At 42.9% G+C, this 57,671-nt stretch carries 53 protein-coding genes and 2 pseudogenes (2 of these 55 only partly in view); 40 read left to right on the forward strand and 15 right to left on the reverse strand.

Going from position 1 to position 57,671, the window contains the following annotated elements:
• Positions 1-239 (forward strand): annotated as a pseudogene (locus tag MKX60_RS12680) (M15 family metallopeptidase) (its annotated part extends 106 nt beyond the left edge of the window); the annotation flags it as partial.
• Between the two features lie 211 nt (positions 240-450).
• A pseudogene (locus tag MKX60_RS12685) lies at positions 451-546 on the forward strand (sporulation transcription factor Spo0A); the annotation flags it as partial.
• Positions 547-791: 245 nt separating this feature from the next.
• Here the strand turns inward: MKX60_RS12685 and MKX60_RS12690 are convergent.
• From MKX60_RS12690 to MKX60_RS12700, 3 genes are all read right to left on the reverse strand, one after another.
• Complete coding sequence (locus MKX60_RS12690; protein WP_076284494.1) at positions 792-2,534, reverse strand: ABC-F family ATP-binding cassette domain-containing protein; 1,743 nt, start codon at positions 2,532-2,534, stop codon at positions 792-794.
• Positions 2,535-2,786: 252 nt separating this feature from the next.
• A complete protein-coding gene (locus MKX60_RS12695; protein WP_076284495.1) occupies positions 2,787-4,034 on the reverse strand; it encodes a CynX/NimT family MFS transporter in 1,248 nt (415 codons plus the stop codon).
• A 296-nt stretch (positions 4,035-4,330) separates the two neighbouring features.
• Positions 4,331-4,894: a helix-turn-helix domain-containing protein gene (locus tag MKX60_RS12700; protein WP_076284496.1), complete on the reverse strand. Its 564-nt coding sequence runs from the start codon at positions 4,892-4,894 to the stop codon at positions 4,331-4,333.
• 163 nt (positions 4,895-5,057) lie between these two features.
• On the opposite strand from MKX60_RS12700, the gene MKX60_RS12705 reads away from it, so the two are divergent.
• Both MKX60_RS12705 and MKX60_RS12710 read left to right on the forward strand, forming a co-directional pair.
• Positions 5,058-5,411, forward strand: a complete 354-nt coding sequence (locus tag MKX60_RS12705) for a cyclic-phosphate processing receiver domain-containing protein (protein WP_341060306.1) — start codon at positions 5,058-5,060, stop codon at positions 5,409-5,411.
• A 94-nt stretch (positions 5,412-5,505) separates the two neighbouring features.
• Complete coding sequence (locus MKX60_RS12710; protein WP_042190426.1) at positions 5,506-5,796, forward strand: MazG nucleotide pyrophosphohydrolase domain-containing protein; 291 nt, start codon at positions 5,506-5,508, stop codon at positions 5,794-5,796.
• A 60-nt stretch (positions 5,797-5,856) separates the two neighbouring features.
• Here the strand turns inward: MKX60_RS12710 and MKX60_RS12715 are convergent, their stop codons facing one another.
• The gene (locus MKX60_RS12715) at positions 5,857-6,606 is read right to left on the reverse strand and encodes an SDR family NAD(P)-dependent oxidoreductase (protein WP_341060013.1); all 750 of its coding nucleotides are present in this window, start codon (positions 6,604-6,606) and stop codon (positions 5,857-5,859) included.
• A 163-nt stretch (positions 6,607-6,769) separates the two neighbouring features.
• On the opposite strand from MKX60_RS12715, the gene MKX60_RS12720 reads away from it, so the two are divergent.
• The 4 genes from MKX60_RS12720 (at position 6,770) to MKX60_RS12735 (ending at position 15,823) form a co-directional block, all read left to right on the forward strand.
• On the forward strand, positions 6,770-7,681 hold the full coding sequence (locus MKX60_RS12720; RefSeq protein ID WP_076284497.1) for a LysR family transcriptional regulator: 912 nt from the start codon (positions 6,770-6,772) through the stop codon (positions 7,679-7,681).
• A gap of 116 nt (positions 7,682-7,797) precedes the next feature.
• Positions 7,798-14,247: a phosphodiester glycosidase family protein gene (locus MKX60_RS12725; protein ID WP_341060014.1), complete on the forward strand. Its 6,450-nt coding sequence runs from the start codon at positions 7,798-7,800 to the stop codon at positions 14,245-14,247.
• 488 nt (positions 14,248-14,735) lie between these two features.
• On the forward strand, positions 14,736-15,395 hold the full coding sequence (locus MKX60_RS12730) for a helix-turn-helix domain-containing protein (protein WP_042190416.1): 660 nt from the start codon (positions 14,736-14,738) through the stop codon (positions 15,393-15,395).
• Positions 15,396-15,514: 119 nt separating this feature from the next.
• Positions 15,515-15,823, forward strand: coding sequence for a hypothetical protein (locus MKX60_RS12735; protein ID WP_042190413.1), 309 nt, complete (start codon positions 15,515-15,517; stop codon positions 15,821-15,823).
• Between the two features lie 183 nt (positions 15,824-16,006).
• Here MKX60_RS12735 and sda read toward each other — a convergent pair whose 3' ends face one another.
• From sda to MKX60_RS12755, 5 genes are all read right to left on the reverse strand, one after another.
• Positions 16,007-16,180 (reverse strand): sporulation histidine kinase inhibitor Sda, encoded by a 174-nt coding sequence (gene sda / locus MKX60_RS12740; protein WP_341060015.1) that lies wholly within the window; start codon positions 16,178-16,180, stop codon positions 16,007-16,009.
• Positions 16,181-16,397: 217 nt separating this feature from the next.
• Positions 16,398-16,730: a LytTR family DNA-binding domain-containing protein gene (locus MKX60_RS12745; RefSeq protein ID WP_042190411.1), complete on the reverse strand. Its 333-nt coding sequence runs from the start codon at positions 16,728-16,730 to the stop codon at positions 16,398-16,400.
• A gap of 21 nt (positions 16,731-16,751) precedes the next feature.
• Entirely contained in the window at positions 16,752-16,871 is a 120-nt protein-coding gene (locus MKX60_RS12750; RefSeq protein WP_143759448.1) for a cyclic lactone autoinducer peptide, read from the reverse strand.
• Positions 16,868-17,395: an accessory gene regulator ArgB-like protein gene (locus MKX60_RS31690; protein ID WP_341145989.1), complete on the reverse strand. Its 528-nt coding sequence runs from the start codon at positions 17,393-17,395 to the stop codon at positions 16,868-16,870. Before MKX60_RS31690 ends, MKX60_RS12750 begins: the two co-directional genes overlap by 4 nt.
• Positions 17,376-18,041: a hypothetical protein gene (locus MKX60_RS12755; protein ID WP_076299529.1), complete on the reverse strand. Its 666-nt coding sequence runs from the start codon at positions 18,039-18,041 to the stop codon at positions 17,376-17,378. Before MKX60_RS12755 ends, MKX60_RS31690 begins: the two co-directional genes overlap by 20 nt.
• Before the next feature lie 137 nt (positions 18,042-18,178).
• Between MKX60_RS12755 and MKX60_RS12760 the strand changes: the two genes are divergently transcribed.
• Complete coding sequence (locus MKX60_RS12760) at positions 18,179-18,697, forward strand: DinB family protein (protein WP_341060016.1); 519 nt, start codon at positions 18,179-18,181, stop codon at positions 18,695-18,697.
• A 137-nt stretch (positions 18,698-18,834) separates the two neighbouring features.
• On the opposite strand, the gene MKX60_RS12765 is transcribed toward MKX60_RS12760, so the two are convergent.
• Positions 18,835-19,404, reverse strand: coding sequence for a thymidine kinase (locus tag MKX60_RS12765; protein ID WP_341060017.1), 570 nt, complete (start codon positions 19,402-19,404; stop codon positions 18,835-18,837).
• Between the two features lie 158 nt (positions 19,405-19,562).
• Between MKX60_RS12765 and MKX60_RS12770 the strand changes: the two genes are divergently transcribed.
• From MKX60_RS12770 to MKX60_RS12780, 3 genes are read left to right on the forward strand one after another with little or no spacing between them, the layout of a single operon-like run.
• Entirely contained in the window at positions 19,563-19,772 is a 210-nt protein-coding gene (locus tag MKX60_RS12770; RefSeq protein ID WP_076299531.1) for a hypothetical protein, read from the forward strand.
• Between the two features lie 17 nt (positions 19,773-19,789).
• Positions 19,790-21,523 (forward strand): ABC transporter ATP-binding protein, encoded by a 1,734-nt coding sequence (locus MKX60_RS12775; RefSeq protein WP_076299532.1) that lies wholly within the window; start codon positions 19,790-19,792, stop codon positions 21,521-21,523.
• A complete protein-coding gene (locus tag MKX60_RS12780; RefSeq protein WP_042190395.1) occupies positions 21,504-23,363 on the forward strand; it encodes an ABC transporter ATP-binding protein in 1,860 nt (619 codons plus the stop codon). The genes MKX60_RS12775 and MKX60_RS12780 overlap by 20 nt, the downstream gene beginning before the upstream one ends.
• Before the next feature lie 173 nt (positions 23,364-23,536).
• On the opposite strand, the gene MKX60_RS12785 is transcribed toward MKX60_RS12780, so the two are convergent.
• Complete coding sequence (locus MKX60_RS12785) at positions 23,537-23,842, reverse strand: DUF2627 domain-containing protein (protein WP_060622617.1); 306 nt, start codon at positions 23,840-23,842, stop codon at positions 23,537-23,539.
• A 167-nt stretch (positions 23,843-24,009) separates the two neighbouring features.
• Between MKX60_RS12785 and lpdA the strand changes: the two genes are divergently transcribed.
• From lpdA to lipB, 5 genes are all read left to right on the forward strand, one after another.
• On the forward strand, positions 24,010-25,431 hold the full coding sequence (gene lpdA / locus MKX60_RS12790) for a dihydrolipoyl dehydrogenase (RefSeq protein ID WP_076284503.1): 1,422 nt from the start codon (positions 24,010-24,012) through the stop codon (positions 25,429-25,431).
• A 130-nt stretch (positions 25,432-25,561) separates the two neighbouring features.
• On the forward strand, positions 25,562-26,593 hold the full coding sequence (locus MKX60_RS12795) for a thiamine pyrophosphate-dependent dehydrogenase E1 component subunit alpha (protein WP_341060018.1): 1,032 nt from the start codon (positions 25,562-25,564) through the stop codon (positions 26,591-26,593).
• Positions 26,594-26,596: 3 nt separating this feature from the next.
• Positions 26,597-27,583: an alpha-ketoacid dehydrogenase subunit beta gene (locus MKX60_RS12800; protein ID WP_042190385.1), complete on the forward strand. Its 987-nt coding sequence runs from the start codon at positions 26,597-26,599 to the stop codon at positions 27,581-27,583.
• Positions 27,584-27,673: 90 nt separating this feature from the next.
• Positions 27,674-29,035: a dihydrolipoamide acetyltransferase family protein gene (locus MKX60_RS12805; protein ID WP_341060020.1), complete on the forward strand. Its 1,362-nt coding sequence runs from the start codon at positions 27,674-27,676 to the stop codon at positions 29,033-29,035.
• Positions 29,036-29,092: 57 nt separating this feature from the next.
• On the forward strand, positions 29,093-29,803 hold the full coding sequence (gene lipB / locus MKX60_RS12810; protein WP_341060021.1) for a lipoyl(octanoyl) transferase LipB: 711 nt from the start codon (positions 29,093-29,095) through the stop codon (positions 29,801-29,803).
• A gap of 82 nt (positions 29,804-29,885) precedes the next feature.
• Here the strand turns inward: lipB and prli42 are convergent, their stop codons facing one another.
• The gene (gene prli42 / locus MKX60_RS12815; protein ID WP_094872112.1) at positions 29,886-29,987 is read right to left on the reverse strand and encodes a stressosome-associated protein Prli42; all 102 of its coding nucleotides are present in this window, start codon (positions 29,985-29,987) and stop codon (positions 29,886-29,888) included.
• A gap of 94 nt (positions 29,988-30,081) precedes the next feature.
• On the opposite strand from prli42, the gene MKX60_RS12820 reads away from it, so the two are divergent.
• On the forward strand, positions 30,082-31,209 hold the full coding sequence (locus MKX60_RS12820) for a tripeptidase T (protein ID WP_341060022.1): 1,128 nt from the start codon (positions 30,082-30,084) through the stop codon (positions 31,207-31,209).
• A 219-nt stretch (positions 31,210-31,428) separates the two neighbouring features.
• Here MKX60_RS12820 and MKX60_RS12825 read toward each other — a convergent pair whose 3' ends face one another.
• Positions 31,429-31,602 (reverse strand): hypothetical protein, encoded by a 174-nt coding sequence (locus MKX60_RS12825; RefSeq protein WP_179085764.1) that lies wholly within the window; start codon positions 31,600-31,602, stop codon positions 31,429-31,431.
• Between the two features lie 77 nt (positions 31,603-31,679).
• On the opposite strand from MKX60_RS12825, the gene MKX60_RS12830 reads away from it, so the two are divergent.
• The 9 genes from MKX60_RS12830 to MKX60_RS12870 all read left to right on the forward strand — a co-directional run bounded on the left by MKX60_RS12830 (position 31,680) and on the right by MKX60_RS12870 (position 39,936).
• Positions 31,680-32,252 carry an NUDIX hydrolase gene (locus MKX60_RS12830; RefSeq protein ID WP_076299537.1) on the forward strand — a complete coding sequence of 191 codons (573 nt, stop codon included), beginning with the start codon at positions 31,680-31,682 and terminating at the stop codon, positions 32,250-32,252.
• Positions 32,243-33,442 carry an endonuclease Q family protein gene (locus MKX60_RS12835; protein WP_076284508.1) on the forward strand — a complete coding sequence of 400 codons (1,200 nt, stop codon included), beginning with the start codon at positions 32,243-32,245 and terminating at the stop codon, positions 33,440-33,442. The genes MKX60_RS12830 and MKX60_RS12835 overlap by 10 nt, the downstream gene beginning before the upstream one ends.
• Positions 33,443-33,523: 81 nt before the next feature.
• Positions 33,524-34,174, forward strand: a complete 651-nt coding sequence (gene spoIIM / locus MKX60_RS12840; RefSeq protein WP_341060024.1) for a stage II sporulation protein M — start codon at positions 33,524-33,526, stop codon at positions 34,172-34,174.
• Positions 34,175-34,263: 89 nt separating this feature from the next.
• Complete coding sequence (fur, locus tag MKX60_RS12845; protein WP_042129744.1) at positions 34,264-34,728, forward strand: ferric iron uptake transcriptional regulator; 465 nt, start codon at positions 34,264-34,266, stop codon at positions 34,726-34,728.
• A 162-nt stretch (positions 34,729-34,890) separates the two neighbouring features.
• On the forward strand, positions 34,891-35,124 hold the full coding sequence (locus MKX60_RS12850) for a DUF4227 family protein (RefSeq protein ID WP_188114651.1): 234 nt from the start codon (positions 34,891-34,893) through the stop codon (positions 35,122-35,124).
• Positions 35,125-35,282: 158 nt separating this feature from the next.
• On the forward strand, positions 35,283-36,176 hold the full coding sequence (gene xerD / locus MKX60_RS12855; RefSeq protein ID WP_340971710.1) for a site-specific tyrosine recombinase XerD: 894 nt from the start codon (positions 35,283-35,285) through the stop codon (positions 36,174-36,176).
• 227 nt (positions 36,177-36,403) lie between these two features.
• The gene (gene deoB / locus MKX60_RS12860) at positions 36,404-37,582 is read left to right on the forward strand and encodes a phosphopentomutase (protein ID WP_341060026.1); all 1,179 of its coding nucleotides are present in this window, start codon (positions 36,404-36,406) and stop codon (positions 37,580-37,582) included.
• Between the two features lie 45 nt (positions 37,583-37,627).
• Positions 37,628-38,452 (forward strand): purine-nucleoside phosphorylase, encoded by an 825-nt coding sequence (locus MKX60_RS12865; RefSeq protein WP_076284512.1) that lies wholly within the window; start codon positions 37,628-37,630, stop codon positions 38,450-38,452.
• A gap of 152 nt (positions 38,453-38,604) precedes the next feature.
• Positions 38,605-39,936: a pyrimidine-nucleoside phosphorylase gene (locus tag MKX60_RS12870; RefSeq protein ID WP_340971701.1), complete on the forward strand. Its 1,332-nt coding sequence runs from the start codon at positions 38,605-38,607 to the stop codon at positions 39,934-39,936.
• Between the two features lie 104 nt (positions 39,937-40,040).
• On the opposite strand, the gene MKX60_RS12875 is transcribed toward MKX60_RS12870, so the two are convergent.
• On the reverse strand, positions 40,041-41,054 hold the full coding sequence (locus MKX60_RS12875; RefSeq protein WP_341060027.1) for a serine hydrolase domain-containing protein: 1,014 nt from the start codon (positions 41,052-41,054) through the stop codon (positions 40,041-40,043).
• Between the two features lie 375 nt (positions 41,055-41,429).
• On the opposite strand from MKX60_RS12875, the gene MKX60_RS12880 reads away from it, so the two are divergent.
• From MKX60_RS12880 to MKX60_RS12940, 13 genes are all read left to right on the forward strand, one after another.
• Complete coding sequence (locus MKX60_RS12880) at positions 41,430-42,566, forward strand: D-alanyl-D-alanine carboxypeptidase family protein (RefSeq protein WP_341060307.1); 1,137 nt, start codon at positions 41,430-41,432, stop codon at positions 42,564-42,566.
• Between the two features lie 175 nt (positions 42,567-42,741).
• Positions 42,742-43,095, forward strand: a complete 354-nt coding sequence (gene spoIIAA / locus MKX60_RS12885; RefSeq protein ID WP_042129729.1) for an anti-sigma F factor antagonist — start codon at positions 42,742-42,744, stop codon at positions 43,093-43,095.
• On the forward strand, positions 43,092-43,547 hold the full coding sequence (spoIIAB, locus tag MKX60_RS12890; protein ID WP_042129726.1) for an anti-sigma F factor: 456 nt from the start codon (positions 43,092-43,094) through the stop codon (positions 43,545-43,547). The genes spoIIAA and spoIIAB overlap by 4 nt, the downstream gene beginning before the upstream one ends.
• A gap of 11 nt (positions 43,548-43,558) precedes the next feature.
• Positions 43,559-44,314 (forward strand): RNA polymerase sporulation sigma factor SigF, encoded by a 756-nt coding sequence (gene sigF / locus MKX60_RS12895; RefSeq protein WP_042129724.1) that lies wholly within the window; start codon positions 43,559-43,561, stop codon positions 44,312-44,314.
• A gap of 97 nt (positions 44,315-44,411) precedes the next feature.
• A complete protein-coding gene (locus MKX60_RS12900; RefSeq protein ID WP_341060029.1) occupies positions 44,412-47,345 on the forward strand; it encodes a sensor histidine kinase in 2,934 nt (977 codons plus the stop codon).
• Between the two features lie 40 nt (positions 47,346-47,385).
• Complete coding sequence (locus MKX60_RS12905; RefSeq protein WP_076284516.1) at positions 47,386-48,048, forward strand: response regulator transcription factor; 663 nt, start codon at positions 47,386-47,388, stop codon at positions 48,046-48,048.
• 204 nt (positions 48,049-48,252) lie between these two features.
• Entirely contained in the window at positions 48,253-49,851 is a 1,599-nt protein-coding gene (locus MKX60_RS12910; RefSeq protein WP_341060031.1) for a HAMP domain-containing methyl-accepting chemotaxis protein, read from the forward strand.
• Positions 49,852-49,892: 41 nt separating this feature from the next.
• Entirely contained in the window at positions 49,893-50,978 is a 1,086-nt protein-coding gene (cheB, locus tag MKX60_RS12915) for a chemotaxis-specific protein-glutamate methyltransferase CheB (protein WP_341060033.1), read from the forward strand.
• 193 nt (positions 50,979-51,171) lie between these two features.
• Positions 51,172-52,176 (forward strand): helix-turn-helix transcriptional regulator, encoded by a 1,005-nt coding sequence (locus MKX60_RS12920; RefSeq protein ID WP_341060035.1) that lies wholly within the window; start codon positions 51,172-51,174, stop codon positions 52,174-52,176.
• A gap of 191 nt (positions 52,177-52,367) precedes the next feature.
• On the forward strand, positions 52,368-53,774 hold the full coding sequence (locus tag MKX60_RS12925; RefSeq protein ID WP_341060037.1) for an MFS transporter: 1,407 nt from the start codon (positions 52,368-52,370) through the stop codon (positions 53,772-53,774).
• Positions 53,775-53,910: 136 nt separating this feature from the next.
• The gene (locus MKX60_RS12930; protein ID WP_341060039.1) at positions 53,911-54,678 is read left to right on the forward strand and encodes an ABC transporter ATP-binding protein; all 768 of its coding nucleotides are present in this window, start codon (positions 53,911-53,913) and stop codon (positions 54,676-54,678) included.
• On the forward strand, positions 54,668-56,671 hold the full coding sequence (locus MKX60_RS12935; RefSeq protein WP_341060041.1) for an ABC transporter permease: 2,004 nt from the start codon (positions 54,668-54,670) through the stop codon (positions 56,669-56,671). Before MKX60_RS12930 ends, MKX60_RS12935 begins: the two co-directional genes overlap by 11 nt.
• 19 nt (positions 56,672-56,690) lie before the next feature.
• The gene (locus tag MKX60_RS12940) at positions 56,691-56,912 is read left to right on the forward strand and encodes a hypothetical protein (protein ID WP_341060043.1); all 222 of its coding nucleotides are present in this window, start codon (positions 56,691-56,693) and stop codon (positions 56,910-56,912) included.
• Positions 56,913-57,003: 91 nt separating this feature from the next.
• Here MKX60_RS12940 and MKX60_RS12945 read toward each other — a convergent pair whose 3' ends face one another.
• Positions 57,004-57,671 carry the 3' portion of an ABC transporter substrate-binding protein gene (locus MKX60_RS12945; protein ID WP_339266250.1) on the reverse strand. 340 nt of this gene lie beyond the right edge of the window, so 668 of the gene's 1,008 nt are visible here — the last part of the coding sequence; its start codon lies off the right edge, out of view — the gene reads right to left on this strand; it ends in the stop codon at positions 57,004-57,006.

Consider the following 57,671-nt stretch of genomic DNA (forward strand, 5'->3'; position numbering starts at 1 on the left):
ATGGTAAACAGCCAACTCAAACAGTTTTTGCCTATGCTCTTATTAGTCCGAAACCAGATAAATCAGTTCAAAAAGAGGATGATAATGTGGAAGCAGTTAAGGACGTTCTAACTAAAGATAATAGTGTACATAACGGATTTATTAAAGATAATGAGAACTATGTTCTAATTAGTGTATTGAAAGCACTAGGTCATAAGGTAAGCTGGGACAATGTTAATAAAAAGCTGTATATCAGCTAATTTATAGGTGTGATGCGAAAATGCATTGCACCTATTTTTTTATTTATATCTGGCCACGTAGTATAGTCACAATGTAATGTCATTGTTAACTCTAGATGCTTACGACATAATAAAATATGTAAACAATTTTGCGTACTAATGTCTAACCGTATGCCAATAAAGTCTATGAACAATTAACATAACCAAGATGTGAAATCCCTTACCCCATAAGGGCTACACCATTAATATCTCCAAATCTAAGGCTACTAACTCGGAATTTACTGCCTTGGTAGCTGACAAGCTGCGGATTGAGCATAAGGTTAGTTGAAAGGGTTAGGGGCAGTGCGTGGTAAGGAATTGTAGGTTGCTGGTAGGTGTTTACAGTCAGTATTTAAAAACCGATAAACTTTTTCCATCTCACCCGATAAACCTATATGGTTTATTGGGTTTTGTTATTATATTAGGCAGTATGTTGCGGCAAGAACTATCAACAAATCAATGCAGTAAAAAGACACTGAGATCTTATTCATCAGTGTCTTTTTTGTAGACATTTTCCCACCAGAGGGTTGTAGTTTAAAGCAGCTTAATCAGCTCTTCTAGCTCGTCAACCATACCTTTTGCAAGTTCAAAATTATTGTCTTTTAAAGCTAATTCTATTTTCATTTCAACTGCTTTTTTATTTTGTTCATTTTCTAAATAATCTTTATCAAAATGACTGGCATAAATCATCTTTCTGAATTTTCGCATACTCATTTTTCTAATCGTCTTATCGTCAATGATTAATACATAATCCATACCATTTACTACAGAATAGAAATCATGAGAAATCATGAGAATCGCACCTTTATAATCTTCAATGGCTTTCTCCAGTGCGATTTGTGTATAGGTGTCTAAATGACTTGTCGGTTCATCAAGAAGCAATAAGTTTGCTTTGCTAGCAGAAACTTTTGCCAATTGCAGTATATTTTTTTCGCCACCAGATAAAGATTCTATCTTTTGATTAAGAATTTCTCCTTCAAAGCCATAGTTTGAAAGATGTGCTCTAATCTCGTCATAAGTTGCAAACCCAGCATCGATGAAGTCTTCTAGTATGGTATTAGAATCCTTAAGCACTTCGTCTTGAAGCTGAGAAAGATAAGCCACTTTAATATCAGCATTTATTTCAATTGAATCATGATTATTTTTAAAGATATCTCGGAGTAAAGTCGTTTTCCCGGTACCGTTTGGACCGATAAGGGCTACTTTATCTGTAGGTTTCATCTCAAAGTTAACATTTTCTAAAATCAACTCATCAAAGGAAACACTATAATTATTCACATTTAAAACAGTGATGTCTTCTTCAATTTCATTGTCCACACCAAAACTGATTTTCGGTTGCTTAATATCAACGAATGGCGCTTTAATTTTTCGTGCTTCCAATCTTTCTTGAAACTTAACCCTAGCTTTTAACGCTCTCCCTCTAGATGCTTCTGAATTATAGGTTGCGATCGCTCTAAGATTATCAATAATGTTATCGTATCTCTCAATTTCTTCTTGTTCAGCGACTGCGATTTCTTGTAACTCAATTTTCGTCTGAAGTAATGAGAAGTTATACTCAATATATCGCCCATCGAACTCTTGGATCTCCATGTTTTCAAGGTGTATAATTTTGTTAAAACAATGATTCAATAGATAACGGTTATGCGTAACAACTAGCAATATTCCTTTGTGAGCATTAATAAGATTTTTAAGTGCATTTAGGTTTTCAAAATCTAAAAATACATCGGGCTCATCCATAATCATTAAGTCTGGACTAGTCAGCATTTCCTTCATCACTTGAATAAGCTTGAATTCCCCACCACTTAGATCGGATACCCTAGCATCTTTTAGCTTCAAGAGGTTGGCTAAATTTAGTTTCTTATTAATATTGCTTTCAAAATCATTTCCATCCATTAAATCAAAGGCATCTAGAGCTAATTGATACTTTTCGAGTAATGAATCAATATCTGATGATGTTTCCATTTCAGTGAGAATAGCTGTTATTTCATTTTGTATCTTAATAAATTCTTCTCCTATATATTCAAAAACGGTTGTTTCTTTAGTTCTGTCTACTTGTGAGAACTGACTTACATATCCAATTTTGCAGGTTGGGTCAATTTCTAACTTGCCTTCGAACAAATATTTTTCAGGATCCATCAGTATATCGATCAGTGTACTTTTACCACTGCCACTTGTTCCTATAAAAGCGCAATGTTGTGCTTCTTCAAGCGTAAATGAAATGTTTTTATATAGTTCTTTTTGCGGGAATGCGAAGGATAAATTATCAACTTTTATCATAGTGTTACCTTTCTTTATAACTAAAATAGTGACTATTAATAGATGTACGGAGGATCATAAGATTTTGAGTTTACCGTTGATAGAGTAACATTGTTTACAACTAACATCAATCATTTCGAAATAAAAGAGCTTGATATACAAAAAAACACTCCTTTATTGGGTTCGGAAAATCCAATAAAGGAGTGTTTTTTTGATTGAATCTAAAATTCCCAAATCATTGCTCGCCCAATTCTTTTACTTTAAATTATGAATTTATGATTTAGTAGGGCCCACGAATTGATTTCTAGAAGCACCTAGACCAAATATAAAGAGTAAGACAGATGCGCCAACTAATATGAAGAGTGGAAGGGTCCAACTGTTTGTTACATCATGCAAATATCCGATTAACGCCGGGCCAATTGCAGCAAGCAGGTATCCAATGGATTGTGCCATACCGGATAGTTCTGCAGCCTGATGTGCATTAACTGTACGTAAGCTGAAAAACATCATGGACAAACTAAAAGCGAAACCTCCTCCGATTCCGAGTATAATGATCCACAAAAGAATCATACTTGGACTCCCGTAAATTAATCCTAGTGTTCCAATCAAAAGCAGAGTCGATGTAATGGCAACTAAAGAACGTTGGCTAGACATGCGCCCAGCAATGATAGGAACGATAAAAGTAAATGGAAGTAGTGCCAGCTGCATAATTGAGAGAAACCAACCCGATTGACTAGAACTGATGCCTTGATGTTTTAGGATTTCAGGTAACCATGCAATTAGAACATAAAATATTGTAGATTGTATCCCCATAAACAAGGTGACTTGCCAAGCAAGCGGGGATCGCCATATATTCACATGATTGTTGACCACCTGCTTATTGCCATCAACAGAAGTTTGTTTCGTCCGATATTTCATTTGTGGTAACCAAAAAATTATGGATACAATGCTTAGAATACCCCAGATTCCCAACGCACCTTGCCATTTCAAACCTAATCCAACTGCAAGAGGAATACTAATACCAGAAGCAATCGCGCCACATAGATTCATGGAAATGGCATAAACACCTGTCATCGTACCAACTTGTTTAGGAAACTCCCGTTTAATAAGACTCGGCAATAATACATTACACACTGCGATTGCAAATCCAATGATAGCCGTTCCGATATACAAATTAACCGCTCCAGTTAGGGAACGTAAAGCAATGCCAATGGTTAAAAAAATGAGGGAAATCAGAATGATGAGTTCCGCTCCAAACTTTCGACCTAATTTAGGCACAAAAGGTGATAACAAGGCAAAAGCAAGCAGAGGGACTGTGGAGATCAAGCCTGCTAAAGTATTGGAAATATGAGTGTTGTCCCGGATGAGACTTACTAAAGGTCCAACCGAGGTTAGGGGAGCACGTAGATTTGCCGCAATAACAATAATCCCCAGTATAATTATCCATCTTGCAGATTGCATGTGGTTTTTATGACTTGATGTTTCATCTTTACTATTAATAAATTGGTTTTGCGAACTCATGATGTCTCCTCCTACATAATTATCTTAAAAATAAATCAATACTGGTACTATCTTTTTATCTTTTCTTCTGATCTTTAAAATCTCAACCATTCGCGCGAATAAAATAAGTATATTATAATTAATATATTATAACAACTGGTATATTATAATATATTAATGTGAATTCAACTTCTTTATATTCATTAATCTTTAATTGGTTATTTTTAAAATGAGCAAAAAAATTACACAAAGAATCCTCGTTGAATGAAGATTCTTTGTGTAATTTGATAATAAAACAAACCGGAATTTTCCGAATATTAAATTCCATATTTTAAGGTGATATGTAGAACAACTTCGCTGTTCGTATGATTTGAATATGAATGTGAACCATCTGCACGAAAACTAATCGAATCATATTGATTCAATGTGTAGATTTCTTCATTAACATGAATGGTAATGGTGCCTGTCATTACCGTCGCAATTTCGGTTGTATTCATATGATGAACTTCCGGATGGTAAGAGCTGTTAGGTTGTAAATATGCACGGTACATTTCGATATCATGGCTTGCATTTTTAAATATTGGTTCAACGACCCAATTCTTTTGATCACTAGCAAATCGTAGTCCTTCACCGGCTCGGTAAAGATTTACAGGATTTTCTGATGAGAACAAAGCCATAAACGGTAAAGATATGCCTTTTGAGATTTTCCATAACATTCCAACCGTTGGATTTGTTTCTCCGCGTTCAATATTTCCAAGGGTAAGTTTGCTCACACCCGTCAGTTCTGATAATTCTTCAAGGCTCAGTTGTTTTTCTTTTCGAAGTTTTTTGAGTGTTGAGCCAACCTGTAATATAATTTGTTTTGGATCATCAACTTCCACTTGATTTCCACCTCATTCGTAGCAAATATATTGTTAAGTATATTAGTTTTCAGGATTCATTACAAAGTCAGTTTGTCATCCTAACTGAAATTTGTATTAGTTCAAATTAAGTTTCAAAGCATAGTCCATCAAATGAACTTTTTGCGAAGAAAAGAGGTTCGATCTGATAAATGTTTATCTTGATGATTTGCGAGACTGCCCAGAAGGATTCACTTTGGCTAAAACATTTGAAGACGCTGTAAAACTTTTTGAAAATAATGAAGTGAATATTCTTTCGCTTGACCATGATCTAGGTGAAGACACTGAGGGAAATGAGCTGAAGAATGGGTATGATTTTGTGAAATACTTTTGTGAGCATGGTTTAAGAGCAAATAAAATTTATCAACATACGGATAATCCTGTAGGCAGAATGAATATGTACGAGACCTTGTTGGCTGCTCAACGAAGAGGTTTTATAAATAAGGATATAGAAATTTATTATTATCCCATAACAGTTAATAAGTATAGTGGAGATTGATAAAAGAGGATTCAGAGGTTAGATTTGTTATACTTCATGTAAAGATGTCCTAATTACTACATAACTTTATACCCTAAAAGCGAGGCGTAACGAAATGAATACATCTGAGTTTCAACAGTATGTGAAGAAGTTCAGTGAAACCAAAGGTTTTGACACGAGCTCCATTGAGCAGAGAATGCTGTACTTAATGACTGAAGTAGGGGAATTGTCCAAAGAGGTGCTATCCGTATCCTTCGACCCCGGTGCAGAGAAGAAAGAAAACTTGGGATTTGAGATGTACGACGTGGTGTGGAATATTTTTGATCTGGCCAATAAACTGGATATTGATCTAGAGCAGGCATTTAAACGTAAGCTGGAAATCAATGAACAGAGATCATGGGAGTAATACAAAAAAAATCCAAGACTACCCGCTCGGGAAGCCTTGGATTTTTTGATTTATAATTTTTTATTTAAATGAAGCATAACCTTCATCAGCCATTACAACACTACCGTTAATTGCACTAGCTTCTGGTAAGGAGAGCAAGTATACAGTGTCTGCAACTTGTTCAGGCAATGTTAATTTGTTACCCATTACTTTGCTCTTCATCTGGTCGACCATTCCTTGATCTTTATATCCTTGGATAATTGGCGTATCTACAGCGCCTGGAGCAACGGCAAGCACGCGGATTCCATGAACGGACATTTCAAGTGCTGCGGATTTAGTCATCATAATGACCGCACCTTTAGAAGCGTGATATGCGAATGTACCTGGGGAAGCTAGGAATCCAAATACAGAAGCTGTATTGATGATGACCCCTTTGATGCTGAGCTCACGCATTTTTTTACCTGCTGCGATAATACCGTGGGCAACACCATGCTGATTGACATTAATAACACTATGATAATCTTTAAGGTCTTGGTCTAGTACAGGAGTGACGCGGCCGATCCCGGCATTGTTGAACATAACGTCAATTCTTCCATATGTGGCAACGGTTTTCTCAACCAGTGCTTCTACCTCTTCGTATTTTGAAACATCCGTTTTGACGAAAATAGCTTCGCCACCATCCTTGATAATCTGTGCGACCGTTTCTTCACCTAATTGTTGATTGAAATCGGCAACGACCACTTGATCACCTTTTCTTGCAAATTTAATTGCGGTTTGTTTCCCGATTCCACTGGCTCCACCTGTAATTACGGCTACTCTTTTGTCTGTCATTTGGGACTCCTCCTCGAGAAATATAGTTATACTAGAAATATAGGTTTATAAGGTGAAAAGGTTATTTACTAACTTATTTACATTGTAGCACTTGTCTAAATTAATTAAAATTTAAGTAAATTTAATAGGTGTTAAGTAAATATTAACTTAGGGAGTGATTCAAATGAATTTAGAGCAATGCGAGAATATCGTAGAAGTCGCAAAGATTGGTTCACTAACCAAAGCTGCTCAGAATCGTCATATCACCCTGTCTGCCATAAGCCAGTCCATAACACTGCTGGAAGCGGAGCTTGGAGTTACTTTGTTCATTCGTTCGCGAGGCCAACGAGCAGTTCCCACAGCAGAGGGACAAGCCATTATCGGCAAAGCAAATGAAGTCTTGATGAAAGTAAATGAATTAAAAGCTGAAGCACAGATCTACAGCGATGCGCTTAGTGGTCATTTGAAGATTGCTACGATTCCGGGACCCATGCATCTAATCGTGAAGGTTATATCCGGTTTTAAAGCGGATTTTCCAAATGTGAAAATAGAGATTTTTGAAAAGGGGCCTAAAGAAATTCTGGATAATGTGCTTCAGGATGAAATGGATATCGGACTGATGGTCTCGCCAGAGGGCTTATCAGAGAAACATAAAGGGGTCGTATTCGAGGAATTAATGGAAGGTAAGATTGTTGTAGGCGTACATCCTCAATCACCACTAGCTTTAAATACAATAATTACGCCCGAACAGTTAGTAGGCCAGACGTTGGTTTTATACGATGATCATTACATACAGGACTTTGTGGAGCGTTATTTACTGAAAGTTGGGCCGATGAATATTCTTTTTACAAGCAATAACACCCGTGCCATTGATAATGCAGTGGCGTCAGGACTCGCGATCACGATTGGGATGGATTATTCCTTTCTAAAAACATTTGAGGGTTCTCAGAAGATCATGAAGACGATCGAGCTACGATCACCAGATCATAATACTCCGGGGTCCATTGTTTCAGCTTCTAAACAAGGATCGAAAACGGTCAGAAGATTCATCAACAGGTTGAAACATGAATTTGAGGAGGGGATTAGAAGAAGTTAACAGTATGCCTTGGTAGATTTTATCTAACCTTTACGCTTCCTAGTTAATATGAACCCTATGATGTTGTCCATTTCAGATCGTAATAAGGACAGCCAAGTGGGGAGGATGTCAACACAGTGAGAAGGTATCTAAGGCAAATTAATGTGGCAGTTATTTTTGTTTTGTTGATTTCGTTGTTGCAGCCGGGAGTATTTGTTCACGCTTCCATTTCTGATCTACCAGCAACAAACTACGGAACCGTTATTGATATACGGCAAACAGAGCTTGCACCTGGGGCGATGTACACCTGGATGGATCTTCAGAATGAACGTGGTTTACAAAAGATACATGCAGTGGAGTTCAACCCAGGGCAAGGCCATTTAGAACTGCGGGCAGGTACGAAGGATGGAAAGGTATACGGTATGAAGGGTGTTACAGAAATGGCCGCTTATGCGGATTCGCCTGGAAACCGGGTGATCGCAGGGATTAACGGTGATTTTTATGAAATCTCCGGTTTTGCCACGGGTGTTCCAAATGGATTATTTATGGATGATGGTGTAATCCTGAACAGTTCGATTTCAGCTTTTACTTTCGGTTTAAAAGAAGATGGCAGCTCGATTTATGGGGTGCCGAAGCTGACCAAGAACGTAACGATTAATGGAAAAACAACTAATCTAACCAGCATCAACCGTTATCGAAATACGAATGAGCTGGTTCTTTATACGGAAGATTATAATACAACTACAAAGTCGACCAATGAGGGTGACGAGGTTGTTCTAGATATTGTCGAGGGAGAAGTGAAGAGCGGTCAGACCTTGAAGCTGAAGGTATCTGAGATTCGCAACAATCAAGGCAATACGCCGCTTACCAAAGGAAAAGTAGTTTTGTCTGCTAACGGAACGTCTCGTGCTGTTCTGCAGGGGTTATCGGTTGGCGATAACGTTACTGCGACCTTTGCGCTTAGCGGAGAATGGAATGATGTGAAGGTAGCCATTGGCGGCGAAGGGCCGCTGGTAAAAGACGGAGTAGTTCAACAAGGTGTTGGACCTTTAGGAATTCATCCGCGTACAGCCATTGGGACAAAAGCGGACGGAAGTCTCGTTTTATTCGAAGTGGATGGAAGATCGCCAGGTTTTAGTGAGGGCGTAGATACCGATGAGCTTGGCAACATTCTGAAGGATATGGGCGTAGTGAACGCCATGAATCTGGATGGTGGCGGCTCTTCTACTTTTGTGGCCAGAATGCCGGGTGCATCTGGTGTCAAAATGATGAATCAGGGCTCTGATGGCTATGAACGTAAAACCGGCAACGGTTTGCTGGTCGTCAACACAGCCCCAGAGCAATCTACAGCTTCTAAGCTGGTTGTGCAGCCGAATGCGGAACGTATTTTGCAAGGCTCCAGCTTTATGTTCAAAGCAGCAGGAGTGGACGAGAACGGCCATCCGGCACCTTATTCGGGTACGCTGAATTGGCAGGTGGACGCTGACCTTGGTACTGTCGATGCGAACGGAGTCTTCACCGCAGGAACCACTGCCGGCACAGGAACGGTAATTGTAGAGGCTGGGACAGTCAAAGGCAGTGGGGAAATCGAAGTCGTGGATAAGCTCACAGACCTTAGGTTTCCTGATGAGATCAAAACTTATTCTTCAGGTGCTGCTGCGCAATTAACTGTGAAGGCGCTACGTAATGGACAGGTAATTCAAGCTGACAACCATAGTTTTGAATGGCGGGTTGAGGGCGAGATCGGAAGTGTGGACGAGAAGGGTTTGTTTCAAGCGACGAGTGAAAACGGGAAGAACGGGAAGATTTATGCTAAGTACGGGGACGCCCAGACCTCATTTGAAGTAAATGTGGGGTTGCCGCCTGTAATGCTGGAGGATTTTGAGAATGGCATTGATAAATATATAGCCTCCAGTGCAGCAGCTAACAGTGTAGCGATTCAGGAAGTGACGGATCAGGATTTTGTCCGCAACGGGGATAAAGCCTTGAAGCTGGAATATGATTTTGTTAATAAAACAGGCACATCCGGTGCTTATTTAGCCGCAAGCTCAACCGCCAATCGGATTCAGATTCCGGGGTATCCTGAGAAGATCAGTATGTGGATCTACGGAGATGGCAAAAAGCACTGGCTGCGGGGACAAATTCGTGATGGCAATAATGCGGCAGTGCCTGTGGATTTTACAGATCAGGTGAATGGAGTGAACTGGACGGGGTGGAAATACGTCGAAGTATCCGTTCCTAAGGGAAAAACCACCCCGTTAACGATGGATATGCCTGTCCGCTATATGGAGACAAGCAATCTTAACAAGAGCGCAGGTGCAATTTACGTTGATGATATTCGTGCCATTTATGGTCCGATAGAGGAGGATAGAACACCTCCTGTGCTTAAAGATGCCTATCCTGGCGTGAACGAAATTGTCAAAACAGCTACACCGACCCTTTCCGTCAATGGTGAGGATGATGGTTATGATCCTGTGGTGCATCCGGGAACGACCTTAATCGATCCTGACAAAACACGTGTGTATGTTGACGATCAATTAGTGGAGCATGGCTTTTATCCTCCAAAAGGTCAAATCACCTATAAACCAAAGGTTCCGCTTACAGAAGGCCGTCATAAAGTAAAAGTTGCCATTCGCGATTTGAGCGGTAACCAGACGATAAAAGAATGGTATTTCACAGTGAATTTGGGCTCTCCATTCTATGTGTACAAAACACCAGAAATCGTTTATGCCGGGAACACTTACACTTTGGATGTAACGGCAGAGAAGGCGGGCAAGCTGAAGGAAGGAAATCTTACGTTTGCTTTTAATCCGGCTGCAGTTAAAGATTTGCAGGTAATTCGAGGGGATAAGGTATCAGAAACGCAAATGGAGTCAATCATTGATCCAGCTTTGGGCACTGTGCGTCTTAACCTAACGAATATCAATTCCTCCAATCTACGAGATACGGATCTCATCGGACAAATTCAATATACGGTTCGAAATGATTATGTGGGTCCCTTTACACAGGAGCAGCTCGCTGGGGATACAAGCAAACCTTTTGTAATTGAAAATACATCCGGATCTGTAACTTCGACAGAAGGTACCGGGGTTCCTATTTCTTTTATTGGAGCGGCTGTTGAATCTGTTGTAAAGACACAGCTGATGCTCACTTGGAACCATTATGATCTTGCGAAGGGCTTTGATGCGTCTTTTGCGGTAAAAGATCTGAATGGAAGTGTTGTTGAAGGTGCGAAGCTGCTGTTCGATGGATTGGAGGTACAAGGCGCAACTTCAGAGGGAAGTGGGACACTTACTACTGGCTTTGTCACTTCAGCAGAAGGAACTTTTAAATTGCAGGCGGTAAAAGGAAATACCTATAGTCCTGTAATGACGTTCAAGGTTGCTCCATATGACGGTACTGCTGCCCCGCGCAATGTTAATGTTACGATGGGCCAGGATGCAGCGACTTCTCGCCAGTTTACTTGGCAGACAGAACCGCTAACCGTGAATACTGTAGTAGAATTGGTGAAAAAGGCAGAATTCACAAGCTTTCAAGCCGCGAATGTAATGAAAATTACTGGCAACAGTTCAATTTACAACACCAACAATGATGGAACGATGCGAGTTCATAAAGCGGAGGCAGTAGGGCTTATCCCTGGAACCGAATATGTATATCGTGTGGGGGATGGGGAGTCAAATGTAAGTGAGCAAGGAACCTTCGTTACAAGCGGGGGGGAGAGCGCTTCTACAAAATTCTTGTTTATCGGAGATTCTCAAGCAGATTCTAAAGCGGGGTTTAGTCTTTGGGGCAATACGATAGAGGCTGCTTTTGCCTATATGCCGGATGCTGAAATGCTGGTCCACGCTGGAGATATGGTGGATAAAGGCTTTGAACAAGAGCAGTGGAACTGGTGGTTTGATGCAGCCCAAAAGCAGCTGATGAATACCACGCTTGTTCCGATTATTGGGAACCATGAAGTGATGGGAACCAATGGCGATGGGGATTACCTGGCGCAATTCAATAACCCGCAAAACGGTGCGGCGAGCGTAAAAGGTACGAATTATTCTTTTGACATTCAGGATACACATTTTGTGGTTATGAATACAGAGCATTCAGGTGCTCCGTTCACTGAACAGGCAGAGTGGCTGGATCAGGATCTATCTGCTACAGATAAAAAGTGGAAGGTGATTTTTTTCCATCAAGGGCCCTATGGCAGCATCTATTCGAATGAACAGGTGCAAGCAAAGTGGGTGCCGGTGTTTGATAAGCATAATGTGGATCTAGTGATGAACGGTCATGATCATATTTACTTGCGAACTTTTCCAATGAAGGATGGTAAGCAGGTAGCAGAAGGCGAAGGCACACGATATGTTATCGGCGGTTCCTCCGGTCCTAAGTTCTATGCGCTGACGCCACGTTTTTGGCAGGAAAAAATATATGACGAAGATGAGCAAATCTATACGGCTGTTGAAATTGGGAAGAACGAGATTACGGTTACGGCAAGAACGGTAGACGGTGTAGAAATTGACCGTTTAGTGATCGAAAATTTTGTTCCAAAATCCATTAAGCTGGATCAAATAGCTGTTGAGCTTGAGCCTGGTGCTAGTCTGCAATTGCAAGCTAAGGTAGTGCCGGATGAGGCTAATCATCTGACAAAAATTTGGTCCATCGTTCCTGACACGACAGAATCAGTAGTTACCGTAGATGGAAATGGCTTGGTTACAGCTCTAAAACCAGGGACAGCTAAGGTGAGAGTCACAGTGGCAGGTTACCCGAATGTTTTTGCGGAAAGTAAGATAACTGTAGATGCGCTGCAAGCGATTAAGCTTCAGGGCAAAGGACAACTTAAACCAGCAGAGGTCGACCAGACAGTCACCGAAGCTGTCTATGCATCCGGTAAACGAATCCCAATATTGGATGGACTTCATTATTCCAGCTCGAATGAGCATATTGCTACAATCAATGAACAGGGCTTGGTCCAGGCTCATCAGGAAGGCTCTACTGTGATCTCAGTAACCTACAGGGAGTTCGCCTCGGAGTATAGTCTCGTCGTAACAAATGATGAGGCTCCTATTCTTACAGAAATAACGATAAAAGGGCCGGATTCGCTGGAACAGGGAAATAAAGGCTCCGTTGTTGTTCAGGCGGTATATAGTGACGGAAGCAAGCAAGAATTGGTCGAGGGCGTAAGGTATGATACATCTGATCATTCCATTGCAATGATTAGTGAGAATGGGGAGCTTCACGCATTGAGTGCTGGTATAACAAAAGTCAGCGCTGTTTATAAGGGGTTCAGCACTGAATATATTTTGACAGTGACTGAGAGCACGCCAGGTACGACTCCGACACCAAGCCCAGAGCCAACACCGGAACCAACACCAAGCCCAGAGCCAACACCAACACCAGGAGGCTGGGTGCCGGGACCTGCTGTGACACCAACGCCAACTGCTACACCGACACCAACTCCGTCGGCATCTGCACAAACAGGTGTAGTAACTATAACAGCCTCTCAACTGTCAGAGAACAAGAATGCTCAAGGTGAAGTTGTGGTTTCTGTTGACGGATCGGTTACGGAATTGCTTTTGCCAGGCAATGTGGTTGAACTGCTTGGACGCGCACCGCTTAGAGTGGTTATGCAGGATTTATCCGTTACGATTCCTGCTACAGTACTGGCAGAACTTAGTAAGCTAATCTCAGCTGAGGCTCTTGCCAAGAGTACGATTTCACTACGGTTGAACACTTTAGCTAGTAATACAGCCGTGGATCTGTTGGATCGTGCAGGTACACTAGCTGGAGCACAATTGAGAGCGAAAAGTGATCTGCAAGAATGGTCGCTCAGCATCCTCACAGAAAATGGCCAGTCCTTCTCATTAAGACAGTTTGCAGAGCCGATCACGATTTCATATAAGGTCGGTGCGACTGTAGAGCAAAGCTTACTGGGTATTTATTTTATGGATGATGCCGGTAAGTTGGAGTATATGAGCAGTACATGGATGAATGGTTATCTATCTGCTGCTGTCAGTCATTTTAGTAAATATGTTGTATTAGAGTATGACAAAACATTCAATGATCTGAAGCCGGATTACTGGGCTTACCTTGCTGTGAAGCAGCTTGCGGCAAAACAGCTTGTACAGGGGGTAGCTGTGGATCGTTTTGATCCAAACCGTGCGGTTACACGTGCGGAGTTTACAGCGATGTTAGTCCGTGCGCTTGGCTTAAAAGGTCAAGCAGTAGCTGGTTTCACTGATGTACCTGCTGATAAATGGTATGCAGAAGCAGTAGGGTTAGCAAAACAAGCTGGAATTGTTAACGGTCAGACCGCTTTACTGTTTGAACCGGATGCCAAGACCTCTCGTCAAGAGATGGCAGCGATGCTGGCTCGTGCATATGCATACGCCAATAACAGCGTATCTGTAGCTAGTCTTAACGTTTCAGCATTTAATGATATTGGCACTGCATCACAATGGGCTCAAGAGGCTATCAGCGAGGTGTACAGACTTGGATTGATGCAGGGACGTGCTGTAGGGCAATTTGCTCCGAAGCAAAACGGCACACGTGCCGAAAGTGCACAGATGATCCTCAATCTGTTGAGTGTTTTGGAGTAACGATTATGGCCAGTTCCAGGTTGTTGGGACTGGCTGTTTTTTTAACAAATTGGATTAGCTGGAAGCACACAATGGTTTGCATACAGTAGATGGTTTGGGATCATTATGGACTGTATTGCAGCTATTTCAACTTTTTGGTGGTCTTTTTCCAAGTTTTCGGACATCATAACTCTTATTGTCATACTTTTGCACCGAACCGTAGTATATTTAAATGAACAGTTGCATCTGAGTCCGATAGCTGAGTGAAATGGCATAAATCAGCTTAATAAGATCTCCTCGGTCCGATACGCTGTAATTCCCAACCAACGATTACAATCCAGAGCCTGGCAGATGAGTATCAAATCTTCTCCTATATTTTGGATATCTAGTATTATATTGGGTTTTTGGTGCTAAGAATCACCCTTCAGAGGCAAGTAATTACTAGTATTAATTGTTATAAGCCAACACAAATTGTTATGTTGTGTTATGATAGTAGGGAGGTGACTCCCATGAATGATTTTGAGAACTATCCCGATGAGCTGGGTAATTTCATTCGGCACATCAGAAAGACGAGAGGGTTAACCTTAAGAGGACTGGAAGAAAAGAGCGGCATAAGTTACTCACAGCTTAGCAAGATCGAGCGTGGAGAGAGCATTCCGCTAAAAGACAATCTGGACAAGATCATCGAAGCACTTGGAACAGATCTGAAGAATCGGATGTATCATTTGGCAGACTATATGCCAGATATTGAATATATCAAGACCTTAAAGCATGGTTATGAGCTGCCACAGCTTAAACAGTCTCAGGACTACATTTATGAGACGGCATTTAACAAGCTTAAGGAATTCAGGGCAAAGGAAGGTAAAGAAACATCTTACGTTTCCTTTGATTCTAATGAAGTCATAGTTTATGAAACGGAATATGGGGCAGGAATGGTAATAGAGAAGATTGAGAAATACAATCTTACCGACGTCCTGAACGATAAGTTTGAGGGTTGCCTCGACTCCTTAAGAAAGAGCCCTCGGAAAGGGCGTCAAGCCTTTCTATTTGGCGAGTGGTTACGGGAGTGCGTTTATGAGCTGAAGGAAGAAGAACAGGATCAGGTCATACAAGCGCTCAAAGAATTTACGCAGTTTAAAGTACAACAGATAAAGGGTGCTTATAAATAATGTGTGTTTCATAAATGATCTCAAAAATGAATAATGTTGCCCTTTCTTGCAGCCATCTATTCATCTTGATCCATAAACTAACAACTAAAAATGGTTTGACAGAAAAGGGGATATTAATAATGAAAATTAACATGAAGTTTACCAGCAAGGGAAAAGTCGCTATAGAGAATTTTAATAACGAGGAATTGCTGGAGATCTTCGCACGATACATCAAGACATTATCCAAAAAGTATGATATCGAAGTTGATGTTCCTCTTGAAGAGAATCAAAATATTGTTGGTGATGGCGCTGTAATTGCGACTGCACAAAATGTGAAATGCGATGTAGAAACATTTTTCAAAGAGCTGGGTAGAGATATTAAAGTTCCTTTGAAGAAAAGACTTGGCGGAAAATTGGAAAATGTATTTAAAACGGAAATTACTGAGTAGAAGATTACTCTATTTCAGGGAGTAGTCCTTACTGAACATAAAGAAGGTAGGGCCTTCAGGAGGCTCTACCTTCTTTATGTTGATGATGTTAACATGAAGACAATCTAGAGAACACTCGCAGTGAAGCCATAGGAAGTTATGTAATTATGTCATAATTTGCCAATTAATTTGTGTATGGGGATGTTATGATTTTTCAGTTTGTATGAGATCTCTACTGTCTAAGATCTCTTTAACAATCTCTATGAAATCTGGTAAAGCTTGTGCCTCAAGCGCTAATTTATAGATGTTAAGTAATTCTTCATCAGATATTGATTCAAGAGATGAGGGGCGTGGTGAGGGATGAAAATAGTAATTCATTTGGTTCCTCCATCATATATTTGTTTTTATTACACATTTATATATATGGTATCATTTGGAATACAATCCGTCTCCTGTCATTCACCCTACGAATTTTCCTTTACATCTTAGGGGAATTATGGCATAATGACTATTTTTATGTGATAATAGATTGGTTTACTTTGAATTTTAATAAACAAAAACAATCCCGACATGTATAGTACATGTCGGGATTGTTTTAATCAGAGTCTTTCTTATGAGTAGATAAGTACTTCTTTAGGCGAGGTTCATTGGATTCCGAAACGGTAGTGAACTGCTTACCTTGATTAAAGCATACAATCTTGCGTCCGGGATCATAGCCTTCTATGTTGTTGATATTAACGACGTTGCTGCGGTCAAGGCGTTCGAATCCCTTACCCTCATACGCTACGGAAAGATCGGAAAGCGTGGTGGGGAGAATAAATTCGCCTTCTTTCGTATGGACGAATATTGTATTCTTATAATTCGAGAAATACAATATATCTTCCTCTAGAATATCACTAGAGGAACCGTCTTTCTGTAAGACACGCATCTTTTCCCCATCCTTGTTTGATTACTTGCGCAGTTCTTTCGGAACTTCAGGACTGTAGAGTGCTGGTTTTAGAATTGTTGCAAAAACAACAGCAGAAGTAGCTAGTATGTTAGAAGCATAACGAGCTAAATTTTTCTTCATTTGATTGGCCTCCTTTGTAATGGAATTATAACTGTAAAGGATTGAACTAAAAATGCCAATCCAATGACAGACGAATGGATCCAAAAATTCAAAGAAACCAGAATTATGGAAATGATCTTTAAACCCAAATACCATTCTTTAGGAATCTGAGCATTAGCATCAGGATTTGGAGCACATAGAATCATTACAAGCAAAGAAAAAAGATTAATCCAAATAAAATGGTTATGTATTAGATAAGTGATATGAGGGATCAGTGAACAGATAAAGATAGATACAATATTGCAGGCCCTTGCGGTTTTTAGATGCACACCACCAGAAGACATTCTTAGGAGTATGAAGCTAAATAAGGCTAAGAATGTTTCCTTTAGCTGTCCTGTGAGCCCGCCAATGCATAACGAGGTTATAATGATTAATAAAGTATTCAGAATAATGCTAAGGGCATAATGCATGATTTCAATGGAATGTGTTTGCTCGGGATTACTTTTCTTAATGACCTCAACAATCTTAAGAGTTAAATGATTCATAATTATTTCTATCCTTTTTGTAGGAGAAATAAAGATATCCCCATAATATTATTCCATAGAAAATTGGGATCAAGAAAAAGAAAAAGGATTCAAGAAAGTAGCTGATTGAAGTAATGACAATTAGTGTAGGAAGATTAAGAGCGAATAGTATTTTTTCGCTAGTCGTTGGTTTGATTTTTACATCGGGTTTATCAGGTACAAAGTCAAATCCAATACGTTTATGACCCACATACATACCAATGAGAATCGCGGTTAATGCTGATAAGATCTGCATTGTAATCATGTTTATTGTAATCGGGTTCGAAGTATTTAGAGACATGTTGATTACAGAGTCTAATAGATACATAAGACTGGGTTGAATCACAAAGTATGTTTGATAGACCATCCCGGTTAATATAGAAGCATAGAAGGGATGAATCCGGAATAACAGCCACATAAAACAAAGCATTAGCGCATATTGTGTGAGGATATCTAATTGAAATAACTCATAGTTGATTCTAATTGAATAAGAAAAAAAGCCCATGATAAAACTAGCAAACACCATCTCTTTATGATAAATGTCAATTTTAAAGATTTTGAAAGCCAGAAAGAACATTGCATATGTCTCTAGTCCTGAAAATAATATAAACAGAATAAAATCTATCATGCCGACACTCCCGATGTCTTCTAGTATAACTAACCCTATTATTGCAAGTATCGTATAAAATGGACTAAAATACAACAACTACAGTATAATTTTCCTCCTATTTTTTCAAAAAAATTCAAAATGAGAGGGGTTTAGACATGGATCGACGTCCAAAAAGCAGTGAGTATCTTGAGGAATTATCAAAGTATGTCGATTTAGTGCCAGTTGAAGGGGACATTTGTACTGTTTTTAGAGCGCAGACGGATGAGATTTGTAGCTTTATTTCGAACCTTACGGAAGAACAAGGAGAGCATCGTTACGCTCCTGATAAATGGAGTATTAAGCAAATGGTTGGCCATCTAGCGGATACTGGAAGAATTATGTCTTATCGTTTGTTGCGCGTTGCAAGAGGAGATACGACTCCGCTGGCGGGCTTTGATGAAAAGGACTATGTGCCTACCGCAAATTTTGAAGCAAACACTCTAGAAAAACTACTGGCTCATTACAAGCTTGTCCGAGAGTCAACGCAAGCTCTTTTGGACACTTTGCCGGAAGAAGCATGGACTCGTAAGGGAACGGTTAACAATGCAACCATCTCCGCGAGAGCAGTGGCGTGCGTAATGATTGGGCATGATCATCATCATTTGAATATTCTTAAAGAAAGATATCTGGTTTAATCGAGTTTTATTTTAAAAAAGCATTCCTGAGGCCATTGCGGCTTCGGAATGCTTTTTTAGCTAAAGGTATATATTTGGGGCCCCCCGAAATGTACCTGAGTAAGCATCGAAGCAAAGCCTCACTTTGTGGGTATATTTTATAGTGGAGGATTCTTGTGACATTTACGGCATACTGGATAGTAGGCTTCATTGCCGCCAATTTGGATTTGCTTGCCGCTGTATACAGGCTTACCATTTTCTACTCTTAGAGCCATCGTTGCTTTGCGCTCGCAGAACCAGCAAATGGTCTTCATTTCCTCGATTTTATCAGCGTAAATCAGCATGTATTTGCTGCCTTCAAATAGCTGGTTCTGGAAATCATTTTTAAGTCCAAATGCCATAACGGGAATGCCTAGTTCATCTACAATCCGTACTAGCTGTAGAATGCAGTCCTTGCTTAGAAATTGACATTCATCAATTAGTACACAGTGGGGTATGGGCTGGTTACTGCTGACGATATTATAAATATCGGTATTCTCGTCGACGGGTATGGCCTGTTTCCGCAGCCCAATACGGGAGGAGATAAAACCAACTTCGTCCCGATCGTCTATGGATGGAGTGAAAATGAGCACCGATTTCCCTTGCTCTTCATAATTATGCGCAACCTTGAGTATCTCAATAGATTTACCGCTGTTCATTGCTCCGTATTTGAAAAACAATTGTGCCACTTCCATCTATCCTTTCGTATAAGCCAATTATCTAATCTTAAAAATGCGACCTTATTAGAGTATCATATTCGTGTCAGCTGTATCCAGTGAAAACATTGCGATAGAATTGAATGTGGTATGATAAAAGGAATCATGTGATTGGAAAGGAAGTAATATGTGTGACTGAAAAAATAGACGAATACAAGGAACGGTTAGCTCTGATTCAGCAGAATGAAAATCTTTCTATCGAGGCTGAGGCTTTGCTGGAAGAGATGATGGCAGATTTGGTGGAATTGAATCGAAGCAATAAAGCGCTGCGGCGGGCAATAATGAAAACTGGGCAGGCCTCCACAATGTCGACTCGTTTAAGGGATGCACTGTACGAATAGAAAAAGAGGGTATGCGAATGGGTTTGATTTTCTCTTTTCTCAAAAAATATAAAGTCGCTGCAATAGCTGCCCTAGTGATGATGCTTATTGAACTAGCGGTGGAATTGTCACAGCCTTTACTCATTTCCAAAATTATTGACCAGGGCATTAAAGAACAGAATTCCTCTGTAGTATGGCTCTGGGGCGGTGTATTGATCGGCAGCGCAGTAGTCGCGTTTATAGCTGGGGTATTAAGTTCTTTTTTTGCTGCCCATGCGAGTCAGAGCTTTGCGTTTGATCTTAGGGACAAGTTATATGAAAAGGTACAATCCTTTACATATGAAATATTCAATCGGTTTGCTACCTCGTCGCTGATCACGCGTCTGACCGGCGATGTATCGCAGCTGCAGGACACTATATTTATGAGCCTCCGCTTTATGACACGGGTGCCACTGGTTGTGGTGGGCAGTGTGATTATGGCATTGGTTGTTCATGTGAAGCTGGGATTATTTCTCACTGTAGCTCTACCTTTGTTGCTTCTCTTCCTTTACTTCATCATGAGAAAAGCTTCTTTGTTATTTCGCAACGTACAAAATCGGCTTGACGGTGTGAATGGTGTAATCCAGGAGAATTTAACGGGAATTCGCTTAATCCGTGTGTTCGTGCGCATGGGGCATGAGATTGGACGTTTTACGGTCTTTAGCGGGAATTTGATGAAATCCACGGTATCTGCGCTACGTTTGACGGAGACAACGATGCCATTTGTTATGCTTATTGTGAATGCAGCGATTATGTCGATCCTATGGTTTGGACGGATTGAGATTGCAAATGGGGATGCTACTTTAGGAGAAACTGTTGCAGTTATTAACTACTCTTTACGAACCATAGGAGCGTTGTCAGCTATATCTGGACTTGTCGTTACAATTTCCCGAGCACGTGCCTCCTCACAGCGTATTACAGAAGTGATGTCAGCAGGCGCTGGAGTTAAGGAAGGCGGAACCGCAAAGGGCGAACCGATACAGGGTCACGTCCAATTTGAAGGCATCAGCTTCAAGTATCCTGAGAGTGATATTTCGGTGCTAGAGGATATTACTTTTGAAGTTGCTGCTGGTGAGCGGGTAGCGATTATGGGAGCCACCGGATCAGGAAAGTCTTCTCTTGTCGGTCTAATCCCACGTTTATATGAAGAGACAGACGGTATCATTCGCATTGATGGGCAAAAGAGCACCGATATCGATATTTCAAGATTGCGGCGATCGATCGGTTACGTTCCTCAAGAACTGCAGCTCTTCAGCGGATCGATTCGCGATAATATCGCTTGGGGCAATGAATATGCCACACAGGAACAAATCGAACACGCAGCGGCTGCCGCACAAATTCACGCAACAGTGATGGGTCTGCCCAAAGGTTATGACACAATGCTTGGTCAGCGAGGGGTAAATCTGTCTGGTGGGCAAAAGCAACGGTTGACCATTGCTCGGGCGCTTGTGAGGAAACCTGCTATTTTGATCCTCGATGACAGTACGAGTGCGCTTGATGCTGTGACAGAAGGACTTTTGCTGGAGGCACTGAAAGAGATTTCATGTACAACCTTCCTGATTACTCAGAAGATTAGTTCTACAGCATCTGCAGATTTGATTCTGCTGTTGGACGAAGGACGCTTAATCGGTAAGGGAACACATGACGAGCTTATGACAAGCTCTGCGCTGTACCGCAAGATTTATGAATCACAGGTAGAGGAGGCGAAGCAGCATGTTCAAAGCAATTCTTGAACCCTTTCGTCACCCAAAACCCGTCATTGAGCTTGGAGCAGGAAGAAGCCTTGGCTCAGCTGCTGGAGGGAAGCCAAAAGCAAAGGCGAAGGATTGGGGCGGCACGCTCATGCGGATTTGGAGCTACCTTGCCGAGCGTAAAGCTAAGCTTTTTCTCGTTCTGTTAATGGTAGTCTTCAGCTCGGCTTTAGCACTGCTCGGGCCTTATATGATTGGTAAAGCTGTGGATGATTATCTGGAAGGCACTGGCGGACGATCGTGGACGATTTTTCTGATCAGTCTAGCTAGTGTTTATATCTTCTATTCATTAACTTCTTGGCTGCAAAATATATGGATGATTGAAATTGCCCAGGAGACCGTATTTCGGATGCGCACGGAGTTGTTTTCCCATCTTCATCGGTTGCCCATCTCATTTTTTAATCGGAGACAGCAGGGCGAAATTATGAGTCGCCTCACCAACGATATTGAGAACGTCAGCTCTACGCTGAATAGCTCAGCTATTCAGATCTTTTCCAGTGTTTTGACATTGCTCGGAACGGTGGGGGTAATGCTCTGGCTCAGTCCTCTATTGACGCTGCTCACGTTCCTGGTTGTGCCGTTGATGTTATTAGGCATGCGCTGGATTACTCGGCGTACGGGTCCGCTTTTTAAGGAACGTCAGCGCAATGTGGGTGAGTTAAACGGTTATATAGAAGAGACGTTATCCGGTCAACGGATTATCAAGGCTTTTTCACAAGAGGAACGGGTCATCGCTGGTTTTCATGAACGCAATGAGCGAATTATGCTCTCTGGATACTGGGCACAGTCGATTTCTGGCTTCATTCCTAAGCTGATGAATGGACTTAATAATTTGAGCTTCGCTATTGTGGCTGGAGTCGGTGGTTTGTTAGCGATTCGCGGAGCGATTACGGTCGGTGTGATTATTGTGTTTGTAGAATATACGCGTCAATTTACTCGCCCTCTTAATGACTTAGCGAATCAGTGGAATACACTACTGTCAGCGGTTGCAGGAGCGGAAAGAGTGTTTGAAGTGCTGGACGAAGAGACGGAAGCTAAAGATGAAGGTGCAGCCACTTCGCTGGTTAAAGTTGAAGGTGCAGTGAAGTTCGAAAAGGTATCTTTTTCATATGACGGAAGTTCTAACACACTGCATGATATTAGCTTTGAAGCGAAGCCTGGCGAGATGATTGCCTTAGTAGGACCTACCGGTGCCGGCAAAACAACACTTATCGGGCTGTTATCTCGTTTCTATGATCCTAATCAGGGTAAGATTACGCTGGATGGCTTAGATGTCACTTCGATTCGGCGTGAAAGCCTGAGGAGCCATATGGCGTTTGTATTGCAGGACTCCTTTTTATTCAAGGGCAGCATCCGCGATAATATTCGTTACGGTAGACTGGATGCTTCCGATGAAGAGGTCGAGGCGGCGGCCAAGCTGGCTAACGCTCATTCTTTTATTATCCGTATGCCGGAAGGTTATGATCGAATGCTCTCTGCAGATGGTAGCGGTATAAGCCAAGGACAGAAGCAATTGCTATCCATTGCAAGAGCCATTCTTGCCAATCCTTCGATGCTTGTTCTTGATGAAGCCACTAGCAGTATCGATACGGTGACCGAAATCAAGATTCAGGAAGGACTTCAGGCGCTAATGAAGGGACGGACCAGCTTCGTTATTGCCCATAGACTGGGCACTATCCGTGCAGCTGATCGAATTCTTGTTCTTCAAGGGGGCAGATTGCTGCAGCAGGGCTCCCATGAGGAGTTGTTGAAGCAAGGTGGCTTGTACAGCGAGTTGGTGCAAGGCGGTCGTAGGGAAGTGCTTGATAAGGCTAGGCTTTAAGCTGTGCATAAAAAGGCGGGAGTTTTCAAGGAAGCGCAGGTCGCGTCCATGAAAACTCTCGCCTTTATGTAATGTGTGGATATTCATTATACATATGAAGTGAGCTGTTGGATGGTTTAATTGCAGAATGTGCAATAGATTTCGGTTGTACAATGAGGGGATGATTAAGCTGCTTATGAGATCGTTTCTTGCGCGGCAGCTTGTTTCGCTTTTTGTTTCTCCTTGAACCGAGGGCCAACATAATTACGTTTGCGGTCTCTTGTTAGAATCCAGCCGCCAAGGAAAGTCATACCTGCTGCAAAGAGAAGAAACCCTCCGCCGAAATGCAGCCAAGCGAAATCTGGAACAACGGAGTCATCGCCATGCATAGAGATATAATCAAAAATATCGTCCTTCATCATTAAGAAGCCCTTCATTGCGATTAAACCAGGAAACACAAGAATAAGGATGGCAATGAAGCGTGAAATTAATAGTTTCATAAGTGTCTCCTACCCCTCTTAGCCCATTAGATTCAACCATATGATAACGCTTTAGTAAGAAAAAGTCCATTTGGATATGACGTTTATAAGTTTTGTAATACTCTAAAAAGAGAGTACAATATACAATGTAAAATGAACTTACGTGTAATGACTGGAGGATACATATCATGACAATTTCATGTGACGTGGCCATACTTGGCGGAGGAACCGGGGGATATGTGGCAGCCATTCGCGCTGCACAGCTTGGAAAGTCCGTCGTCGTCATCGAAATGGACAAACTGGGAGGAACCTGCCTGCACCGTGGCTGCATTCCTAGCAAATCGCTGCTCAGAAGCGCAGAGGTATATGCTGAAATCAATGAGAGCGAGAGCTATGGCATTGAGACAAGCGGTGTACAGCTTGTATTCCCAAAAGTACAAAAGCGCAAGGAAGCGGTAGTTGAACAACTTCATCAGGGCGTACAATATTTGATGCGCAAAAATAAAATACAAGTTATTAAAGGCAAGGGGCGCGTAACGGGTCCCTCTATTTTTTCCCCGCGTAGTGGTGCTGTTGCTGTGGAACTAGAAGACGGTGAAATGGAAACAGTGGTCTCTAACCATCTTATTATTGCTACAGGATCTCGTCCGCGTGTATTACCTGGTCTGGAACCAGACGGGAAAGTTATTCTTAGCAGTGATGAAGCGCTCACCCTCGACGAGTTACCCTCTTCCATCATTATTGTTGGAGGCGGAGTAATTGGGGTGGAATGGGCCTCTATGCTGGTTGATTTCGGAGTGCAGGTAACGGTAGTTGAAGCTGCTGGTCAGTTACTGCCACAAGAGGATGAAGAGGTAGCTAAAGAGCTGCAACGTTTACTTAAAAAACGTGGGGTTAAAATACTGACTGAAGCTACAGTGGATGCTGCAACCTGCAAGGTAACGGACGATGGAATTTCGATTGATGCCCGTAAGGGAGAGCAAACTCAAAGTCTATCCGCAGAAAAGCTACTTGTATCCGTAGGTAGAGTAGCGAATGTAGAGAATATTGGTCTGGAAAATACTGATATTCGCTTTGATAAAGGAATTATTGCTGTAAATGCTAGTATGCAGACGGCTGAGCCACATATTTATGCGATTGGTGACTGTATTGGTGGACTACAACTAGCTCATGCAGCCAGCCATGAAGGCATTATGGCGGTCAACCATCTCGCTGGTGAGAAACTTCACCCTTATCATACACATCTTGTACCGCGTTGTGTCTACACACGTCCTGAAGTTGCGAGTGTGGGTCACACTGAGAAGGAAGCTAAAGCATTGGGACATGATGTAGTAACTGGTAAATTCCCCTTCTCGGCCATTGGCAAGGCGATTGTGTACGGTCAGAAGGACGGGTTTGTTAAAGTTGTGGCGGACCGAAGCAGTGGAGATATTCTCGGTGTGCAGATGATAGGTCCGCATGTTACCGATCTAATCGGGGAAGCTGCATTGGCTCAACTGCTGGATGCAACACCTTGGGAGGTTGGCGAGGCTATTCATGCTCACCCTACACTTTCGGAGATCGTTGGAGAAGCAATGTTAGCTGTAGATGGAAGATCTATCGGGATTTAGCTTTTCTTTTTGGGTAAAAAGGGATTATAATAAACTCAAACCAAGTCTTAGTACCAGGTTTTAAGATCAGGATACAATTGGTCTTAAATCCTGTAAGACTCAGGCTTTATGAATAAGGAGGTATCTCTTTATGGAATCCCAAGATACTGTAGAAACGATTAACAGACATAAGCAGCTTGGACTAAGTGACGGCCAGGTCATCGATATGTACAGATATATGCTGCTCGCACGTAAATACGACGAGCGCAGTCTGCTGCTTCAGCGCGCTGGCAAGATTAACTTTCATGTCTCCGGCATTGGCCAGGAGGCGGGTCAGGTAGCAGCAGCATTTGCGCTGGACCGGCAGAATGATTATTTTTTACCTTATTACCGTGATTATGCTTTCGTACTCTCCGTGGGTATGACTACTCGTGAATTGATGCTGTCTGTGTTCGCAAAGGCAGAAGATCCAAACAGTGGTGGGCGGCAAATGCCAGGTCACTTTGGTAGTAAGCGTCTGCGTATTGTGACAGGCTCAAGTCCTGTAACCACGCAGGTCCCTCATGCGGTTGGTTTTGCTTTGGCAGCCAAAATGCAAAAGAAAAAATTCGTCTCATTTGTAACCTTCGGGGAAGGCTCTAGCAACCAAGGCGATTTTCATGAAGCTTGTAACTTTGCCGGAGTGAATAAGCTGCCGGTTATTATCATGTGTCAGAATAATCAGTACGCGATCTCTATTCCTGCTCACAAACAGCTTGGCGGTAAGGTCAGCGATCGTGCTCTGGGTTATGGGTTTCCAGGTGTGCGTGTAGACGGCAATGATCCACTGGAAGTATATCGTGTCGTTAAGGAAGCTCGGGAAAGAGCACTTGCGGGTGAAGGTCCTACGTTAATCGAAGCCATGATGTACCGTTTATCTCCACACTCCACCTCGGACAATGATTTGGCTTATCGGACCAAAGAAGAGGTTGATGAGAATTGGAAGAAGGACGGCGTAGCAGGATTCCGTAATTACCTGATCGATCTGGGACTTTGGAGTGACGAGCAAGAACAAGATCTTATTGCCGAATGCAATCTTGAGCTTAAAGCAGCAATCGAATATGCTGACAACGCTCCGTTCCCGAAACCGGAAGATACACTGCTGCATGTTTACAGTGATTCCGACCTGAAAGGAGGAGCATAAATCATGGCTATAATGGAATATATCGATGCCATTCGGCTCGCGATGAAGGAAGAAATGGAACGCGATGAATCCGTGTTCGTGCTTGGTGAGGACGTGGGGCTCAAAGGTGGCGTATTTACCACAACAAAAGGCCTGCAAGAACAGTTCGGAGAAGAACGTGTACTAGATACACCGTTAGCGGAATCAGCTATAGCTGGTGTGGCGATTGGTGCAGCTATGTATGGTATGAAGCCGATTGCTGAAATGCAGTACTCTGACTTCATGCTTCCAGCAACGAATCAAATCATTAGCGAAGCGGCCAAAATCCGCTATCGTTCAAATAACGATTGGAATTGCCCGGTTGTCATACGTGCGCCTATCGGCGGCGGTGTATTCGGCGGTCTGTACCATTCTCAGTGTCCGGAATCGATTTTCTTCGGTACACCAGGATTGAAGATTGTCGCACCTTACTCTGCTTACGATGCAAAAGGACTTTTGAAGGCAGCCGTACGTGATCCTGATCCGGTTTTATTCTTCGAGAACAAAAAGTGCTATAAGCTGATCAAGGAAGAAGTGCCAGAAGGTGATTACACCGTTCCAATTGGCGAAGCTAATCTGCTGCGTAAGGGAACAGATATTACGGTTATTGGTTATAGTTTGCCATTGCATTTTGCGATGCAAGCAGCAGAAGAATTGGAGCGCGAAGAAGGCATTACAGCGCATATTCTGGATCTGCGGACCTTGCAGCCTCTTGATCGTGAGGCGATCATAGCTGCTGCTCGTGAGACAGGGAAGGTTCTTATTGTGCACGAGGACAATAAAACGGGCGGTATTGGTGGCGAAGTGGCGGCGATTATCGCTGAGCATTGTCTATTTGAACTAGACGCGCCGATCTTCCGTCTTTGTGGTCCCGATGTTCCAGCGATGCCAATCAGCCCGCCAATGGAGAAGTTCTTCATGCTTAGCAAAGAAAAAGTGAAGGCGGAAATGCTTCGACTGGCGCAATATTAAAATAGTTGAGTGGACGCGAAGCTTCGTAAAACTTAAAGATTATGCTTACGAAGTGAGTTTTACTTCGTAAAACATTTGAGGAGTGAAAAGATGTCTGACAACCAAAAGTTGACTGACGTGATCATGCCGCAGCTGGCGGAATCGCTAGTATCGGCGACGATCGGCAAATGGCTGAAGAAACCGGGCGATCCGGTAGAGCAATACGAACCAATATGTGAGCTTATTACAGATAAGGTAAATGCTGAATTGCCTTCAACGATAGATGGAGTTATGGGTGAACTATTGGCGGAAGAAGGTCAGGTTGTCAATGTCGGTGAAGTCATTTGTCGTATTGCCGTGCCTGTGACTGCACCTGCTGCTGTAAACGTGACTAACACTAATACAGTTGCAGCTAATAATGTTGCAGAACAAAATGCGACTTCAACTGCTAACGATACGATGCGTGCACGCTACTCTCCTGCGGTACAGACTTTGGCGGCTGAGCATAACATCGACCTGACTTTAGTTATGGGTACTGGTATGGGTGGCCGAATTACCCGTAAGGATGTGCTGGCCTTCATCGAAAGTGGCGGAGCTACATCTCCAGCTTCGATTTCTGCTAGTCAACCAACCCCAATGGTGTCACAACCGCCTGCTCCACAGTTCGTTCAAGCCCAAGAGAAGAAGGCGGAAGAGCCTCTTCGCCATTCGGGTCTACATTTGAGCGAATCTCCTCGTATTCCAACAATTGAAGTCGAGGGTGGACGAGGCAGCAGTTCGGAATACCTGATTGATGTAACACCAATCCGGAATACCATCGCTACAAGAATGCGCCAAAGTGTCTCGGAGATTCCGCATGCTTGGACAATGATTGAGGTAGATGTGACTAATCTGGTCGCACTGCGCAATAAACATAAGGATGAGTTCAAGCGTAAAGAAGGTATCAATCTAACCTATCTGGCTTTCATGATGAAGGCTGTTGTGAGTGCGATTAAGGATTACCCGATTATGAACTCTGTCTGGGCTGTAGACAAAATTATTGTCAAACGTGATATCAATATCTCGTTAGCGGTAGGTACTGAAGATTCGGTTATCACTCCTGTAATTAAGAAGGCTGATCAGAAAAACGTTGCCGGGCTGGCACGTGAGATTGATGAATTGGCACAAAAAACCCGCGAAGGCAAACTGAGTCTGGAAGATTTGCAGGGAGGGACATTCACTGTAAATAATACCGGCTCATTTGGCTCCATTCTTTCTTATCCAATCATTAACTATCCACAGGCAGCGATTTTAACGTTTGAATCGATTGTAAAAAGACCTGTGGTCATTAACGATATGATAGGTGTAAGATCAATGGCTAATATTTGTCTGTCGCTGGATCATCGGATTCTGGACGGAGTGATTTGCGGTCGTTTCTTGCAACGCGTCAAGGATAACATTGAAGGATATACCCCAGATACGAAACTTTACTAAAAAATAATAACGAGCCAAACTGTGCAGGCATGAGACTGAAAAAGGGGACCTGACGGTATGAATAATTCGGATATTCGTAAGCTGCAGATTTCATATGACCCTATTATGGAGTATGGGGAGGCTTGGGATCTGCAAAAGGAAAGTGTGCACGCCATTGATGCTGGTGAGCAACCGGAACGATTGATTCTTTTGCAGCATCCACCTACCTATACTATTGGTTCACAGAATCATCCCGAACATCTTCTTCTAGATGAAGAGCAGCTCAAAGAAAAAGGAATTGCGCTGTTTGAAATCGACCGGGGAGGAGATATTACATATCACGGACCGGGTCAGCTTGTAGGTTATCCGATCCTTATGCTCGGTGAAGAAGGTAAGGTGGATTTACGCGGGTACTTGCGCAGTCTGGAAGCAGTGATTATTGATTATTTGGCATCCTACGGAATTGTAGGAGAACGGAAGCCGGAGTATACAGGGGTATGGGTTGGCGACGAGAAGATCTGTGCCATTGGTGTTAAGTTTAATAAAAGCAAATTCCGAAGAGGGTTTGTTACTAGCCATGGTTTTGCTTTTAACATTTCTGAAGGAATATCTGGATACGGCTTTCAAGGGATTATTCCATGCGGTATCACTGAATTTGGAGTAACTTCCCTAGAGGAGTGTGCAGGTCGTCATTTTGAACTTCAAGATGTTGCCAAAGAATTGGTTCCATATTTCCTAAGACACTTTCCTTATGAAGAGAAGGATGAGTTCTTTGGCACTATGGCTTAAGGTTGATTAACGAACTAACAGGCAAGCCAAATAGCGGCAAGGGGGTCCCTAGCCGCTATTATCAATGTTCCTTGTGAAGATATTATCCTGCAAGGAAAGGCTCGATAACCATAAAGAGCGTAGAGGCAATCATGGCGAACAACATGACGTAGATGAAGATTTTGAACCACTTATTACGTTGCATGAGTAACTCCTTTAGATTTAGTTTAAGTTAATAGCATAAAGATGGTCTTTCTGTACAACCATTGTAACGTATTCACGAAAGAGAGGGAAGTCCAGTGATTTCACAAGACAGATTGATTCAAGAATTTATGGAGCTTGTCCAAGTTGATAGTGAAACAAGAAATGAACGGCAGATTGCCGATGTGCTCAAGAGCAAATTTAACGCTCTTGGCTTAGAGGTTACCGAAGATGATTCCCAGGAAAGAACTGGACATGGAGCGGGTAATCTGTTCATTACCTGGCCGGCTGAGAACGGTGGATCTGCGCCAAAGTTACTGTTCACTTGCCACATGGATACAGTTGTTCCTGGACAAAATATCAAGCCTACCCTCGGCGCGGATGGATGGATTACAAGTGACGGCACTACGATCCTTGGAGCAGATGACAAAGCTGGGCTAGCTGCATTGTTCGAAGCGATCAGAGTGATTCAAGAGCAAAAATTGCCACATGGTCAGATTCAGTTCGTAATTACTGCGGGTGAAGAATCTGGATTGCTAGGTGCACGTTCGATGGATCCGAGCAATTTGGATGCAGACTTCGGTTTCGCACTCGATTCCAATGGTGAAGTCGGTGCGATTGCAGTTGCGGCACCTACACAAGCTAAGATTACGATGCAAATCTTCGGAAAATCAGCTCATGCAGGTGTTAATCCAGAAGACGGCATCAGTGCGATTCAAGTAGCCAGCAAAGCGATTGCTGCCATGAAACTTGGTCGGATCGACAACGAAACGACTGCGAATATCGGTAAATTCGCTGGCGGCGGACCTACGAATGTGGTGTGCGATCACGTTCAATTGGACGCAGAAGCACGTAGTATCGTGCAGGAAAAAGTTGGCGATCAAATCGCTTCGATGCGTGAAGCACTGGAGACCACGGTCCGCGAATACGGAGCAGAATGCGAATTCCGCAGTGAAATTATTTATCCAGCGTTCAGCTTTAATGAAAATGATCCAGTGGTACAGCTTGCACAGCGGGCTATCACTTCTATGGGTCTTACGCCGCGTCTGTTCCACTCTGGTGGAGGAAGTGACGCTAACGTATTCAATGGCTTAGATGTTCCGACCATTAATCTCGCAGTAGGATACGAGCATATCCATACCACTAAGGAACGGATTAAAGCCGAAGATATCGTTAAAGTGGCTGAGCTTGTAGTAAATATTGTTAAAGAGAGTGTGAGGGGCTAACCTTCTTATAAAATAACAGAGCAGCGATCCTACCGTAACGGTGGATTGCTGCTCTGTATTTTTTTATGGGGAGTTTAATGCAGCCAGATTTAGGGGCATCCAAAAAAGTTATTTGAGGCTAAAGGACCCAGATGACGCTATAAGCAAATTTATCGCCTTTTGGGACACCTCTATATTCGGATGCACATGTATGATTAAATCCTAAAGGAGAGAGTGAATTTAACCTGCTTTGGTTGGAATGATCTTGGATTGATCCTTTAGGGAGAGAATGTATGAGAGAGGCATATCGGGCCCATACCGCTCTATCCACCTAGCTAAAATGGCCTTGATTTCCTCCGGTTTACCTACCATTGTAACTGCGGATGAGCTTGTACGGCTGAAGATTTCGTTCATCTGAAATTCCTTCTTTCCCTTTAAGTTTGCTATAATACACCGTATGCACAATAGAGAAAAAGGAGACCAGAAACTTTATGGGAGAACAACATTTGCACAGCAAACCCGAGCTTGATGAAGTGACATTGTCTACGCAGCCTGTTTTTGATGGGAAGATTATATCTTTACAGGTGGACACAGTGAGACTGCCCGATGGAAATACTGCGACACGTGAAGTTGTGAAGCATCCCGGCGCCGTAGCGGTGCTTGCTTTAAACAACAACAAAATGCTTGTTGTAGAGCAATACCGTCAGCCCATGCAACGCACTGAAGTAGAAATTCCGGCTGGGAAGCTGGATAAAGGTGAAGATCCATTAGTTGCGGCTGGTCGTGAACTTCAAGAAGAGACTGGATTTCACAGTGGAGATCTGAAATTGCTTAAATCCTTCTATACTTCTCCCGGCTTCGCAGATGAGATTATTCATTTGTATGTGACTACTAATGCAAAGCCAGGGGATATGTCCCTGGACGAGGACGAATTTCTAGAAGTTTCGGAGCTTACCCTGGAGGAAGCGTATCAATATATGGCTGACGGGCGCATCGCGGACGCGAAGACGATGATGGCAGTGTATGCTTGGCATCTATACACGCTGACAGGCCAATGGAATTAACAACTGAATTGAAGAGTTTCTATTGCGATCTGCATGTTCATATTGGACGAACGTCGGAAGGACAAGCGGTCAAAATCAGCGGTAGCCGCGAGCTTACCTTTGCGGGCATTGCCAAAGAGGCTGCAGAGCGCAAGGGACTAGAAATGATCGGTATTATTGATAGTCATTCACCAGGCGTTCTACGTGATATTCAGCGTTCCTTGGAATCTGGAGAGATGACGTTAGCTGAAGGTGGAGGGATTGCTTACCGAGGGACTACGATCATTCTGGGAACAGAGATTGAAATCCGCGAGCCTGGGCGAAAAGAGTGCCATGTGCTCGCCTACATGCCGGACGTGGAGCGCATGACCGATTTTAGTGCGTGGATGAGCCGCTATATGCGGAATGTGAATCTAAGTTCCCAGCGCCTGTATGCTCCGGCTAGGGAGCTTCAGGATGAGATTTATGGGCGGGGAGGCATTCTTATCCCTGCACATATATTCACGCCTCACAAGGGCTTGTACGGCTGTGCAGCGGAGCGTATGGCAGACATCTTTGATCTGGATCGCATAGCAGCAGTTGAGCTAGGGCTGAGTGCAGATTCGGAAATGGCGGGTTATCTTTCTGAGCTGGATGACTTCACATTCCTAACGAACTCTGATGCGCATTCACTGGGCAAACTAGGTCGCGAGTATAATGTAATGGCGTTGGCACGACCTTCTTTTGCTGAACTACGACTCGCACTAGAACGTAAGGAAGGGCGGAAGGTAACTGCCAATTTCGGACTTAACCCCCGGCTGGGTAAATACCACCGAACCTACTGCGGAGGTTGTGGCAGTATTATTGACGAAGCTTATGTCACATCGGAACGCTGCCAGTATTGTGGCAGTCTTAAATTGGTGAGAGGTGTATTCGACCGGATCCTAGATATCGCAGACCGCAAGACGCCTCTAGTACCCGCAAACCGTCCGCCTTATCACTATCAGGTTCCACTTGAATTTATTCCAGGCCTCGGGAAGGCTAAGATGAACGCGTTACTGCAAGCTTTTGGCACGGAGATGAACATTTTACATGGTTGTGGTGAAGCGGAAATTGCTAGCGTAGTAGGAGTGGATTTGGCGGCTATGATCGTTCGGGCCCGCTCAGGCATATTGGAATTATCAGCAGGCGGTGGGGGAACATACGGTAAAGTCGTACAACCTGGAAAGTAGAGTTATTGTCCTAAGGACAAGTCATATCGCGGGACGTTTTCTCATATGGTGTAACATGTAACCGGAAAGGGGAACGTCTCGATGCGTAATTTAAGGCTGATGATGAAGGAACAGACGCCTCTGTATATTTTTGTCGGCGTATTATTTCTGGTAGGTGTTGTATTTGGAGCTCTTATCGTTAGTGCGCTTACGATGGATCAGCAACAGGAGCTGGGGGATTATCTAGGAAATTTCTTTGTAACGGTTGATCAGCAGGGTCTACCCGCAGCACCTGATTCGTACTGGAGTATAGCGGCCTTAAATCTGAAATGGATTGGGCTGATCTGGATCCTTGGATTATCAGTCATCGGGCTGCCGGGAATCTTGATTCTTGATTTTCTTAAAGGGGTATTGATCGGCTTTACGGTCGGTTGTCTAGTAAGTCAATATTCATGGCATGGAATGCTGTTCGCATTAGTCTCCGTGGCTCCGCACAATCTGGCACTGATTCCTGTGTTGTTAGTAAGTAGTGCAGCGGCGATCGCCTTTTCCTTACAGATGATTCGTAGCCGAGTGCTAGGACAACGTCGGACGCCAGTGACTCGACCTTTTACTATGTACACCATATTGTCACTTGTAATGGCACTGTTGATTCTGGGCATTTCTAGTTTTGAGACCTATGTTACGCCGATCATGATGCGCTGGGTTACGCCTTCACTTGTACAAGCAGTGACTACCTTGGGCTTGCAGTAAAAGCGTTTGACTTCTCAAAGCGACACCCCCTATAATGGAAGAAGTGGTTTGAAGACCGGTGAGGTTATTTTCCAAGGGGGAGGGAGACAATGGAAGCTCGGATAGACAAAATTAAGCAACAGTTACAATCCCAAGGATACAAGCTTACACCCCAACGGGAAGCGACCTTAAGAGTGCTGCTGGAGAATGAGGAAGATCATCTTAGCGCAGAAGATGTTTTTATGCTCGTGAAAGAGAAAGCTCCCGAGATCGGTCTTGCGACTGTATATCGTACCCTGGAACTTCTTAGCGAGCTTCACGTCGTAGAAAAGATTAACTTCGGTGACGGTGTCGCCCGTTATGATCTGCGAACAGATACTGCGAAGCACCATCATCATCATTTAATTTGTGTGCAATGCGGTAGTATGGATGAGATTCGCGAGGATTGGTTAGGTCCGCTAGAAGAGCGACTGGAGAAAGAATTTAATTTCACAGTGCTTGATCATAGACTTGATTTTCATGGGATATGCTATCGGTGTAGCGATAAGAATAATTCAAACGGAAATCCGTCCTAAGTCATCTTATAATGAAATTCACTTCATAAGCTCTCCCCGGTTTTTTTGCCGGAGAGAGCTTTTTAAATGATTGGTCTATTGGAGATATACATATCAGTCCGTTTTGGTGCATAAGGTGAAGGACGAGCAGATCTTAACTGTATGTTAGAGGGAGGCGTCCATATGATCGTTTCTGTGCCCAAAACAGTTCGAAAGCTGTATTTTATGATCATGTTTGTGGCTCTAAGCTATTTGCTCTACAGTGCTATGAGCTGGCTTGGTGAATGGATCAGTCCGATAGAGAATTATGGAATTCCTGAAGGCTCCGCTGTTCGGGCTTTTGATCATGCCGATCGTGGTGATGATGGTCTGGATACAAGACAGCGTTTGCGCTTCTATTACTGGTATGGAGAATGAAAGCTTCGCAGGAAGCAGGAACAAGCGAGAAGAATGTCGAAGAAAACAAGGTGGATTCATGCAGCGTATACTAAATGTACACATCTGCAGAACCCTCATGCTGAATGTGCTGCAGGAAGTCACTATGAGTAGCTGCGCCAGGACAGGAGCGTGAAATAATGAAGTCACACTTGCAGCCGTTTTTACATTATTTGTCCGGAGATAAAGGCTTGTCCCCGAATACACTGGAATCTTACGGTAGGGATGTATCGCAGTTTCTGGAGTTCGCTGAAGAGCGGGGGGCTAGTCAGCCTGATGAGATCCGAAGATCGCATGTGATATTATATCTTGGCTCATTACGCGGAGCTGGTCGAGCAACAGCAACGTTGAACAGGAGCGCAGTGTCCCTCCGTGCTTTTTTTCATTATTTACTGAAGGAACGTTTGATTGAGCAGGATCCAACACTGGACATGGAGACCATGAAGCCTGATAAGAAACCTCCTATGGTGCTTACCATTTCGGAAATAGAGCAGTTATTGGCTGCGCCGGATGTAAGTACGCCACAAGGGATGCGCGATAAGGCTATGCTGGAATTACTCTATGCAACAGGCATTAAGGTCTCTGAATTAATCTCACTTAACGTGGATGATGTGCACACGGATATGAAATTTGCGCGTTGTACAGGAACTTCTGGCAAGGAGCGGGTAGTTCCCATTGGAACCCTTGCAGCTGAGAGTGTAGCGGCTTACACTTCACTTATGCGGGACAAGCTGCTTCGTGATCACCAGGAGGAAACAGCCATGTTCCTGAATAGTCTAGGGGGAAGATTAACCCGGCAAGGCTTTTGGAAAATCATAAAAAAATATGCACGGGAAGCAAACATTGAGCAGGATATTACCCCGCATACACTTAGGCATTCCTTCGCAGCCCATTTACTGGAAGGCGGAGCAGATTTGCGTTCCGTACAACAAATGCTGGGTCATGCCGATATTTCGACGACTCAGATTTATAACGGTATAGCCCGTAAGAATATGAAGGAAGTATATGAGAGCCACCATCCTAGAGCTCGATAATTCTGCTTTAAAGATGCTTTTTGTGAGTAAGATGGTTATGATGGAATCATACTGAAAGGATAGACTGGGGAATGATCCGCAGGTTATCTTTTAGCAGAAACGGATACCTGATAAGCGGTACATTGTATCGCTGACTTCGGAAGCGTATGTCTTCTGGAAGACGGTACAGCCGTTTCTTCTTGTTGGTACGAAAGAATATCTATATTAAAAAAGGAGTGAAGACAACTATGTCCTCATTTAAACGAATTGGTTTTATTGTTCTAGATAGTGTTGGTATCGGTGAAGCGCCAGATGCTGCGAATTTCGGTGATGCTGGGTCGCACACGCTTGGTCATATATTGGATCGTGTTCCTGGTTTGAAGCTTCCTAATCTCCAGAAGCTCGGGTTAGCTAATATTGCTTCGCTGCCACCGCTAGAGCCTGTAGCTTCACCAACAGGGTACTACGGCAAAATGCAGGAAGTATCTGTAGGCAAGGATACGATGACCGGACACTGGGAGCTAATGGGGCTGAAGATTGAGGTTCCTTTCAATACGTATCCTGACGGTTTTCCAGCAGAATTGATTGAGAAGTTCGAAGCGGCAACTGGTCGTAAGGTAATCGGGAATAAACCGGCTTCCGGTACGGAGATTCTTGTTGAATACGGCGAAGAACAAATGAAAACCGGTGCTTGGATTGTCTATACCTCTGCGGACAGCGTATTCCAGCTTGCTGCACATGAAGATATCATTCCACTCGAAGAGCTGTACAGCGCTTGTAAAATAGCCCGTGAGCTGACGATGGCTCCAGAATTCTCGGTTGGTCGCGTGATTGCTCGTCCATATGTTGGCGAACCAGGGAAATTCGTTCGGACGCCAAACCGGCATGACTATGCTGTGAAGCCGCCAGAACCAACGGTAATGAACGCGCTGACTGATATCGGTAAGGATGTTATCGCAGTTGGTAAGATCAACGATATCTTTACAGGAGAAGGAGTTACGGCTTCTTATCCAACGAAGAGCAATGAACATGGAATCGAAGTTACTATTGAGCAGCTTCGTCAACCGTTTGACGGTTTCCTGTTTACGAATTTGGTGGATTTTGATTCTTTGTATGGACATCGTCGTGACCCAGAAGGATACGGCCGTGCACTGGAAGTGTTCGATCAGGCCCTGCCTGAAATTCTATCTACGCTCGGTGAAGATGATCTATTGATTATTTCTGCAGACCATGGTAACGATCCGATCCATAGTGGAACTGACCATACCCGTGAATATGTACCGCTCTTAATCTATAGCCCGCGGTTTAAACATCCAGAAAGTTTGGGCATTCGTGAAACCTTCTCTGATGTAGCTGCAACCATTGCTGATAACTTTGGTGCGAAGGCGCCGCAGTATGGGACAAGCTTTTTAGCGAAACTGCAATAAAAGGGTTGTGGGTTGCTCCACAACATCAATGAAGGAGGATCATCCATGAGCGCATTAACTCAAAAAGAAATTCAAGAAGCAGCTATTTATATAAAAGACAAATGTCCGGTGGCTCCGGAAATTGGATTGATCCTTGGTTCAGGCCTCGGTGTGCTTGCAGACCTTATTACTGATGGAGTAAGCATTCCATATGATGAGATTCCTCACTTTCCTGTGTCTACTGTAGAAGGACATGAGGGCGAGCTATTAATTGGTATGATCGAAGGCCGCCGAGTCGTGATGATGAAGGGCCGCTTTCATATGTATGAGGGTTATGGACCAGAGGTAACGGCATTCCCTGTACGGGTTATGAAAGAGCTTGGTATAGCGAGTTTACTAGTAACGAATGCAGCTGGTGGAGTGAACACAGATTTCACGCCGGGTGATCTTATGCTTCTTACGGATCATCTTAATATGACTGGGCGGAATCCTTTAATAGGACCTAATGATCCTGCACTTGGTGTGCGCTTCCCAGATATGTCGACCGCCTACAGTCGCCGCCTGATCCAGGTAGCCAAGGAAACGGCAGCTCAGCAGAATTTCGAGTTCAAAGAAGGCGTATATGCAGGTCTATTGGGACCTTGCTACGAAACGCCTGCTGAAATCGTAATGCTTCGTACGCTAGGTGCCGATGCTGTGGGCATGTCTACTGTATCGGAGACCATTGTTGCTCGTCATGCAGGTATCGAGGTATTGGGCATCTCCTGTATTACTAACATGGCCGCGGGAATCCTGGATCAACCTCTCAATCATGAAGAGGTGATGGAAACTGCAGAACGTGTGCGTGAACGTTTCTTGAAACTGGTCTTAGGCTTTATTCCGAAAATGTAATTTCGGGCACTGCATTTTGAATTACTGGGAGGTCATATTTATGACACAAGTGATTAAATTTAAGCCATTGACGCATGAACAGGTAGTTAATGTAACTAAACCAAAATATATCGGATTTGCTCGCGCAAATGTCCGTGAAATGCAGGTGTAAAATGAGAGCTGTCGACATTATTCAGAAAAAAAGAGACGGTGGAGAGCTGAGCCGTGAGGAAATATCCTTTCTAATTCAAGGCTATAGTAAAGGTGAAGTTCCTGATTATCAACTTTCCGCTTGGGCCATGGCGGTTTATTTTCAAGGTATGAACGCACGGGAGACCGGCGATCTAACGATGGAAATGGCGATGTCTGGTGATCAAGTGGATCTGAGCCCAATCGCAGGCATTAAGGTTGATAAGCACTCCACAGGTGGAGTGGGAGATAAAACCACCGTGGTGCTTGCACCGTTGGTAGCCTCTGCTGGAGTACCGGTAGCGAAGATGTCCGGCCGCGGACTTGGGCATACAGGAGGTACACTTGATAAGCTGGAGTCGATCACTGGCTTTTCTATAGAGATGGATCGCGAGCGTTTCTTTGATCAAGTAGGGGAGATCGGAGCTGCCGTGATCGGCCAGTCGGGCAACATTACACCCGCTGACAAAAAGCTGTATGCCCTTCGGGATGTAACAGCAACTGTTGAATCCATCCCTCTTATTGCAAGCTCAGTGATGAGCAAGAAGATTGCAGCGGGTGCAGACGCCATTGTACTGGATGTCAAAACCGGCAGCGGTGCTTTTATGAAGACGCTTGATGATTCAATTGCGCTTGCCCAGGCTATGGTGGATATCGGCACCCATTTGGGTCGTAATACCGTTGCGATCATCAGTGATATGGATCAGCCACTGGGTTACGGGATCGGAAATGCGCTGGAAATTAAGGAAGGAATCGAGACCTTGAAGGGTCACGGTCCTAAAGATTTGCAGGAAGTCTGCCTTATTCTGGGCAGTCAGATGCTTGTTCTTGGCGGTAAAGCCAAGGATGAAGCGGAGGCTCGTTCGATTCTGATGACACATATTGAAGATGGCACAGCGCTGGAGAAATTCAAACAGATCGTGAGTGCGCAAGGCGGAGATGTTTCACAAATCGATGATCCGGAGAAACTCCCTGCTGCTAAACGATTCATTGAAGTGAAAGCGAAGACTAAGGGTTTCATTGAGGGGATTCAAGCAGAAGAAATCGGCATTGCTGCTATGCTGCTTGGTGCAGGACGTGAAACTAAGGAATCTGTAATAGATTTGGCTGTAGGTATTCAACTCTCTAAAAAAGTTGGAGATGCTGTAGAGATTGGGGATACACTTGCAGTATTGCATATCAATGATGCCAGTGATAAGAAAGTAGAGGAAGCTGAGGGCAAGGTGCTGGAAGCTTACCGTATTACTTCTGAATCGGTTCCACCATTACCACTGGTATTCGCGCTTGTTACGAAGGATGGAGTAACACGGTACTAGCCAAGGAAATATAATTATTGTCATGACAAAGACCTGAAATAGACAGTACAATAGCGAGCCTCCCGTATTAGGAGGCTCGCTGTTTTGCGTTTTTGATGGAGCAGCTACAAATGCTTATCGATAAGATTGAAAATCTGAGAAGCCCCGCTGCTTGTATTACATAATACGACCACAGTCTCTCCACTAGCCGGATAGATAGCCGATCGGAAGGAAATACCGGGATCGTATCCCATAATGTGAAACTTGAACACTTTTTCTTCTCGGAGGGTGATCCATACACCATAACCATAATAGCCTTCACCATCCACATGTATGTGGGGAGTAAGCAACAATGAAGTGAGTACTGGACTCAAAAGGGTATGGTTCATTAGCCCGTTCCAGAATAACTGCATGTCGGGAGCGGTTACGAAAGCTCCACCGTCAGCGCCTCCTTTTACCGGGATTGAATAGATGTTGCTTCTCCAGCTACCGTTCTCTTCTTCTATGTATCCTAGTGCACAGTTGGCTGGTAAGGCATCTAACGTAAAGTAACCGGATTGCTCCATTCCGCAAGGCTTAAAGATGTGAAGCTCCACATAATCGGAAAAGGACATTCCACTCAATTCCTCCACCAGAAGACCTAGCACGATATATCCGGCATTGTTGTAGTGGAAACGTTCACCAGGGGTCCACATCATGGGGAGGTTTCTAAACATCGGTACAAAATCTTCCAGTTGCCGTAAAGTGTACATAGGTTGTGTCTTCCACAGTTCTTCGAAGTCATCCATGATTGTTTCATCAAAATAATCTGGAATCCCAGAGCTATGCGTAAGCAACTGATGTATGGTGATTTCAGAACTAAAGAGAGGGAACTCTACCTTCTTCAGATAGTCTGATAATCTGCTTTCGAAAGAAATCAATCCCCTTTCTACCAGTTGACAGACGGCAATTGCTGTGAATATTTTACACCCGGAAGCGATCCCGAACCGAGTATGAATATTGTTTTCGCGCTTATCCGACTTATTGGCATAACCGTGACAGCTGTTGGCGATTTCTTTATCATATTGTTTTGCTAGTACTACGCCTGAGAAATCGTTCTGTTTTGCTTCTGTCTCAATATAAGTTTCTAGTGGGTTCATTCGTATATTCACTCCTCTGTAAGACAGTATAGGTTCTTAGTTAACATTCGTGAAAGTCTACGATTTACCTTTAAAAGTCCTAAAATGAGAGCTAAAAAAATGGAAATACTTTAAATTTGAAATATTATTTAATCTCCCCTATAATAAAAATGCTCTGCAACTGCTGCTGGGCTTTTTTTAATTGATGACATCCTTACTTCTTGAGATAAATAATTGTGGTTATTTCCTTAAAAATGGAATAATTTTCACCCTTTCTGACGAAACTGGAACACAGTACCTGTGATATGAAGGTTAACGTTCAGGAGGGGAACCATTGTGAGAAAAATGCGTTTTGCTGTGCTTGTGCTCTGTATCGCTGTATCGGTTCTAGGACCTATGTCAGGCGCTTATGCAGAAGAAAAAACCAAGGACTCTGGCAGTAATGCTGCCGCTGTAGACCTCGCACCGGGAGCACGTTCTGCTATTTTGATGGACGCTGGTACCGGAACTGTTATTTATGAGAAGAACAGCCATGATAAGCTGCCTCCCGCAAGTATTACGAAGATTATGACGATGTTACTAACGGTGGAAGCGCTGGATGAAGGAAGGCTGCAGCTGACTGATAAGGTGCGAACAAGTGAATATGCGGCTTCTATGGGCGGATCGCAGATTTTTCTGGAGCCTGGTGAAGAAATGTCGGTAGACGATATGCTTAAAGGTATCGCTATGGCTTCTGGTAATGATGCTTCTGTGGCGATGGCGGAGAAAATAGCTGGTTCAGAGAGTGCTTTTGTCGATCTGATGAATAAACGTGCAGAGGAACTGGGTCTAAAAGATACCCATTTTGCCAACTGCAACGGTCTTCCAGCCGCCAATCACTATTCCTCAGCTTACGATATTGCGGTCATCAGTCGTGAGCTTTTGAAGCATGATCAAATTATCAAATATACCGGTTCCTATCAGGATTACTTACGTAAGGATTCAACCAAACCGTTCTGGTTGGTGAACACGAACAAGCTAGTGCGTTTCTACACTGGTGCTGATGGTTTGAAGACTGGTTATACTGCTGAGGCAAAATTCTGTCTGTCCGCTACAGCAGCAAGAGATGGCCTACGTGCTGTCGCTGTTGTGCTAGGCGAGCCGAACACAAAGACACGCAATAGTGAAGTGTCAGGCATGTTCGATTACCTGTTCTCGCAATATAAAGTACACACGATCCACAATGAAGGGGATGCCATCGGCACCCTAAAGATTGAAAAGGGCGTAAAATCTGAGTTGCCGATAACAGCCAAAGAGACGTACAGTGTTCTTTTGAAAAAAGGTGTGACTCAAGAAGGCATTCGCCACGAACTAGTATTGCCGGAAAGCGTGAAGGCTCCAGTAGCTGAAGGTCAATCTGTGGGCAAGCTAGTGGTCTACCAAGGAACCCAAGTGATTAAGGAGTATGAATTAAAAGCAGGGGAAGCTGTGCCGAAAGCAGGCTGGTGGAAGCTCTTTAAGCGCACAACAGGCTCGATGTTCGGCGTAGATTAAAAACAGTTTTTTTGTAGATTACCCCCATGTACTCTGTAGATTCATAGGGGTTTTCTTCTAGTTTTGTCGTGAGGCAGGATTCCTGATTTGCCGCGTAGAAAACCTTGTCCTTGAAGGGAATAGGTACTGTCTTTCAAGGTCAGTTTTCAAAGCAACGAAGAGGAGAGTGGCAAGCATGAATTCTCATGTGGAGATGGAGCATCACAGGGGTGTGTTGATTGTCCGTTTATCAGGGGAGTTGGATCATCACGCAGCCGATTTTGTAAGAATGGATATGGATGAAGCGATTATGCGTGGTCAGGTATCGCATTTGGTTCTTAGTCTTAAGCATCTGCAGTTTATGGACAGTTCAGGCCTAGGCGTGATTCTGGGAAGGTATAAACTGATCCACAGTAAAGGTGGAAAAATGGTTGTGTGTGACGCAACGGCACCTGTGAAGCGGCTGCTGGAAATGTCAGGCCTGTTCAAAATCATGCCCCTATATGACGACGAGAGTACTGCACTCTCGGATTTGGAGGTTGCGTTATGACAAATAGTAAGGCTGGTAACTTCATGAACGTGCAGTTCGCTGCACGCTCGGAGAACGAATCGTTCGCACGTGTAGTCGTAGCGGCGTTCGTTTCCCGGCTTGATCCTACGATGGACGAGCTGAATGATCTGAAGACAGTCGTGTCGGAAGCGGTCACCAACTGTATTATTCATGGGTATGATAGTGATCCGGAAGGTATTGTGACCATTTCGGCATCGCTGGACAACGAAACGGTACATCTAACCATTGAGGATCAAGGACGGGGCATTGAGGATTTGGAGCTGGCGCAACAGCCGCTGTATACCTCTAAGCCAGAGCTGGAGCGGTCGGGCATGGGCTTTACTATTATGGAGAATTTCATGGATGAATTTGAAGTCACTAGTGAACCGGGACACGGTACTTCTATCTCAATGAAGAAAACCATCGTCTCGAAAAAAGCTTTATACAATTAGGGGTTGGAGCCATGGATGCAGAGTCAAAAAAAGCTCCGCCGACCTATTTGGACGATGCGGAGGTCAAACGTCTTATCGCGCTCAGTCAGGCCGGAGATAGTCTTGCCCGCGACACGCTTGTAAGCTGTAATATCCGACTGGTCTGGTCGGTAGTACAGCGGTTTATGAACCGCGGGTATGAGCCTGACGATTTGTTCCAGATCGGTTGCATTGGACTCCTGAAGTCCGTTGATAAATTTGACCTCAGCTATGAGGTCAAGTTCTCCACTTATGCGGTGCCGATGATTATCGGTGAGATTCAGCGTTTCCTTCGTGACGATGGCACCTTGAAGGTCAGTCGTTCCCTTAAGGAAATGGCTAATAAAGTTCGTAAGATGAAGGACGAAATGTCTAAAACGCTTGATCGTCTGCCTACGATTGGTGAAGTTGCGGAAGCGCTAGGGGTTACACCCGAAGAAGTGGTGTTCGCTCAAGAAGCCAATAAACCACCGACCTCTATCCATGAGACGGTGTTTGAGAATGATGGAGATCCGATCACGCTGATTGATCAAATCGCTGACGAATCACAGGAGCGTTGGTTCGATAAGCTGGCATTAAATGAAGCTATCGGAGGCCTCAGTGAACGTGAACGTCTGATTGTCTATCTTCGCTACTATCGTGATCAAACGCAGTCGGAGGTCGCCAGTCGTCTAGGGATCTCTCAAGTGCAGGTATCCCGGCTGGAGAAGAAAATATTGCAGAATATCCGTGAGCAGATTGCTCAGTAGGATAAAGTTATTCATGTAATGACGCTTGTAAAATAGCGAATTAGAACAAAAAGCCGCCCCGAATAGGGGGGGCTTTTTATGTGGAGGTGATCTCAATATGCATTCACTCGGTGACGAGAATGTGATCACATGGTCTATGGATATGGAAGAAAATCTGTTGACGATGTCGAGAATTTTAGAGGAATGGGCTGGTTGCACAAGTAAGACTAAACCGCACAGCCCTAGTTTTTTACGGGAACTTGTGAATGTAGTAGATCGTGATCGATATGATGCCTACATGGAAAGATTAAATGCTGGTCATATCAGTAATCTTGAGTATCGGATGCAATTACCTACTGCAGGACTGAAGTGGGTTCAAAATATCGGCACTCCTATCCTAAATAAGAAGAACAAGGTCTGCCGAATAGATGGAATTATGCTGGACATTACTGAACAAAAAACGGCACAAATTCAATTAGAAAGCACATTTTCTTTGTATCAACAGATGTTCTCTAATCTAGATGTGGCGGTTTGGTCTTACGATTACGTATCTAAGAAAGTGTTATTTATATCGGATGCCATTCTCAATATCACCGGTTATTCCGTTGAGCAGGCGAAAGAGGATGACTTTTGGCTTCGTATTGCACATAAGGAAGAAAATCCCTTGTTTCAAGAGATCATATCATCAGTTGGTCAAGGGATTCCACAACTTAGTGAATATCGAATTATCCACGCAAGTGGTGAGCCTCGATGGTTACAGGTCAGAATCATACCCAGTCTAGATGAATCCCAAGCGGTAGTTCGGCTTGATGGGATCTTGGCAGATATTACTGAAAGAAAGTTAATGAAGGAGGCTTTACTCAAAAGTGAACAGCGCTATAAATCCTTATTTGACTATAACTCAGACGTCGTATGTGAGGTGAATCTACAAGGTAATATTTTGGCAATCAATTCTGCGGCACAGCAAATTACTGGAGAAGCTTTAAGTATGGTCGGAGAGAACTTGTCCATCATGAATCTATTTGGAGTAGAAAATATAACGAGGATGTCGGATTATTTCGGAAGAACAGTACGGGGATCTGCTCAGCATTATGTTGTGGCCTCTTCCCGTAAGGATGGATCAGTGAGCCATTGGACTATGAAAAACATCCCAATTTATGTGAATAGTCGTATTGTGGGTGCTTTTGTTGTCGCTAAAGATATAACATCTACAGTAGAAGTAGAACAAAAGCTGGCACAGCGAGAAGCAGAGTACAGACTAATTATTAATAACATGAAGGATATGATGGGGGTTCTGGATCAGAAAGGAAATTTCATTGTAGCCTCCCCCTCCTGTGAGACCCTAATCGGTATTCCTGTAGGTTTAATCAAGGACACTACCATCTTAGAGTATATCGATCCAGATGAGCAAGAAAGCTTGCGTGAACAAATAACAAATATTTTTCGGACAAAAGCAAGTAAGATGTTTTACAATCGTTTTATTCACACAAAAGGTTATATCTTAAATTTAGAATGTCTTGCTACTCCCGTTCTAGGTGAGGATGGAGAAGTAATGAGTATCGTAATTGTAGCAAGAGACATTACCAAGAGAGTCCAAATGGAACAAGAATTAAGGGAAAGCGAGGAATTCAATCAGCAGCTGATCAAGATGTCGCCTGAAGCGGTCGTTCTGCATAGCGATTATAAGTTTGTTTATGTGAATTTCTCTTGTCTTGGATTATTTGGAGTTAGCGATGAGAGTCAATTGATCGGTAAAAATATTTTCAATTGGGCACATCCGGAGTATCTGCCGCTGGCGAAAGAACGCATGCGTGAGATCTATAAAGAACCCTATAAGATCTTAGTTCCTATTGAACAAAAGGTCGTACGTTCAGATGGGACGATTATCGATGTAGAGGTAACAGCTAGCTCCATTTTGTACAAAGGAAAAGTCGCATGTATCTCTATATTTAGGGATATTAGTGATCGAAAAAAAGCAGATGAGGATAGACAACATACAGAGCAGATTATTCGAGAGAGTGAGGAACGGTATTTTCGCCTGCAAACGAGTCTCGATCAGTTCTCCGAAGATCTTTTTGGTGTAATGAAGATTAGTCATATGGAACAGCGGTTACTTAGAGAAGTCAGAGAAACTCTGCAGATAACAAATATAAAATTTATCGCAGTTGAATCTAACCATGATAAATTATGTGAAATTATCGAGACGGAGCAAGGGTATTCACTCAAGATCGGGGAGTCCCGAGGAAAGAGCTACTTGCTATCGATTAACGAGAAGACGCTTTTACTAGAAATCAGTTCTATTCGAGTGTGGCTGGAGACGATTACCCGTTATGTCAGTGTTCTCTTTGATCATTTTTTGCTTATCGAAGATTTAACGAAGGATCTTGAGCTAGCGGCTTCTAAGCAAGTGGCCCCTACATGGCTTCTTCGCTTTATGTTTAATTTATCAGAGAATGAGCGAAAACGGCTTGCTCAGGATTTACATGACTCAGCGCTCCAAGAACAGATTATCTGGTATCGTAAGCTGGATTTTCTCTTAGGTGAAAGGTCCATTAATGGGGAACTTAGAGAACAACTAGAACAGATCTCAGAAGGTTTACTTGATGTTATTTATCAACTGCGGATTATTTGTAACGAGCTCCGACCTCCTGCATTAATCAATGAAGGTCTTATCTCCTCGCTGGAGACGTTGTTTGAATTTACGCAGCTACGTACCAACTATCAGATTTATTTCGAGTCTGAAGGATTCACGCATAAGTTAGATGATGAAGTGCTTATAGGTCTGTACCGTATTGTGCAAGAGCTTTTAGCTAATGCAGCAAAGCACTCTTTTGCGACAGAAGTCCACATCACCTTAGTTAGTGAAGACAATCATATTCATTTGGATTATAAAGATAACGGAATCGGAATGAATTTATTTGGTGAGGATTCACTTACAAGTATGGGGATTTATGGGATGAAGGAAAGGGTTCGAAGTATGGATGGGTCAATAGTATTCCGATCGCCAGATAAAAAGGGATTAGCGGTCAATATATCTATACCTGCAGATTAATCATGCGGCATAACAATTGGATAGAGGGGTAGTCATAGGCATGATTCAAATATTGTTAGTGGATGATCATCCATCTGTTATGGAAGGGACTAAAATGATATTAGAGCAAGAGGGAGACATGAAGGTTACTCTAGCTAATTCAGCGGATGAAGTGCTTGAAATGGTGAGTAGTCATTCCTTTGACGTAATGTTATTTGATCTTCATATCGCGGATGTGAATGGGATTGATTTGGCGAAGCAAGTATTAACAATGAACGCGGATGCGATTATCTTAATCTACACCGGATATGAATTTACTAACAAATTTAACCTGATGATCGAATCGGGGATCTTTGGTTTTATCTCAAAAACAACCAATAGAGAGCAGTTGATTACAGCGGTACGATGTGCATTAAGAGGGGAAGTCATTCTGCCGCGGACCTTAGTCAAGCAGTTAAGAAAAGTACCGCCTAAAGGATTAGAAATCAATGATGAACAAGCAACCTCCATGATTAGCAAAAGGGAACATGAAATGCTGACGGAAATCGCAAAAGGAAAAAGTAATAAGGAAATAGCGGAGATTGTGCTTATGAGTCAGCGGTCACTAGAATATAGTTTAACGAATTTGTTCCAAAAGCTAAATGTGAAATCTAGAATTGAAGCGGCTATAAAAGCTAAACGGCTCGGAATATTGAAGGAATCAGATTTTACTAATTCATTGTGAAAATACGTAACAACCCTATAGATTGAAATCCCGATCACTAGATAGTGAGGCGGGATTTTTTGTTTTGCGCGTCATTGCGGAGGTACGCAATAATTTTGCGTGATCACGCTATTTATTTTCGGTTACCATATTCTTCTTACCGTTTATGATGAAATAGTTCCTAAGAATTACTAAAAATTGACTAACGTAATGAGGTGCAGAAGGATGAAATGGTTTTATAATTTGAGAACAGCAGTGAAGCTAATCTCAGCATTTGTGTTGGTATCAGTCATTTTATGCTTTGTAGGATTCTATGGAATAAGTAATTTGAGTAAGATGGATGAGTCCATCGAGGATATGTATAAAAATCGCTTAACACCGATTGCCTATCTCGGTGAAGCGAATGAACTTTTTTTAACGAATAGAATAAACATCCGGGATATAAATACGATGGCCCAAACCGAGGTGAAGAAAAAAGAATATCGGGATAAATTACATAAGAATGTCCAAAGCATTGAAGACATCATGAGTAAATATAGTAAGACAAGATTGAGAGAAGAAGAATTAGAGAAAATGAAGGATTATCCTGAGATCTGGCAACGCTATACCACCAGCGTGGATCATGCAATTGAATTGGATAAGAAGATCATTAGTAATGAAGAATATACGAATTATTTGCTAACAGGAGATTTACAGCTGGCCACTACGGAGATGACGGATTTCTTGCAAGGTTTAATTGATATCAATATGAAGCAGGCACAGGAATCCAGTGATAACGCCAATGAATTATATCAATCCTCTCGGTTGATTACCTTTAGTGTTACTATCATTGCACTTTTAATCAGCGTGGGTTTTGGCTATCTAATCTCGCAAATTATAGCACGGCCTCTTAATCAAGTGATGCGCCTGCTAGGTAAAGTAGCCAACGGAGACTTAAGCGAAACTTCGAATCTAAATTCTAAGGATGAGATCGGAAAACTTGCGAATTCTGTGAATGAAATGGTTCTGAACTTAAGGCATACTGTGGGGGGGATTTTGTCCTCTGCGGAAAGTGTCTCGGCGGCAGCACAGCAAATATCAGCAAGTACTGAGGAAGTAGCTAGCGGCAGTATGAGTCAAGCCACTGCAGCGCAAACGATGAATGAGTTGTTCCGAGAATTGTCTGAAGCGATTAATTCAGTAGCTCAGAGTGCAGAGCAAGCCTCAGAGCTGTCAGATCATACGATGCGTATTGCTCAGGATGGAGGCGCGGTGGTTACTGACTCCATTCAAGGGATGACGTTACTTAACAACCAAATGTCTAGACTAGAAGAAGGCTCAGATAAAATTGGCGAGATCATTGCGGTCATTGATGATATTGCAAAACAGACAAATCTGCTGGCTCTTAACGCAGCTATTGAAGCGGCTCGTGCAGGTGAACAGGGCCGAGGTTTTGCTGTTGTAGCGAATGAAGTAAGAAAGCTAGCAGAGCGGAGCAGTGAGGCTACTAAGCAAGTCACGGACATAATTAAAGAAATGCAAAAAAATACACACCAAAGTGTGAATGCGGTAGTCGATGGCGTAGCTTTTTCACAAAAAAATGGGGAAGCCTTTGATCATATTCTCTCTATGGTGAACGATACCGCTCATAAAGTAACAGAAATCGCTGCTGCCAGTGAAGAACAGGCCGCGCAGTCATCAGAGGTGTTGTACTCGATCGAGAGCATATCGGCAGCAACGGAAGAAATGGCGGCAAGCAGTAGTGAAACGGCAACGACGGCTAATGCATTAGCACAGCTTGCGGAGGAACTAAATGCACTCGTATCTATTTTTAAAGTTAAATAAACAGTGTCATGGGGATCATCATTGATAGGAGAGGAGAAGTAGTGCAAAAGTTAAAGGTGCTCGTTGTAGCTACTTCAGTAATGATGCGTAAACAGATCTCGAACCTTATTGCGGAGGATTCAATTATCGAGGTCATTGGAGCAGCTCGAAATTCATCCGAAGCGGTTAGCATGGTTCAAGAACTCAGGCCTGATGTCGTGACGATTGATATAGAAGTGCCGGAATTGAATAGTTTAGTAGCGCTCTCTAGTATTATGTCACAACGTCCAACCCCTATCCTTATCCTAAGCTCGGGGTCAAAGGATGGAATAACAGCAACTATCACAGGTCTACAGAACGGAGCTGTAGATTTTATATCCAAGCCCACTCAAATCCATGGACCTGATTTATCCCAAATAAAAGACGAGCTAATATTCAAAATTAAACAAGCTGCTCAAATTCCTTTGAGAACCCTTATCCTTAACAATATTACTGTTTCGAAAGTGATGACAGGACTACAGGCAGAAGACAATTCTAAGAACGGATGTACGGAAGAATTCGATCAAATCGTAGCCATAGGATGTGGAGTTGGTGGTCCGAAGGCGCTTGAAATCGTAATTAGCTCGCTCCCGGCAAACTTCCCATATCCTTTATTAATCGTTCAGCATATGCCACCCAAGTATACGAAAGTATTAGCAGAACGATTGAATCGATTCTCAAGTGTACGGGTGGTTGAGGCGAAAGATGATCAATTGGTACATGGCGGAACGGCATATATTGCACCTGGTAATTGTCATATGACCGTAGTTCAGCAAGGGCAAGTATGTAGAATCAAACTTCACAAGAAAGCTTCAGTGAACGGATACCGTCCATCCATTGATGTATTGTTCGAATCGATTTCTGGACTGAAAATCTTGAAGCAGCATTTGATTCTAATGACCGGAAGGGGAAACGATGGCGCGAGAGGCATGCTGAATGCCAAACAAGCTGGCGCCCAATCTACCCTTGTAGAGTCGCAAGAGACTTCGATTGTAAATGAAATGCCTGAAGCGGCGGTTGAGCTCAAGTGCGTGGATTATGAAGTTCCTTCATTTTTGTTAGCCTCGAAGATTATGGAGGTTACGGGGATGTTGGACGAACAAATTTGATGAATAATCATTACCATAGGCGTTGGTAGGAGGAAAATCCACCAACGCTTTTTTTATGTAAACCTAGGGTTTCATCCCAAGTGGGGATAAAATTCCTATAGATCTATTCTATGTTGACACTTCCAAATGATAACGATTATCATTTGAGTTGTGAATGGCTTTATTTGTATTGGCGAAGAAGGAGAGGCTTTCGATGGCTTTAAAAATATTGAATTTGGAGATTCATGATCTTTTTGAACAATTTACAGAGCGGATAGAAGGGCATGTTGAGCACAACCAGTGGGAACAACGTCTTACCATACCCTCGCATATCGGTCAGGGAAGCATTACACGTACGCGGATTCGTCCAGGCATGGAGATCATGTATACGGATATAACTTACGAACAAGATATGAAGCTCTATATTCAGGAAGCTTGTCCGTTATTCGAACTAAGCTATAACGTGAGTGGAGAAATCTATTGCGAATGGAACGGCAAGGAAAGTCACACGGAGAAACAAACAGGCAATGTTCTTTTTTTAGAGGATGTTCAGGTGTATGAAGAGAAAAAAGCTGGTGTCTCCAATCAATTGTTAGAAATACGGCTAGCTCCTAGCGAACTGCTGTATTATGCCGGAGATCTAGCGGAGAAACAACAGATGGAGACCTGGCTTAAACATCATCGTGGAAATATTGACCGTTATCCTGACACTGCGGCGATTCGAAAATGTGTCTTTGAAATGATCCATTGTACTTATCATGGAACATTGAGACGATTATATATGGAGAGCAAAGCGCTTGAATTTATCGCTTTATTTGGGGAGTCCGATGGTTACGGCTCTATGAGCGGGAGTATGACGTTCCGGCATGATGATATTATAAATCTAAAGCGGGTACATGAGTTGGTGCAAATCCATTTCGAACAACCGCTGTCCATACGTGAGTTAGCCAAGCGGGTAGGCATCAATGAATTCAAGTTAAAAAAGGGTTTCCGTGAGTTATTTGGCATGACGATCTTCGAGCTTGTTCGTATAAAGCGGATGGAGAAGGCACTTTGGTACATGGAGGTAGAAGGTTTGAATATAGGAAAAACAGCCGTTTCGGTCGGATATAGTAATGTCAGCAATTTCACGACAACCTTCCGTAAGCACTACGGCTGCAATCCAAGCGAGTACTTAAAACGTATCGAACAACAGACTTTGGAGCGAAATAGGATCTAGAAGGATTTGTACTTACAGATGGCTTCATGCAGTAGGACATAGGGTTCGGAATCGAACACTATATTCTGCCTGTTTGAGGTTTTTTTGTGTTTGCTCCCTTATCAAGGATTAAACCTCCCTTAACAGGTAGAGAAAAAGACTATTCTAATTGATAATCATTTTCATAGATTTCATGGAGAGGTGGTCATACAATGCAAGAAGTTGATTCGCGACGTTGGTATGCGCTATGGGTTATTCTACTTCCAACATTACTCATTTCATTGAATACTTATATGATTCAAGTCGCCCTTCCATTAATGCAACATCGCTTGAATGCGAGCTTCTCTGAAGCACAGCTTATCGTCACCGGATTTTCGCTAGGATTAGCTGTGGCGTTGATCATTAGTGGTAAGCTTGGGGATATATACGGCAGAAAACGAATGCTGATTATCGGAGTGAGTGGATTTACGATTATGGCAGTGTTGGGTGGTTTGACCTCAGATCCGACACTTCTGATTGTTATTCGCATCGTACAAGGTATGGCAGCTGCGCTTATCCAGCCTCAGGTTTTGTCTACACTTCAGGTCAGCTTTCTGCCAAAGGAAAAAGGGCTTGTTTTCGGTATTTATGGTGCAATGATTGGCATTGGATTCGCTTTCGGATTCATTCTCGGAGGCACTATTGTGAATTGGAATCCGTTCGATCTCGGTTGGCGGACGGTATTTTTTTTCAATGTGCCTTTCGGACTTCTCGTCTTGCTGTTAATGCCGATTGTTCCTGAAACACGAGCCGAGCAGACGCACAGTATTGATTGGACGGGAAGCTTCCTACTGCTGATCAGTTTGTTTCTGCTGATCTATCCGTTATCTGAGGGACAAAAACAAGGGTGGCCCTTGTGGATCTCAGGCTGTCTAATTATAGCTTTATTCGTGTTGTTTACTTTTATCTGGGTTGAAAATCGGAAAGGAAAGCAGGGGAATTGTCCATTAGTCGATCTGTCTATTTTCAGACATAGAACATTTAGTATAGGTCTGGCGACCGTGCTTGTCCTTTATCTAGGCATGTTCTCCTTCTTTTTTGTTTTAAGCTACTATATGCAATTTGGCTTGCACTATAATGTTCAAGATACAAGTTTGGTTTTTTTGGCTATAGGTATAGGCTTTTTTCTGACTTCCCTAATCTCGTCTCGAATGGTCAAAAGATGGGGGATGAGTGTACTTAAAATAGGAGCGCTGATGATGGGATGCTCTAGTTTATTGCTTATATGGGAGCTAAATGTGGATGCGACGCATCTGCTGGGCGCACGAAATATTTTAATATTATTGATATATGGCTTCGGTCTCGGCATGGCTACTACACCATTAGTCAACGTCACGCTCAGTTCAGTACCAGCAAGGATTACGGGCACAGGATCAGGTCTGATCACTACATTTATGTATTTAGCAAACTCGTTAGGGGTGGCTCTAATCGGTATTTTGTTCTCCACTTCGTTGAAACATTCTCTTTTGGAAGCAGATTTATCGGATTATGTAAGGGCGTTTTCCTTCTCACTGGCAGCTATCGGAGGACTTGCTTTTACTGGTTTTGTTTGTCTTTGTTTCTTGCGAGAGCGGAAATGATAGAGGAGGAATCAAGTTTTCTTGTTCTGTGAGCAATCTAACAACCGTTCTCTTCACTTAGTTTTATAGTATTTACAGGAATAACATAATTCCATTTAATGTTAATCCGCCAAGCTATGAAGGGGACGGTGCGAGCATGTCTATTCTAGAGGTAGAGAATCTCTCAAAAGAATATAAAGGCAAGGGCAAAATGAATGTGTTTCGGGCGCTAAACGGCATAAGCCTGAGTGTGGATAGCGGAGAGCTTGTAGCGATTATGGGGCCTTCGGGGAGTGGTAAAACGACGCTGCTGAACATCCTTAGCGGGATCGACACGGAATATAGTGGGGTAGTCCGGATTGCAGAGACTAGTATAAGCGAGATGTCTAAGAATGAGCTTGCACTGTTTCGCCGGCAGCGAATGGGGTTCGTTTTTCAAGATTACAATCTACTGGATAGCCTGACCCTACGGGAAAATATAATGGTGCCCATGGTTCTGGATGACCAAGAGGGAGACGACATCAATACCAAGACAGATGAGACGTTATTACTCTTTGATCTGGGCGAGGTGAAGGATAAATATCCGTATATGGTTTCAGGAGGACAGCAACAACGAGCGGCGATTAGCAGAGCGATTATTAATGATCCGGAGGTGATCTTTGCGGATGAGCCGACGGGGAATTTGGATTCCAAATCTTCAAGTATAGTGATGAAGACCTTCGCCAAACTGAATGCTCTGAAAGGAGCAACGATTGTGATGGTCACACATGATCCTTTTGCGGCCAGCTATTGTAATCGCGTGCTCTTTATCAAGGATGGGAAGGCTCTATTAGAGATTACTAGGGACAATAAAGAGCGGAGAGCATTTTTTGATAGGATTCTGGAGAGTCTGGCCTTCATTGGAGGGGGAGAAGATGACCTTTAGGAGAATGGCTATTCAGATTTTTAAGGCGAACCTTAGAAGGTATTTGTTATTTTTCCTATGCAGCAGCTTTACGATTAAGGTCTTTTTCGCCTTTTACTCCCTGTATACCAACCCTGATTTTAATGACCCCTATCAAGTAAATGGAATGGTGTCTGGTAATTTATATGCTCCTTTCTTGGTTATGAGAGTGTTTGCTGTTCTATTTATTGTATATGCGCAAATGGCCTTTTTGAAATTTAGAAAAAGCGACTTTGGGCTGTTAATGGTGCTTGGAATGACGAGCCACAATATCCGTAAAATTATTTTGTTAGAAAATAGCTTGATTGCATTAGCTTCGATTCTCACGGGTTTAGGTGCAGGGACGGTCTTCTCCGGTCTTTTCTTCTTCATCATCTCGTTGTTTGTTAATATAGGGGGCAGTTCTTTTTCACTTACGCTGGAAAGTTATCTGTATACCATTAAATTCTTCGGGATTATTTACATAGCTGTGATTGGAATCCAATTAATATTAACGCTGAGATACAACATTGTACGCCTTCTAAAAGAATCCAGAGCCGCAGAACGTAGCCTTCTTCATGGTAAAATCACAGGGATTATCGGAGTCGTATTACTGGGGATCTCCGTTTATGATATGATTACAAATTACAGTCCAGATGATGCCCGTATGATGTTGATCAATCTGGGAGTAAGTATGGTGGGTGTCTATTTGCTGCTGTCAGGACTTGGGGACTGGATGAAACTTTTTATATCGCCATCAAGCAGAGCCTATCACAAGCACCTGCTGTTTAGTTCCAATTTGATCTATACCCTTGGTCGCTCCAAAATAGTGCTTTCTCTTATCACCTTCCTCGTCTTCATAACAATTTCTCTAAGCGGTATTATTTTTTATTTGACCTGGAATGCTGAGGATATTCCTGTTGCAAACAATCCATATGATATTGCCTATGCAGAAGTATTCGGGAAAAATAGCCTTCCTTCTGAGACACTCAGCGAAATCACGGATCATGGTGCTACACCGCTGATTTCACACCAAACGCTTGAATACATTGATTTGTTCAATTTCAAAGTATTTTTGGATCAAAACATCAACACATTAATAGGCAGTGATTATCATGTGGAGAAAGATCACTTTTTTAATCTTGCCTTAGTTGCTCGAGGAGAAGAATGGAAGAATCAAAGACCAGAGATGCCCAGCTTCGAAATGAAGCTTTCTTCCGGGAATCATACGTTGTACTCACAAGGACTTATATTTAAAATGCTATTTAACCCTGTGCCGAATCTTATGAATGGTCTTCATGTCATTGTTAACGAAGAGGATTATATAGCGCTGAAAGCGGAAAATAAAAAAGCGATCGGTAACCTTCAGCTCTTGAATTTTAATGATTGGAAAAAAACTGCGGATATAGATGCTAAGTTAAATGCCGCTTTAGCCAAATATAACAAAGACAATACAGAGTCCTGGTATGGCAATGAGCGGCAAGAGGCGCTCGTATTCTCTACGAAGTCTAGAATAAGTGACTATCTACAGTTACAGGAGTCTGGCCGATTCGGAATCTTCGTAATTTCATTTGTTGGTTTAATATTTTTCGGCGCCTCCGGGATAGTACTGCATTTCAGTATTCAGACCGATTTAGAGCGTGAGAGGATCAAATTCAGGAAGCTGAACAAGATTGGAATTACTTCTAAGGACGTGGATCGCATTATAGGCGGCCCTTTAAAAGTGCTGTTTTTTCTCCCGTATGCATTAGGTATTGCATTGTCTTCTTTTTATGTTGTTAGTTCTTCCAGGGTTGAAATGTCTACAGCTCTGGAGCCGATGTGGTTTTGTTTGTTGGTAGGCGGAGCGTATCTTTTATTTCAAGTCCTCTTTTATCGTATATACACCAAAATATACACTCGCAATATGCTGGCTCATATCGAACTGCTTGATGTTCCCACAACGAATAATACAAGATGTAAATTTAATTCCAATTATGATAATATTAACAAATAAAATCGTGGGGGGATTCCATTTGAAAAAGATTTTTTCCAGAATTTCAGTCGCATTAATGATCTTGATCCTTGTTGCGATAGTCACTTGCTTTTATATTGGTGAATTCACCTATGCGTATGGATTAATTTTGGTGCTGTTTTTCGTATTTGCGGGGATGGGGCAGCTCTATAAGCTTAAAAATGATGAGTATATGTACAAAAAATTAAATAACACTGATGAGTATAATGAATATACTAGATGATATAAATTTAATAGAAACTTCTTATGTATAACCAAAACACCCCACTTTAGGCGATGCCTAATAAGTGGGGTGTTTCTTTATGTGTCTATTCTTATTTCTTACCGTTGCGCTCAAGAATCATATCAACGAACAGATCGATTTGTGCGGTAATGGCAATAGGATCATAGCGATAAAAAGTATCAAAATCGTTGTAGAACAGATGGTCGTTCTTCGCAGCAGCAAGTCCGTTCCAAACGGGTGATTCCTTCAGCTCTTTCAGCTTATCACCTTTTTTATCAGGATCATAAGTAGTTAGGAACATGTAATCCGCTGCATATTCTGGCAACAGCTCCATGGATAGCTGCAGTGTTTGGTTGTCATTGCTGTTCTTAGTAGGCATTTTCAGCTTAAGTGCATTATAGAGGGCTTGTCCACCACGGCCCGCATTGTTACCGAAGGTCCATAGCTCACCTTTGTCAGTCAGCTCATAAATTCCGAATGTATCATTTTCATTCACGACACCTTTAAGCTTTTCGCGGCCTTCAGCAGCCTTTTTCTCAAAGTCAGCAATGAATTGCTCAGCTTTATCAGGTGCTCCTACAATATCTCCAAACAGTTTTACGGTTTCATAGATGTTCGTAGCAGTTCCGTATGGAATATGAATGGTTGGAGCGATTTTGGATAAAGCATCATAGTTGTCATCGTACATAACTACAATTAGATCAGGTGCAAGTTCTAGTGCTTTCTCAGCATTGACTGGAGCACCAACATCTTGTGTGT

Source organism: Paenibacillus sp. FSL R5-0914, assembly GCF_038004525.1.
Taxonomy (GTDB): domain Bacteria; phylum Bacillota; class Bacilli; order Paenibacillales; family Paenibacillaceae; genus Paenibacillus_AQ.

What these genes read in the sequence shown, in the direction of transcription:
- MKX60_RS31690 (WP_341145989.1), bottom strand. Translation starts at nt 17,395, where the DNA reads ATGAATCATTTAACTCTTAAGATTGTTGAGGTCATTAAGAAAAGTAAT.
- MKX60_RS12745 (WP_042190411.1), bottom strand. Translation starts at nt 16,730, where the DNA reads ATGCGTGTCTTACAGAAAGACGGTTCCTCTAGTGATATTCTAGAGGAA.
- spoIIM (WP_341060024.1), top strand. Translation starts at nt 33,524, where the DNA reads ATGCGTAATTTAAGGCTGATGATGAAGGAACAGACGCCTCTGTATATT.
- fur (WP_042129744.1), top strand. Translation starts at nt 34,264, where the DNA reads ATGGAAGCTCGGATAGACAAAATTAAGCAACAGTTACAATCCCAAGGA.
- MKX60_RS12775 (WP_076299532.1), top strand. Translation starts at nt 19,790, where the DNA reads ATGGGTTTGATTTTCTCTTTTCTCAAAAAATATAAAGTCGCTGCAATA.
- MKX60_RS12695 (WP_076284495.1), bottom strand. Translation starts at nt 4,034, where the DNA reads ATGAGTTCGCAAAACCAATTTATTAATAGTAAAGATGAAACATCAAGT.
- MKX60_RS12715 (WP_341060013.1), bottom strand. Translation starts at nt 6,606, where the DNA reads ATGACAGACAAAAGAGTAGCCGTAATTACAGGTGGAGCCAGTGGAATC.
- MKX60_RS12875 (WP_341060027.1), bottom strand. Translation starts at nt 41,054, where the DNA reads ATGAACCCACTAGAAACTTATATTGAGACAGAAGCAAAACAGAACGAT.
- MKX60_RS12935 (WP_341060041.1), top strand. Translation starts at nt 54,668, where the DNA reads ATGACCTTTAGGAGAATGGCTATTCAGATTTTTAAGGCGAACCTTAGA.
- MKX60_RS12730 (WP_042190416.1), top strand. Translation starts at nt 14,736, where the DNA reads ATGAATGATTTTGAGAACTATCCCGATGAGCTGGGTAATTTCATTCGG.
- spoIIAB (WP_042129726.1), top strand. Translation starts at nt 43,092, where the DNA reads ATGACAAATAGTAAGGCTGGTAACTTCATGAACGTGCAGTTCGCTGCA.
- MKX60_RS12710 (WP_042190426.1), top strand. Translation starts at nt 5,506, where the DNA reads ATGAATACATCTGAGTTTCAACAGTATGTGAAGAAGTTCAGTGAAACC.
- deoB (WP_341060026.1), top strand. Translation starts at nt 36,404, where the DNA reads ATGTCCTCATTTAAACGAATTGGTTTTATTGTTCTAGATAGTGTTGGT.
- MKX60_RS12825 (WP_179085764.1), bottom strand. Translation starts at nt 31,602, where the DNA reads ATGAACGAAATCTTCAGCCGTACAAGCTCATCCGCAGTTACAATGGTA.
- MKX60_RS12735 (WP_042190413.1), top strand. Translation starts at nt 15,515, where the DNA reads ATGAAAATTAACATGAAGTTTACCAGCAAGGGAAAAGTCGCTATAGAG.
- MKX60_RS12780 (WP_042190395.1), top strand. Translation starts at nt 21,504, where the DNA reads ATGTTCAAAGCAATTCTTGAACCCTTTCGTCACCCAAAACCCGTCATT.
- spoIIAA (WP_042129729.1), top strand. Translation starts at nt 42,742, where the DNA reads ATGAATTCTCATGTGGAGATGGAGCATCACAGGGGTGTGTTGATTGTC.
- MKX60_RS12900 (WP_341060029.1), top strand. Translation starts at nt 44,412, where the DNA reads ATGCATTCACTCGGTGACGAGAATGTGATCACATGGTCTATGGATATG.
- sda (WP_341060015.1), bottom strand. Translation starts at nt 16,180, where the DNA reads ATGAATTACTATTTTCATCCCTCACCACGCCCCTCATCTCTTGAATCA.
- MKX60_RS12880 (WP_341060307.1), top strand. Translation starts at nt 41,430, where the DNA reads ATGTCAGGCGCTTATGCAGAAGAAAAAACCAAGGACTCTGGCAGTAAT.
- MKX60_RS12920 (WP_341060035.1), top strand. Translation starts at nt 51,172, where the DNA reads ATGGCTTTAAAAATATTGAATTTGGAGATTCATGATCTTTTTGAACAA.
- lipB (WP_341060021.1), top strand. Translation starts at nt 29,093, where the DNA reads ATGAATAATTCGGATATTCGTAAGCTGCAGATTTCATATGACCCTATT.
- MKX60_RS12805 (WP_341060020.1), top strand. Translation starts at nt 27,674, where the DNA reads ATGTCTGACAACCAAAAGTTGACTGACGTGATCATGCCGCAGCTGGCG.
- MKX60_RS12690 (WP_076284494.1), bottom strand. Translation starts at nt 2,534, where the DNA reads ATGATAAAAGTTGATAATTTATCCTTCGCATTCCCGCAAAAAGAACTA.
- MKX60_RS12755 (WP_076299529.1), bottom strand. Translation starts at nt 18,041, where the DNA reads ATGATAGATTTTATTCTGTTTATATTATTTTCAGGACTAGAGACATAT.
- MKX60_RS12870 (WP_340971701.1), top strand. Translation starts at nt 38,605, where the DNA reads ATGAGAGCTGTCGACATTATTCAGAAAAAAAGAGACGGTGGAGAGCTG.
- MKX60_RS12830 (WP_076299537.1), top strand. Translation starts at nt 31,680, where the DNA reads ATGGGAGAACAACATTTGCACAGCAAACCCGAGCTTGATGAAGTGACA.
- MKX60_RS12835 (WP_076284508.1), top strand. Translation starts at nt 32,243, where the DNA reads ATGGAATTAACAACTGAATTGAAGAGTTTCTATTGCGATCTGCATGTT.
- lpdA (WP_076284503.1), top strand. Translation starts at nt 24,010, where the DNA reads ATGACAATTTCATGTGACGTGGCCATACTTGGCGGAGGAACCGGGGGA.
- sigF (WP_042129724.1), top strand. Translation starts at nt 43,559, where the DNA reads ATGGATGCAGAGTCAAAAAAAGCTCCGCCGACCTATTTGGACGATGCG.
- MKX60_RS12750 (WP_143759448.1), bottom strand. Translation starts at nt 16,871, where the DNA reads ATGAAGAAAAATTTAGCTCGTTATGCTTCTAACATACTAGCTACTTCT.
- MKX60_RS12760 (WP_341060016.1), top strand. Translation starts at nt 18,179, where the DNA reads ATGGATCGACGTCCAAAAAGCAGTGAGTATCTTGAGGAATTATCAAAG.
- MKX60_RS12865 (WP_076284512.1), top strand. Translation starts at nt 37,628, where the DNA reads ATGAGCGCATTAACTCAAAAAGAAATTCAAGAAGCAGCTATTTATATA.
- MKX60_RS12850 (WP_188114651.1), top strand. Translation starts at nt 34,891, where the DNA reads ATGATCGTTTCTGTGCCCAAAACAGTTCGAAAGCTGTATTTTATGATC.
- MKX60_RS12930 (WP_341060039.1), top strand. Translation starts at nt 53,911, where the DNA reads ATGTCTATTCTAGAGGTAGAGAATCTCTCAAAAGAATATAAAGGCAAG.
- MKX60_RS12910 (WP_341060031.1), top strand. Translation starts at nt 48,253, where the DNA reads ATGAAATGGTTTTATAATTTGAGAACAGCAGTGAAGCTAATCTCAGCA.
- MKX60_RS12785 (WP_060622617.1), bottom strand. Translation starts at nt 23,842, where the DNA reads ATGAAACTATTAATTTCACGCTTCATTGCCATCCTTATTCTTGTGTTT.
- prli42 (WP_094872112.1), bottom strand. Translation starts at nt 29,987, where the DNA reads ATGCAACGTAATAAGTGGTTCAAAATCTTCATCTACGTCATGTTGTTC.
- MKX60_RS12720 (WP_076284497.1), top strand. Translation starts at nt 6,770, where the DNA reads ATGAATTTAGAGCAATGCGAGAATATCGTAGAAGTCGCAAAGATTGGT.
- MKX60_RS12800 (WP_042190385.1), top strand. Translation starts at nt 26,597, where the DNA reads ATGGCTATAATGGAATATATCGATGCCATTCGGCTCGCGATGAAGGAA.
- MKX60_RS12795 (WP_341060018.1), top strand. Translation starts at nt 25,562, where the DNA reads ATGGAATCCCAAGATACTGTAGAAACGATTAACAGACATAAGCAGCTT.
- xerD (WP_340971710.1), top strand. Translation starts at nt 35,283, where the DNA reads ATGAAGTCACACTTGCAGCCGTTTTTACATTATTTGTCCGGAGATAAA.
- MKX60_RS12925 (WP_341060037.1), top strand. Translation starts at nt 52,368, where the DNA reads ATGCAAGAAGTTGATTCGCGACGTTGGTATGCGCTATGGGTTATTCTA.
- MKX60_RS12905 (WP_076284516.1), top strand. Translation starts at nt 47,386, where the DNA reads ATGATTCAAATATTGTTAGTGGATGATCATCCATCTGTTATGGAAGGG.